At 52.4% G+C, this 57,671-nt stretch carries 50 protein-coding genes (2 of these 50 cut by a window edge); 36 read left to right on the top strand and 14 right to left on the bottom strand.

Annotation, left to right across the window (positions count from 1 at the left end; all coding sequences use genetic code 11):
- The 4 genes in view from mtaB to AB1L42_RS15110 are tightly spaced (at most 6 nt apart) and all read left to right on the top strand, a layout consistent with a single transcriptional unit that may run on beyond the window.
- On the top strand, nucleotides 1-334 hold the final stretch of the coding sequence (gene mtaB / locus AB1L42_RS15125; RefSeq protein ID WP_367057305.1) for a tRNA (N(6)-L-threonylcarbamoyladenosine(37)-C(2))-methylthiotransferase MtaB. It extends 965 nt beyond the left edge of the window; only the last 334 of its 1,299 coding nucleotides appear in the window; its start codon lies beyond the left edge, outside the window; it ends in the stop codon at nucleotides 332-334.
- Nucleotides 331-693, top strand: a complete 363-nt coding sequence (locus AB1L42_RS15120) for an STAS domain-containing protein (RefSeq protein WP_367057302.1) — start codon at nucleotides 331-333, stop codon at nucleotides 691-693. Before mtaB ends, AB1L42_RS15120 begins: the two co-directional genes overlap by 4 nt.
- Before the next feature lie 6 nt (nucleotides 694-699).
- Entirely contained in the window at nucleotides 700-1,410 is a 711-nt protein-coding gene (locus tag AB1L42_RS15115; RefSeq protein WP_367057299.1) for a thymidylate kinase, read from the top strand.
- Nucleotides 1,410-2,072 (top strand): lipoate--protein ligase, encoded by a 663-nt coding sequence (locus AB1L42_RS15110; protein ID WP_367057296.1) that lies wholly within the window; start codon nucleotides 1,410-1,412, stop codon nucleotides 2,070-2,072. The genes AB1L42_RS15115 and AB1L42_RS15110 overlap by 1 nt, the downstream gene beginning before the upstream one ends.
- A gap of 68 nt (nucleotides 2,073-2,140) precedes the next feature.
- Here AB1L42_RS15110 and AB1L42_RS15105 read toward each other — a convergent pair whose 3' ends face one another.
- The 4 genes from AB1L42_RS15105 to AB1L42_RS15090 all read right to left on the bottom strand — a co-directional run bounded on the left by AB1L42_RS15105 (nucleotide 2,141) and on the right by AB1L42_RS15090 (nucleotide 7,381).
- A complete protein-coding gene (locus AB1L42_RS15105) occupies nucleotides 2,141-3,079 on the bottom strand; it encodes an alkaline phosphatase family protein (RefSeq protein ID WP_367057292.1) in 939 nt (312 codons plus the stop codon).
- Nucleotides 3,080-3,160: 81 nt separating this feature from the next.
- On the bottom strand, nucleotides 3,161-4,561 hold the full coding sequence (locus AB1L42_RS15100; RefSeq protein WP_367057289.1) for a sulfatase-like hydrolase/transferase: 1,401 nt from the start codon (nucleotides 4,559-4,561) through the stop codon (nucleotides 3,161-3,163).
- Complete coding sequence (locus tag AB1L42_RS15095; protein ID WP_367057286.1) at nucleotides 4,554-6,044, bottom strand: tripartite tricarboxylate transporter permease; 1,491 nt, start codon at nucleotides 6,042-6,044, stop codon at nucleotides 4,554-4,556. The genes AB1L42_RS15100 and AB1L42_RS15095 overlap by 8 nt, the downstream gene beginning before the upstream one ends.
- Nucleotides 6,045-6,052: 8 nt before the next feature.
- Entirely contained in the window at nucleotides 6,053-7,381 is a 1,329-nt protein-coding gene (locus AB1L42_RS15090; RefSeq protein WP_367057283.1) for a tripartite tricarboxylate transporter substrate binding protein, read from the bottom strand.
- Between the two features lie 749 nt (nucleotides 7,382-8,130).
- Between AB1L42_RS15090 and AB1L42_RS15085 the strand changes: the two genes are divergently transcribed.
- From AB1L42_RS15085 to AB1L42_RS15055, 7 genes are all read left to right on the top strand, one after another.
- On the top strand, nucleotides 8,131-8,502 hold the full coding sequence (locus AB1L42_RS15085) for a hypothetical protein (RefSeq protein ID WP_367057280.1): 372 nt from the start codon (nucleotides 8,131-8,133) through the stop codon (nucleotides 8,500-8,502).
- A gap of 305 nt (nucleotides 8,503-8,807) precedes the next feature.
- A complete protein-coding gene (locus AB1L42_RS15080) occupies nucleotides 8,808-9,185 on the top strand; it encodes a hypothetical protein (RefSeq protein ID WP_367057277.1) in 378 nt (125 codons plus the stop codon).
- A 390-nt stretch (nucleotides 9,186-9,575) separates the two neighbouring features.
- Nucleotides 9,576-9,971, top strand: coding sequence for a hypothetical protein (locus tag AB1L42_RS15075; RefSeq protein ID WP_367057274.1), 396 nt, complete (start codon nucleotides 9,576-9,578; stop codon nucleotides 9,969-9,971).
- A gap of 111 nt (nucleotides 9,972-10,082) precedes the next feature.
- Nucleotides 10,083-11,117: a Flp pilus assembly protein CpaB gene (gene cpaB / locus AB1L42_RS15070; RefSeq protein WP_367057271.1), complete on the top strand. Its 1,035-nt coding sequence runs from the start codon at nucleotides 10,083-10,085 to the stop codon at nucleotides 11,115-11,117.
- Between the two features lie 90 nt (nucleotides 11,118-11,207).
- Nucleotides 11,208-12,584 (top strand): CpaF family protein, encoded by a 1,377-nt coding sequence (locus AB1L42_RS15065; protein ID WP_367057268.1) that lies wholly within the window; start codon nucleotides 11,208-11,210, stop codon nucleotides 12,582-12,584.
- Between the two features lie 12 nt (nucleotides 12,585-12,596).
- Nucleotides 12,597-13,520 (top strand): type II secretion system F family protein, encoded by a 924-nt coding sequence (locus AB1L42_RS15060; protein WP_367057265.1) that lies wholly within the window; start codon nucleotides 12,597-12,599, stop codon nucleotides 13,518-13,520.
- Between the two features lie 97 nt (nucleotides 13,521-13,617).
- Entirely contained in the window at nucleotides 13,618-14,571 is a 954-nt protein-coding gene (locus AB1L42_RS15055) for a type II secretion system F family protein (protein ID WP_367057262.1), read from the top strand.
- 18 nt (nucleotides 14,572-14,589) lie between these two features.
- Here AB1L42_RS15055 and AB1L42_RS15050 read toward each other — a convergent pair whose 3' ends face one another.
- Nucleotides 14,590-15,357: a 3-ketoacyl-ACP reductase gene (locus AB1L42_RS15050; RefSeq protein WP_367057259.1), complete on the bottom strand. Its 768-nt coding sequence runs from the start codon at nucleotides 15,355-15,357 to the stop codon at nucleotides 14,590-14,592.
- A gap of 341 nt (nucleotides 15,358-15,698) precedes the next feature.
- On the opposite strand from AB1L42_RS15050, the gene AB1L42_RS15045 reads away from it, so the two are divergent.
- The 12 genes from AB1L42_RS15045 (at nucleotide 15,699) to AB1L42_RS14990 (ending at nucleotide 36,019) form a co-directional block, all read left to right on the top strand.
- A complete protein-coding gene (locus AB1L42_RS15045) occupies nucleotides 15,699-19,763 on the top strand; it encodes a DUF1553 domain-containing protein (protein WP_367057256.1) in 4,065 nt (1,354 codons plus the stop codon).
- An 18-nt stretch (nucleotides 19,764-19,781) separates the two neighbouring features.
- On the top strand, nucleotides 19,782-21,191 hold the full coding sequence (locus AB1L42_RS15040; RefSeq protein ID WP_367057253.1) for a DUF1501 domain-containing protein: 1,410 nt from the start codon (nucleotides 19,782-19,784) through the stop codon (nucleotides 21,189-21,191).
- Nucleotides 21,192-21,227: 36 nt separating this feature from the next.
- Nucleotides 21,228-23,594 carry a CehA/McbA family metallohydrolase gene (locus AB1L42_RS15035; protein ID WP_367057250.1) on the top strand — a complete coding sequence of 789 codons (2,367 nt, stop codon included), beginning with the start codon at nucleotides 21,228-21,230 and terminating at the stop codon, nucleotides 23,592-23,594.
- Between the two features lie 204 nt (nucleotides 23,595-23,798).
- Nucleotides 23,799-24,887: a hypothetical protein gene (locus AB1L42_RS15030; protein WP_367057247.1), complete on the top strand. Its 1,089-nt coding sequence runs from the start codon at nucleotides 23,799-23,801 to the stop codon at nucleotides 24,885-24,887.
- A 330-nt stretch (nucleotides 24,888-25,217) separates the two neighbouring features.
- A complete protein-coding gene (rpiB, locus tag AB1L42_RS15025; protein ID WP_367057244.1) occupies nucleotides 25,218-25,703 on the top strand; it encodes a ribose 5-phosphate isomerase B in 486 nt (161 codons plus the stop codon).
- Nucleotides 25,704-25,795: 92 nt separating this feature from the next.
- Nucleotides 25,796-26,176, top strand: coding sequence for a glycine cleavage system protein GcvH (gene gcvH, locus AB1L42_RS15020; protein WP_367057241.1), 381 nt, complete (start codon nucleotides 25,796-25,798; stop codon nucleotides 26,174-26,176).
- Nucleotides 26,177-26,819: 643 nt separating this feature from the next.
- Entirely contained in the window at nucleotides 26,820-28,160 is a 1,341-nt protein-coding gene (gene gcvPA, locus AB1L42_RS15015; protein WP_367057238.1) for an aminomethyl-transferring glycine dehydrogenase subunit GcvPA, read from the top strand.
- 140 nt (nucleotides 28,161-28,300) lie between these two features.
- A complete protein-coding gene (gene gcvPB / locus AB1L42_RS15010; RefSeq protein WP_367057235.1) occupies nucleotides 28,301-29,773 on the top strand; it encodes an aminomethyl-transferring glycine dehydrogenase subunit GcvPB in 1,473 nt (490 codons plus the stop codon).
- 258 nt (nucleotides 29,774-30,031) lie between these two features.
- Nucleotides 30,032-30,946 carry a TIM barrel protein gene (locus tag AB1L42_RS15005; protein WP_367057232.1) on the top strand — a complete coding sequence of 305 codons (915 nt, stop codon included), beginning with the start codon at nucleotides 30,032-30,034 and terminating at the stop codon, nucleotides 30,944-30,946.
- A 496-nt stretch (nucleotides 30,947-31,442) separates the two neighbouring features.
- Nucleotides 31,443-33,374 carry a DNA mismatch repair endonuclease MutL gene (gene mutL, locus AB1L42_RS15000; protein WP_367057228.1) on the top strand — a complete coding sequence of 644 codons (1,932 nt, stop codon included), beginning with the start codon at nucleotides 31,443-31,445 and terminating at the stop codon, nucleotides 33,372-33,374.
- A gap of 237 nt (nucleotides 33,375-33,611) precedes the next feature.
- Complete coding sequence (locus AB1L42_RS14995) at nucleotides 33,612-34,781, top strand: iron-containing alcohol dehydrogenase (protein ID WP_367057225.1); 1,170 nt, start codon at nucleotides 33,612-33,614, stop codon at nucleotides 34,779-34,781.
- Nucleotides 34,757-36,019, top strand: coding sequence for a PQQ-binding-like beta-propeller repeat protein (locus AB1L42_RS14990; RefSeq protein ID WP_367057222.1), 1,263 nt, complete (start codon nucleotides 34,757-34,759; stop codon nucleotides 36,017-36,019). Before AB1L42_RS14995 ends, AB1L42_RS14990 begins: the two co-directional genes overlap by 25 nt.
- A 46-nt stretch (nucleotides 36,020-36,065) precedes the next feature.
- Here AB1L42_RS14990 and AB1L42_RS14985 read toward each other — a convergent pair whose 3' ends face one another.
- Entirely contained in the window at nucleotides 36,066-36,347 is a 282-nt protein-coding gene (locus AB1L42_RS14985) for a lipoyl domain-containing protein (protein WP_367057219.1), read from the bottom strand.
- Nucleotides 36,348-36,436: 89 nt separating this feature from the next.
- On the opposite strand from AB1L42_RS14985, the gene AB1L42_RS14980 reads away from it, so the two are divergent.
- Nucleotides 36,437-37,834, top strand: a complete 1,398-nt coding sequence (locus AB1L42_RS14980) for a TlpA disulfide reductase family protein (protein WP_367057216.1) — start codon at nucleotides 36,437-36,439, stop codon at nucleotides 37,832-37,834.
- 163 nt (nucleotides 37,835-37,997) lie between these two features.
- On the opposite strand, the gene AB1L42_RS14975 is transcribed toward AB1L42_RS14980, so the two are convergent.
- The gene (locus tag AB1L42_RS14975) at nucleotides 37,998-38,927 is read right to left on the bottom strand and encodes a lactate/malate dehydrogenase family protein (protein ID WP_367057213.1); all 930 of its coding nucleotides are present in this window, start codon (nucleotides 38,925-38,927) and stop codon (nucleotides 37,998-38,000) included.
- A 14-nt stretch (nucleotides 38,928-38,941) separates the two neighbouring features.
- On the bottom strand, nucleotides 38,942-39,160 hold the full coding sequence (locus AB1L42_RS14970; protein ID WP_367057210.1) for a hypothetical protein: 219 nt from the start codon (nucleotides 39,158-39,160) through the stop codon (nucleotides 38,942-38,944).
- Between the two features lie 377 nt (nucleotides 39,161-39,537).
- On the opposite strand from AB1L42_RS14970, the gene AB1L42_RS14965 reads away from it, so the two are divergent.
- The 5 genes from AB1L42_RS14965 to AB1L42_RS14945 all read left to right on the top strand — a co-directional run bounded on the left by AB1L42_RS14965 (nucleotide 39,538) and on the right by AB1L42_RS14945 (nucleotide 44,753).
- Nucleotides 39,538-39,690, top strand: a complete 153-nt coding sequence (locus AB1L42_RS14965) for a twin-arginine translocase TatA/TatE family subunit (RefSeq protein ID WP_367057207.1) — start codon at nucleotides 39,538-39,540, stop codon at nucleotides 39,688-39,690.
- 354 nt (nucleotides 39,691-40,044) lie between these two features.
- On the top strand, nucleotides 40,045-40,350 hold the full coding sequence (locus AB1L42_RS14960) for a twin-arginine translocase TatA/TatE family subunit (protein ID WP_367057204.1): 306 nt from the start codon (nucleotides 40,045-40,047) through the stop codon (nucleotides 40,348-40,350).
- Nucleotides 40,351-40,464: 114 nt separating this feature from the next.
- The gene (locus tag AB1L42_RS14955) at nucleotides 40,465-42,114 is read left to right on the top strand and encodes a rhomboid family intramembrane serine protease (RefSeq protein WP_367057201.1); all 1,650 of its coding nucleotides are present in this window, start codon (nucleotides 40,465-40,467) and stop codon (nucleotides 42,112-42,114) included.
- A gap of 144 nt (nucleotides 42,115-42,258) precedes the next feature.
- On the top strand, nucleotides 42,259-42,651 hold the full coding sequence (locus tag AB1L42_RS14950; protein WP_367057198.1) for a BlaI/MecI/CopY family transcriptional regulator: 393 nt from the start codon (nucleotides 42,259-42,261) through the stop codon (nucleotides 42,649-42,651).
- Entirely contained in the window at nucleotides 42,648-44,753 is a 2,106-nt protein-coding gene (locus AB1L42_RS14945) for a M56 family metallopeptidase (RefSeq protein WP_367057195.1), read from the top strand. Before AB1L42_RS14950 ends, AB1L42_RS14945 begins: the two co-directional genes overlap by 4 nt.
- A gap of 23 nt (nucleotides 44,754-44,776) precedes the next feature.
- Here AB1L42_RS14945 and AB1L42_RS14940 read toward each other — a convergent pair whose 3' ends face one another.
- The 3 genes from AB1L42_RS14940 to AB1L42_RS14930 form a co-directional block, all read right to left on the bottom strand.
- The gene (locus tag AB1L42_RS14940; protein WP_367057192.1) at nucleotides 44,777-45,463 is read right to left on the bottom strand and encodes an aquaporin; all 687 of its coding nucleotides are present in this window, start codon (nucleotides 45,461-45,463) and stop codon (nucleotides 44,777-44,779) included.
- A 265-nt stretch (nucleotides 45,464-45,728) separates the two neighbouring features.
- A complete protein-coding gene (locus AB1L42_RS14935) occupies nucleotides 45,729-46,091 on the bottom strand; it encodes a cupin domain-containing protein (protein ID WP_367057189.1) in 363 nt (120 codons plus the stop codon).
- Nucleotides 46,092-46,258: 167 nt separating this feature from the next.
- Nucleotides 46,259-46,606, bottom strand: a complete 348-nt coding sequence (locus AB1L42_RS14930; protein WP_367057186.1) for an STAS domain-containing protein — start codon at nucleotides 46,604-46,606, stop codon at nucleotides 46,259-46,261.
- A 302-nt stretch (nucleotides 46,607-46,908) separates the two neighbouring features.
- Between AB1L42_RS14930 and AB1L42_RS14925 the strand changes: the two genes are divergently transcribed.
- Complete coding sequence (locus tag AB1L42_RS14925) at nucleotides 46,909-48,399, top strand: arylsulfatase (protein WP_367057183.1); 1,491 nt, start codon at nucleotides 46,909-46,911, stop codon at nucleotides 48,397-48,399.
- Between the two features lie 157 nt (nucleotides 48,400-48,556).
- On the opposite strand, the gene AB1L42_RS14920 is transcribed toward AB1L42_RS14925, so the two are convergent.
- From AB1L42_RS14920 to AB1L42_RS14910, 3 genes are all read right to left on the bottom strand, one after another.
- On the bottom strand, nucleotides 48,557-49,429 hold the full coding sequence (locus AB1L42_RS14920) for a PDZ domain-containing protein (RefSeq protein WP_367057180.1): 873 nt from the start codon (nucleotides 49,427-49,429) through the stop codon (nucleotides 48,557-48,559).
- A 183-nt stretch (nucleotides 49,430-49,612) separates the two neighbouring features.
- Nucleotides 49,613-50,413: a hypothetical protein gene (locus AB1L42_RS14915; protein ID WP_367057177.1), complete on the bottom strand. Its 801-nt coding sequence runs from the start codon at nucleotides 50,411-50,413 to the stop codon at nucleotides 49,613-49,615.
- Complete coding sequence (locus AB1L42_RS14910; RefSeq protein ID WP_367057174.1) at nucleotides 50,413-50,973, bottom strand: sigma-70 family RNA polymerase sigma factor; 561 nt, start codon at nucleotides 50,971-50,973, stop codon at nucleotides 50,413-50,415. Before AB1L42_RS14910 ends, AB1L42_RS14915 begins: the two co-directional genes overlap by 1 nt.
- Before the next feature lie 475 nt (nucleotides 50,974-51,448).
- Here AB1L42_RS14910 and AB1L42_RS14905 point away from each other — a divergent pair, with 475 nt between their 5' ends.
- From AB1L42_RS14905 to AB1L42_RS14880, 6 genes are all read left to right on the top strand, one after another.
- The gene (locus tag AB1L42_RS14905) at nucleotides 51,449-53,026 is read left to right on the top strand and encodes a pilus assembly protein N-terminal domain-containing protein (RefSeq protein ID WP_367057171.1); all 1,578 of its coding nucleotides are present in this window, start codon (nucleotides 51,449-51,451) and stop codon (nucleotides 53,024-53,026) included.
- Nucleotides 53,027-53,178: 152 nt separating this feature from the next.
- Nucleotides 53,179-53,748, top strand: a complete 570-nt coding sequence (locus AB1L42_RS14900; protein ID WP_367057168.1) for a hypothetical protein — start codon at nucleotides 53,179-53,181, stop codon at nucleotides 53,746-53,748.
- Between the two features lie 154 nt (nucleotides 53,749-53,902).
- Nucleotides 53,903-54,661 carry a hypothetical protein gene (locus AB1L42_RS14895; protein ID WP_367057165.1) on the top strand — a complete coding sequence of 253 codons (759 nt, stop codon included), beginning with the start codon at nucleotides 53,903-53,905 and terminating at the stop codon, nucleotides 54,659-54,661.
- A gap of 214 nt (nucleotides 54,662-54,875) precedes the next feature.
- Nucleotides 54,876-55,880 (top strand): quinolinate synthase NadA, encoded by a 1,005-nt coding sequence (nadA, locus tag AB1L42_RS14890; protein ID WP_367057162.1) that lies wholly within the window; start codon nucleotides 54,876-54,878, stop codon nucleotides 55,878-55,880.
- Between the two features lie 298 nt (nucleotides 55,881-56,178).
- The gene (locus AB1L42_RS14885; RefSeq protein WP_367057159.1) at nucleotides 56,179-57,462 is read left to right on the top strand and encodes a citrate synthase; all 1,284 of its coding nucleotides are present in this window, start codon (nucleotides 56,179-56,181) and stop codon (nucleotides 57,460-57,462) included.
- A 108-nt stretch (nucleotides 57,463-57,570) separates the two neighbouring features.
- Nucleotides 57,571-57,671: the start of a hypothetical protein gene (locus AB1L42_RS14880; protein ID WP_367057156.1), read on the top strand. 190 nt of this gene lie beyond the right edge of the window; the window shows 101 of its 291 coding nt (coding positions 1-101); the start codon lies at nucleotides 57,571-57,573; its stop codon lies beyond the right edge, outside the window.

Here is a 57,671-nt window from a genome sequence, read left to right as displayed (position 1 = left end):
GAAGATCCACATCTTTCCGTTCAGTCAACGGAAGGGAACGCCGGCAGCCACCTATCCTGACCAGGTTCCAGCCGAAGTGCGGAAAGCACGCTGCCAGACGTTGAGTCAAATTGAACGTGAACTTGCGATGGACTATTACCAGACGCAAGTTGGCAAGCCACTTCAGGTTCTTGTCGAGAAGCAAGTGGAAGATCGGGAAGGATGGATTCAGGGAACTGACGAACATTACATCCCAGTGACTTTGCGTGGCACAGCTGAGGAAGTCGGAGAGTTCGTCAATTGCACCGGTCAACTTCCACTCACTCATTCTCTTCAAGCAGTGCGAGAATCATGACATTGAACCGCTCCAATTTTTTCGACTGGAAGCAGGACGGAAAAATCCATGTTGTGACTCTGCGCGTTGATATGCTCACCGATGAAGAGAATCTCGAGCAGTTCGATCAGGAACTCTCGTCCATTGTGGAAACTTCCACGCCATGTCATATGGTGTGTGACCTGTCCAGCGTGCGGTATATGTCCAGTTCGGCAATTGGGAAGTTCATTTCGCTGCATCGCAAAATGATGCGTACGAACGGTCAATTGATTTTGTGCGGGCTCCAGTCTGCGGTGAAAGACATTCTCGCGACGAGCCATTTGCTCAAGTATTTTCATGTCACGGACGACACTTCTCAGGCGATTAAGAAGTTGAAGTAGAGACCAATGACAGACGAACGAGGTACGGCGGTCATCGTCGCTGTCGAGGGAATTGACGGTTCCGGAAAAGGGACGCAGGCGAAACGTCTGGCTCAAGCGATGGCAGCCGGGGGAGTCAAAGTCGAACTGATGAGCTTCCCGCGTTACGGGGAGACCTTCTTCGGACGCCGCGTCGGGGACTTTCTGAATGGTCGGTTTGGTGAGTTGTCAGAGCTCGATCCGTTTCTGGTTTCGCTGCTCTACTCAGGTGATCGGTACGAGTCGCGAGAGGTCATTCTCGAAAAGTGCCGATCCGCCGAACTGGTGATCTTCGATCGATACGTCCCGTCGAATATTGCCCATCAGACGGCCAAAGTTGCGGCAAATGAGCGGGCGGAGCTTCGCGAGTGGATCGAGCACATCGAGTACGAGATCTTCCGACTTCCGCGACCAGATCGGGTGATCCTGCTGGACACACCAGTCGATGTGTCTCAGGAATTGATCGATCGGAAAGAGAAGCGAACTTACACCGATCAGGCGAAAGACCTGCAAGAGTCGAATGTGCCGTACATGAAAAAAGTGCGTGATGCCTATCAGACTCTGGCAGCTCTGGACGAGAATTGGTCGTTGATCAATGTCGTCGACGATCATGGATTGCGATCCATGGAGTCGATCGGTGCTGACATTTTTGCGATTGCACAATCCGCTCTCGGTCGCACTGTTGAACAGGTATCCTGATGCTGCCTGCGACTCAATCCCGTCTGGTTCGAGGTGATGCTCAGACTGGCGAGGAGAATATGGCAGTCGACGCCGAAATGTTGAGAGTTGCTGTCGAAGAAGATCTCGCAACTGTTCGAACGTACTTCTGGTCAGAGCCGACTGTTTCACTCGGACACTTTCAAGCTCGAGGACCTGTTTCGCTTCCCGATCAGTTTCGAGACTTGCCGGTCGTGCGTCGATTGTCAGGCGGCGGGGCCATTTTGCATCACCACGAGCTGACCTACTCGATTGCTCTTCCCAAATCACATTCGCTCCGAGAACACCCGACGCAACTTTACGAAATCGCTCACGAAATCATTATTGAGCTCCTCGCGGAGGCTGGAATTAATGCTCGAATGCGTGGAGATGATGCGTTTGAAGATGAATCGTTCTTATGCTTCCTGCGTGGTGACGCTCGCGACATCATCATCGGGAATCACAAAGTCGTTGGGAGCGCGCAGCGGCGCCGACAGGGCGCCATCTTGCAACACGGATCACTTCTGCTCGCTCAATCAAACTTCGCGAAAGAATTGCCAGGAGTCAGCGAATTGACAGGGATCGAAATCCCCGTTGATCGATTTGCAGAGCAGTTCCTGAACAACCTGTGCCACCGGCTGAACCTGATTCCGGAAGAGCTTTAACGAACGCTATGAACTCAGCAGCGAGTTCCAGCAGATAGCCTGAGTTCTGCGATCGAGTTTTGTATTCGCTACTTCAATCCGCGTGCTTGACCGTCGAGTTCCCATTCGGGATCAATTTTGACTCCGACATGAGTCAACACCGTCACCGGGACGTCGACGAGGTAGGTCTGCTCCTCAATTTTTCCGACTTTTGCCGGTTGTCCGCTGACGATCAGGAAAGTCGTTCGAATCTCGTCGATGCTGTGGCCACCTCCATGTCCCAGCCCTTGGCCTCCATGATCGGTAGAGATCACGACCAGCCAGTCTTCTGCATCGAAGTTCGGACGCGATCGCATCGCACGAATCATCAGGCCAACCTGGGCATCCACACGTTCGATCGCGGTCGTGTACGCGCTGACTGACGGATGAAACCCGTAACGATGTCCGGTTTCGTCTACCGCTCCCAGATACGCCATGACGACATGACAGTCATCTTCGCGAAGAGTCTTCACGGCGTCGCGAGTGACTTCGCGATCCTGTTTGGTGTATTCCTCGTGTCCATGCGCAGGGTAAACCTTGTGGACATCCGCATCGGAAACGATGTGTTCATCGATCGGGCTCCAGTCGACAAACGAGTGAGTTTTAGCTTGAGGAAACTGAACTTTCACGTAGTGGAAAAAATGCGGGTACTCCGTGTAATTCTTCCCGGTGAATGAGTTGTCGTGAACCCCGTGTTTGTCTGCCCAGACGCCAGTCAGGAAGCTGGACCAGCCTGGCCCGCTGATCGTGTCGTTCTCCTGATATCTTTCACCAAGTATCTGGGTGTTTTCGGTAAACGCGCCACTCTCGATGAGTGCATCGATGTGAGGTGTTTTGGCAGCTTTGAGTGCGTCAGCGCGAAGCCCATCGATGCCGATTAACAATGCACGTCGAGTTGGGACTTGGTCGTCTGCTGAAAGTACAGCGGGGAGAACGATCGTCGCAATAAGAAAAACGCTCAACAGGTATCGGAGGAGAGGCTTCGTCATGTTCGTTTGGTCTTCAATCGATTGAATTGGAAGTCATGGAGTGATGCTGCTAGCGCTCGCACCAAAATTTTGGTTTCAGTTCTACATGGGGGCGATTCTCTCGGATCCGACATCCGTTGTCAGGCAGACGTGGGAATTGAAGCTTTCGAGAATCAGTCGATTCTTAATTTCTGCATGAGCAGATTCATCCCACAGGTTGCGGAATTCCCACGGGTCGGCTTCGAGGTCATAGAGTTCGCCGAGGTTTTGGTCGTGGTAAACGCATAACTTATAGTGCTCTGTCCGATACATTGTTGCCATGGACCCGGTTCCATGTGTGAAGTGCGGATCAAGAGCTTCGAAATATTCGCAACGCACAGAATCGCGATGATGATCGCTGGGAGTTGATCCCTCAAGAATCGGGCGCAGCGACTTCCCCTGAAGCGTGGAAGGGGTCGGCGTATGAGTGTAATCGAGCAGAGTCGCGGTCAGATCGAGGAGTTCAACAAGCCCGTGGCTTTGAAGTCCCGCTTGAATTTGGCCCGGCCATGAGAAGATGAGAGGCACCCGGACCAGACCCTCGTAGAATCGACAGCCTTTGTACATCAAGCCGTGATCGCCGAGCGATTCGCCATGATCACTGGTGAAAACGACCAATGTGTTTTCGAGTTGGCCGGTCGTCTCAAGCTGTTTCAAAATTCGACTCAACTGGTCGTCGATTTGAGCAATCATGGCATAGTAGTCGGCCTGTTTTTGCTTTGCCTTATGTTCCTCTGGTGAACGGACTTCGTCCTGAAAATCGACGCCACTGAGAAGTCGCTGTTGATCAAGGTCAGAGTCCTGAAAATACGGACCCGGCATCTGTTCCGGATCGAAGCGATCTGCGTAAGCTCTAGGAGGGATGAATGGTGGGTGCGGATCGTAAACGTTGATGTTGAGAAGCCATGGGGTGGTGGGAGTCTGCTGATTGAGAAATTCAAAGGCCATATCGCTGGCCCACTTGGTTTGATGCAACTCCGGCGGCACACGATCCGGGCTGTTGCGGAGTTGATCGAGGTCGGCATCCTGGTCGCGGACCCAATCGGCATAGTCATGACCTGTCGGCCAGTCATCGCGTGGAGCGTGGCTGAACTTCCAGAAGTTAAACCCGTCGTCGAGGCGAGGTTCAGTTCGATGTCCTGAACTCTGCAAGTGAAACTTGCCAATCATTCCACAGCTGTAACCGTTGTCTGCAATTAACTTTGAAATGAGAGGAGTCGATTCCGGAAACGAACGGTTTCCGTTTCGGGTGTTGTGAACTCGAGACGGATACATGCCTGTCATCAGGCTCGATCTGCTGGGTGTGCAGATTGGACTTTGACAAAAAGCATGAGTGAAAGCAGTTCCCGAATTGACAAGTGAGTCAATCGTCGGTGTTTGGACGAACTCGTTACCGAGGGCTCCGATGGTGTCAAATCGCTGCTGGTCCGTGCAGTACCAGAGGATGTTGGGGCGTTCAGTCATCTTGGGATTTTGCCTGAAGTTGATGGCCGCGATAATGCTGGTACATGGTAAACACGAGAAGAGCAATCGTCAGGGTAGTCAGCGTCCCAGCGATCGGTCGAGTGAGCAGCGGCCACCAGTCTCCGTTCGTCTGCATTAGGCCTTCGCTGAGATGCTCCTCTCCAATCGGAGCGAGCACGAATCCAATGACGAACGGAGCGAGTGGGATTTTTGAGCGTTCCATGAAGAATCCGATCACGCCGAATCCCAGCATCACCCAGACATCGAACATTCGGTTCGCGAGCGCATACGACCCGATCACGCAGAACGTGAGAATTGTTGGAATCAGGAGTTGCTTTGGAAGACTCGCCAACTTGGCCAGCCAACCGATTGAAAATGTCATCAGGCCAAACATCAGCAAATTCGAGAAGAGCATCGTCCACATGATAATGTGAACAACTTCTGGATTTTGTTCCATTAGCAGCGGGCCCGGTTGCAGTCCGTGAATGACAAGAGCACCGAGTAATATTGCGTCGATGACGCTTCCAGGAATTCCCATTGCGATGAGAGGGATGAGCGCTCCGCCGACGGTTGCGTTGTTGGCAGCTTCCGATGCGATGATGCCTTCTTCGGTGCCGGTTCCGAATTTTTCTGGATGAGAAGACTGACTCTTGGCAACCGAGTAAGCCACCACAGAACCGATGTTCGCTCCAATGCCTGGCAGGATTCCGATGAACGTTCCGATGAGGGAAGATCGCAACAGATTCACACGATTGGTGAACCAGTCGGAGATATTCAGTGATATTCGGTTCGAGTGAAGAATCGATGCTGCCTGCCCGCGATTCAAATTCCAGGCCTCACTGAGAACTTGATTCACAGCGAACAAACCAATCAAAACAGGCAGCAGCTTTAGCCCGTCGTTCAACTCGTGGAACCCGAGTGTCCATCTCGGCTGTCCGGTCGCTGCCGAGGCTCCCGGCATGGCGGCGAGAAGTCCGAGTGTACCAGAGAGAAGCCCATTGATGAGCGACTCTCCGCTCACTGAAACAATGAGAATCAACGCCATCATCACGAGTGCGAAGAAGTCGAAGGGGCCAAACTGGAGGGAAAGTTTTGCCAGTGGGGCGGAGAGAATCACGAGGAATCCCCAACTCACAAGACCTCCCACGAGAGAAGCCATTACTCCCAGCCCCAACGCGCGGCCCGACTTGCCTTGCAGAGCCAGCGGATAGCCGTCGAGGGTGGTCATCATCGACGCGGGGGTTCCCGGAATGCGCAGAAGCGTGGCAGTGACAAGCCCTCCGGAAACTGTTCCGACATACATCGAAATCAGCAGGACGAGTGCCATCTCGCCGGACATTCCGAAAGTCAATGGGAGCGATAACGCGATCAGCATTGCTCCCGTGAGACCGGGAATCGCGCCGACAATGACTCCCAGAGAAGTTCCCAGGAACATCAGCAGAAGAGCTTCAAGGCTAAAGAGTGTTGCGAGCGAATCCAGCATGTCGCCTTCTATGGTAAATCGATGACGAAAACTCGAGTGAAGATCAAATGCAGACTCACGCTCAGAAACAGAGCCAAAACACCATTCATCACCAGCATTTTCTTAGTCGTAGGATTGAGTCCCAACCCAATGAAAACGATAAAGGCCAAAGTGCAGGGAATGTAGCTGATCACGTTTATTCCGAGCGCAACCACATAGACGACGGTGGTGAGTAACGTCAGTGCTGCATTTCGCCATGACATGAAGTTGTTTTGTGGAGAATTGGTTGAGGGGGCTTCAGAAGTCCGACCGAACCCGATCGTATTCTGTGTCAGAGCGAGAATTGCGAAGACAGATACGGTTCCGGCAATCCAGCGCGGAAAGTCAGGAAGTTCGATTGTCGGACGGACGGAGACAGACGCGATCAGTTCGCTTCTCGTTTTCAGTTCTTGTTCGAGTTCATTTCCCGAGAGGAATACCGGGTCGGTCTTGAGTTGGGCCAGTCGTTCCCGGACGTGTTCACTCTGCATCGCCTTCTCGAGTGCTTCGGAAATAGTTGCCATGCGATCAGGCGGAGCACCAATCGGGGCCCACCAGAAAATCATGTTGGTGTTAACAACATCGAAGCCCTGTTCGCGGGCCGTCGGGACGTCCTTCGCTTCCGGATGTCGCGACTTTCCAAGCAGTGCCAGTGCTTTCAATCCCGAGGGACGAAATTGAATGTACTCGGCAAGGGAAAAGGCGGAGACATCCGTGTGACCACCGTGGAGTCCGGCGAAACGTTTTGCTCCATCACCGGTTTGTGAATAGCGAAATCTGGCGCCCGGAGTCGTTTTCTCAAGCATCAGTCCGGCGTATTGGCTAGGAGCTCCGATGTTCGAAGCGAAGACAACTTCATCGGGTCTATCTGCGACGTCTTTCATAAGTTCCTGAAGAGATTCGTACGGGGAGTTTTCACCGACCCCGATGATCATGATCGACTCTCCAGTGGCAGCGATCGGTGTGAAAGCTTCCGGCCCGTAATTGGCAACTCCTGAATACTTCGATGTTAGAATTCCGTCATGAAGCTGCATGATGGTGTAGCCATCAGGACGTGCGTTTTTGACTCGGCGTGATCCAATCGTTCCTCCAGCACCAGGAACATTGATGATGACGATCGGTTCAGGAAGCAGTTCCTGTTCGTCGATCGCCTGTTGAATGATTCGAGCAAACGTGTCGCTGCCACCTCCTGCAGAAAATGGAACGATGACTTTGATCGCCTTTTGCGGAAACTCTCGCTCTTGGGAGTTACCCGTCAACGCGTTCTCTGAACATCCGCAAGAGAGGAAGAGGAAAAGTCCGACCAGAAAAGATCTCACCAACTGCACACTGTGCCGCATAGGAGCGAGATGTTGAGACTTTGTAATGCGAGTGCCGTCAACATACGGGTGTCGATTCCTCGCAGGAGATGTTTCCGCGCGATGTCGTATTCCCTCCAAATCGTCACTCCTGTCGTGCTGCAGAATTCATCTAGAGCCTGTTGCCGATGCTTCCAAACTTCGTTGAACAGTTTTCATCCTGTTCGTTCGGCGCGTTAGTGTGGAATGGCAAGACCATTCGGAACGGTCAACTCTGGAAGGCATTGTGACAACCTGCCGGCGAAGTCACAATCTTGCATCGAGCATGATTGATGCTTTCTTTTGAACGAGGTTAGTCGGCGAGTGAATTGCCTTTGGGGCGTCGCCATCCAAACTGCGCTGATCGTTACGGAGCGATTCAAAGTGACAATCGCTACGGTGAGACGTCGATTGTTCAGGACGTGCGGGCTGCTTCAGTTAACACAACTAAGTGCAGCGTTCGGAATCTACACGACGCGCGGAATACAACTCTGTTCCAATGGTTGTCAGTCTCTGATTTGCATGTTTCCACGCGATAACAACGACACGCGTGGATTTTCAGACTTAGATCATGTTGCCGGAAGAATTCCTCAAGACGCTGCACTCTTGGACGTTTGGCATAAGTCGTGCAAGAGACCCTCCTCCCAGCGAGATGAGTTCTTCAGTGGCAATCAACGATGCTCGGGGAATCGTCCCCAACTCATTCTTGTGAATCGTAAAAGGACAAAAAAATGCTACGCACCCTGATGAATGACGAAGCGGGATTCGTCGTCTCAACCGAACTCGTTCTGGTTGCGACAATCCTCGTGATCGGAATGATCGTCGGACAGACGACTCTCCGCGATCAAGTTGTGACTGAACTTGCCGACGTTGCCGACGCTGTTTCTGCTCTCGACCAGAGCTACGCGTTCAGCGACATCACTGGCCACGCTTCGTTCACTGCTGGAACAAACTTTGACGACGCAGCTGATTTCTGCGATCAGTCAGACAACGGACAACAGGGACTAGCCAACAGCGGAACTTGTGTTTTGATCGACGGTGGAATTGACGCTGCGGGAACTCAAAGCGTTCTCCCAGGTGTTGGCGATTCTGCTGGTCCGTAATGACCGTTGATGTGATGGCTGGATAATGTTGCTCCGCAGAGCAAATGGATCCGTACACAATTACGGAAAGCGATGACGAGTCAGTACTCGTCATCGCTGAATCCATTTGAGATATGTAGAGAGCATTGGAGTGGGCAACGATTGAGAATGAGGGCTGGCTGCGAAAGTTTCCCTTCGTTGTTTGTTACAAATGACGCTCGGAGGGTGTTTGTACGGAATGATTTTCGCAGACCGATACTGGCTGATGTTTACAACAAGACTCGGGCCGAATTACAAGCAGTGTCTTAAGTCTTCAGAGGTAGAAAATGTTGGTTTCCCTAATTGACGATGAAGCTGGGTTCGTTGTCTCCACGGAACTCGTTCTTGTCGCAACAATTCTCGTTCTCGGCCTGATCGTTGGGCAAACCACGTTGCGTGACCAGGTGGTGACTGAGTTGGCTGACGTTGCTGACTCTGTCTCAGCATTAGATCAGAGCTACGCGACCAGTGATCTCACCGGTCATTCTTCACAAACCGCTGGCACAAATTTTGACGATACAGCAGACTTTTGCGATCTTACGGACAGCGGTGCTCAGAGTGTCGGCCTCAATGAAAACGGAACCTGCATCCTTATCGACCGAGGAGACGATTCCGCAGGGTTGATTTCCCCAGTCGTTCGCACAGATTCCGTTGGCAAGCCGTAAGCTCTTCTTTGTCTCTTTTGCGAAGCTGTCTGTTCTGCAATGACAGTCTTCTCAACAATCATCCGTTGCTGGCGTTAGGCATCGCCGGCAGCGATTGCTGGATGCCGAATCTCTTCTGTTCGCTTGCTGGCGAATTGGCATCAATGAAATCCGTACGCTCGAAGTAATGTTGCAGAGATTACAACTCTGATATTGCCAAATTCCGGCACAACATTTGTATCACTCAGAGCGTCCCTTGTCGTGAGAGTAGGTTGCTCTCCGACGCATAAGCATGGCTTCTTAATACAAACGATTTACTCATCCTGTTGGTTAATTGGCTGCACAGATTGAGGGAGTCTAAGTCCATGCGGTGCGGGTACATTGTTCGATCATGCTTGAGTGGATTCTTCAATGCTTCGCCAGTTGCTCACTGATCAGCGCGGAATGGTTCATTCTCTCGACTATCTCTTTTTGACGTGTGTGATCGCAATTGGCGGAGTGGTCGGAGTGGTTGCTTTCCGCGATCAGTTGGCTCAAGAAGCAGTCGATGTTGGAACGGCGATTGACGTCCTTGATCAGTCGTTTGTTTATGTCGTTCCGGGAGAAGGTTATGACCCAGATGTTCCATTTAATCCCGAGAATCCGCAGGGATACAAGGTGTCCTCTTATGTGAATACGAGTGACATTCCAGCCAATCAGAGTGCAATCGATCGAAATCAACTGCAATTTCAATCGTTCGAGCGACTGGGGTTCTTTGCTGAGTCGAAGACCGTAGTGAAGTCTAAGCCGAAGTCAGACAGTCGTTAGAGCGAACCGCTGTCAATTGGACTGTTGAAATTGTGTGTCGACGAAATCGAAGAACATAACAATTAGTGTGAGACGTGCCGCCGTGATCTCAATTCATAATCGGAGTGTCGGATGAATCGTGTGAGTTCGGGAACGATGACGGTTGTCGTCTTCGCAATCCTTGTAGGGTTGGGAGGGGCATTTCTGGTTCGTCAACAACTGAAACAGCCGGAACTCCCTCCACTTACGGAGTTGAAGACCGAGCCGCCGAAGGAGCGGATCATTGTTCCGGTTGCGGGGATTGACCTGAAAAAGGGACGAACATTGTCGCTTCACGACATTGTGATTCACAGCTTCACTCCAGAGCAGTATGCCAAGTCGCCGTATTCTGGCAGCCAATTCATGCGAGATACTCGGCAACTGTTCGGGCGGACGCTCAACGAAGATCTTCCGAAGGGCAGCCTCTTCCTGCCTGATAACTTTTATCCAGAAGGATTTGGTCCCGGTGTTGCCGATCGTTTACAGCCTGGTTTCCGAGCGGTAACGGTTCCCATTGAAAATGTCGGAGCGGTTCACGGGTTTGCCGCTCCAGGTTCGGTCGTTGATGTTTTGTTTCGTTCCGAGCCGGAAGGAGAACGTCCTGAGGTTACGATGACTCTGCTGGAGGGTGTTGAAGTTCTGGCATTGAATCGCAACGTGCTGGCTGGGCAACGAGTCGACGTTGATTCGCAGGGGACAGTCACGCTTTCCGTGACTCCGCCACAAGCGAAAGTCTTGAAGGTCGTCGAGGGAAGAGGGGAATTGACACTGACACTACGGAATCCCAGCGACCTGCCGGATTCGCAGGGACAGAACATCGCCCGAATCGGTCAGTCGAAAGCAGATTTTTCGGGGGCGGATTCGTCGATGTTGATCTCGGTCAACGGTGTTCTCCATGACGCAGGAGAAAGAATCACATTGGACGACTTGATTGGCGTTCCGACGAAACCAGTTAAGAAACAAATGCAGATTTACATGGCGGGGGCCAAAGAGGTTGTCGAGTTTCAACAGTCGTCGTCTCCCAAACCAATGATCACTCAACAGCCAGGACGCGTGTCGACACCCGTTGCTCGCGGACTTCGCGCTCCACAAGTACAGGGTGGAGTGGAGCCGAATGTTGTGCGCTGAGCAGTTACGGGGTCGATTAGAGTCTTGTGTCGACACTCTTTAGTTTGCAAGCAATTGAGTGTGGAAGCCAAGGTTTAAAAGGATTGCGGAATGTTGCTGACATCATCAACGGAACAAACGTTTCAATTCGGGGCTAATAGCTTCGAAGCGGTCGATGAAACCGAACTGGCATTCCAGCAGCTGAAGATCCGTATTCATGAACGGCTCATTGATGAATTAGATCTGTCGATGCTCGCTCATGTTTCTCAGGAAGATTTGGCAGATGAAGTCCGGGCAATCTCACGAGACCTGCTGCGTGAGGATGGGGCGAAGCTTTCCGAAGCTGATGATGAGCGGATGCTGCAAGAGCTGTTCGATGAAGTCTTCGGCCTCGGCCCGCTTGAACGTTTAATGCGAGACGACTCCGTCAATGACATTTTGGTCAACCATCAACATGAAGTTTATGTTGAGTGTCGAGGACGGATGGAATTGACCAACGTTGTCTTCGCTGACGAGAAGCATTTGATTCGGATCATTCAACGGATTGTTTCGCGTGTCGGTCGCCGAATCGATGAAGTGAATCCGATGGTCGATGCGAGGCTGCCGGATGGTTCACGAATTAACGCAGTCATCCCGCCGATGTCTCTGAATGGGCCAACCCTTTCGATTCGCCGCTTCGGACGAAACCCGCTCAAGGTGGCTGATCTCGTCGACAATCAAACTGTCGTCTCGGAGGTCGTCGAATTTCTGGCAGCAGCGATTGATGCGCGTATCAGCTTTCTGATTTCCGGAGGGACAGGTGCCGGTAAAACGACGTTCTTGAATGCCCTGACACAATACATTCCGAGTGATGAGCGAATCATCACCATTGAAGACTCTGCGGAACTTCGATTGCAGCACCGACATGTAGTCCGAATGGAAACACGCCCAGAGAACAACGAAGGTGTTGGGGAAATCAGTCAACGAATGCTCGTTCGCAACAGCCTGCGAATGCGACCCGATCGAATCATCGTCGGTGAGGTTCGCGGACCTGAAGCCCTGGACATGTTGCAGGCGATGAATACCGGTCACGAAGGATCTCTGACGACGATTCATGCGAACGATGCTCGAGACTCGCTCAGCCGTCTCGAAATGATGGTCGCGATGAGTGGATATGAACTCTCGATTCCCGTAATTCGACAATACATCAAATCGGGGCTGACACTGGTTGTTCATCTTGCACGTCTGAAAGGAGGTGTGAGGAGAGTGATGCAGGTCTCTGAAATTACAGGACTGAAGGATGGGGAGTTTGTCCTCGAAGACATTTTTGGATTCCAGCAAACCGGAGTCGACGAGAACGGTGTTGCTCGTGGTGAATATTACTTCACAGGTTATCGTCCCAAGTGCCTCTCAAGGTTGGAGGCAGCGGGAGTTCACTTGGCTGAAGACCTGTTTCAGCAACGCCGAATGACTGCCAATCAAATCAGACATTCAGATTCTGGAAGGTGAGAAGAGAATCGAATGGGAAGTGCAGAACTCACATTTGTGGCATTCGGTTCGTTGTCCATGGTCGCGACTGCGTTTGGGCTGTTGATGAAGGATCTCATCTTCGGTAGCGACGCTCTGCGGGCGTCGAAGCGCTCTCTGCGACGCAGAAGAAACGGATACGAGCGTGCTATTGATGCTTCGATTGCAGGCAAGCTCAATCACGGATTCGATCGACTGGTCTTAGAAACCGGTCTGGAAATCAGTCCCTGGACGGGATTTCTGATGGTCGTTGCCAGTGGATTGATCCTCGGCGGAGGGACATGGGTGGCCACCGACAACGAACTGTTCAGCTGCGGTGCAGGAATGATTGGAATGGTGGTTCCGATCGGTGTTTTTGTATTCAAGCGTCGCCAGCGAATGATCGAAATTCGACAACAGCTTCCCTCAGTGATTGACATGGTGGCTCGGTCAACACGTTCAGGGCGAAGCGTCGAGCAGGCACTGACTCTCGTCGCTGAAGAGACCGATGGCATCCTGTCGAAGGAAATCGAAAGAGTCGTTCAGCAACTGGGAGTTGGGGCGGCTCTTGATCGAACACTCAAGCGTATGGCAGTGCGTCTGCCTGTCATCGAAGCGAGAATCTTCACCACGACGCTCATCGTTCAACGCCGATCGGGAGGTCATCTTTCCAGTACTCTCGAACGACTGGCAACCGTGATTCGCGAACGAACAGCCGCACAGAATCAGGTTCGTGTCACGACAAGCGCTGGGCGGATGTCGTCGATGATCATCGCTGCGATGGCACCCATTGCTCTGTGTGCTGTGATGGTTTTGAATCCCGCCCACGTCCAGGTGTTCTTTGAAGACCCACTCGGAAAAACTCTTCTCGCAGCAGCGATTGCCCTGGAGATTGTTGGAATCCTGTGGATCGTGATGCTGATTCGCGAAGATGGTTAACTTTCAAAAGTGTAAGTCCGGGGCCTGACTCAACCCGGATGTCGAAATGATCACCAGTGATCAAGACGAGTCACGAAGCCAAGAGTGTGAGTGAATTATGTCTTCACAAGACCTTTCAATATTCATTGGGTTTGCGAGTTCCACCCTGCTCGTTCTGATCGCGGGAATGACCGTCCTGCGAGCACGATCGCGTGTGAGGAACATTTCGGAGGTAAAACCACGATTGGAAGTTGCTCGCCCGAACTTTCTTCGCAGGTCAATGGCTGGTGCGATTCCGGGCATCGGCAGTGAGTATGATCTGTTGGAGCGTGATCTGAAACGGGCCGGCTTCTACAGTTCATACGCGCTGATCGAGTATCTCTCAGCGCGAAATACAATTGTCGTTCTTCTGCTGATCGTCGGGGGAGTCTTGGCAATCGCTGCTCCTCCAACGACTCCGCTTCCCAAGACCGTTCTCTTCATCACGCTCATCGCAGTCTCGATTGCGTACGTTATTCCACGCGTGATCATCAATCGACAAGCGGGGTTGCGACTGGCTCGTATTCAGAAGGGGTTGCCGGATGCTTTGGACATCGTGCGGATGTGTTTAAGTGGCGGGCTCGGGCTGCGCGAATCTCTCTATCAGGTGTCGCGGGAAATTGAGTTCTTTCATCCTGATCTCGCAGTGGAACTGGAAGTTGTGCGTCGACATGCGGACGCTGCCACGATGACGAAGGCACTCAAAGAATTCGCCAATCGAGTCGACGCAGACGATGTCAAAACACTGGCGACGCTTTTAAGTCAATCAGAGAAAACGGGGACGCACGTTGCGACAGCAGTGACTGAATTTGCAGATGGAATTCGCCGCCAGTCTCGACAACGTTCTGAGGAGAGAGCGAATCAAACAACGATCAAGATGTTGTTTCCCGTGGTCATTTGCCTAGCTCCACCGATATTGATTCTCCTTCTCGGACCGCCGATGCTTGAGATGAGAACGTTCTTCCGCGATGCGCATAAGTCAGGCGGGCTTCTCGATAGTCGTTCGCTGACGGAAGACGCTGGCGGGAATTAGTCGAGATTGACAGACCGATTACAAGCTTGTGATCGTCATTCCACCGTCGATCTTGAGAACCTGCCCAGTCGCATAGGGAATCTGTCCGTCGACAAGTGATCGGACAGCGAGACCGATATCCGACGGGTCACCCCAGCGGCGGTCCAGTGTCAAACCCTCTTCGATCAGCTTGTCGTATTTCTCTGTCACTGCAGATGTCATATCGCTTTTGATGACGCCCGGGCGAACTTCGTAGACATCGATCCCGAACTCAGCAAGACGGGTTGCCCAAAGCTTAGTGCACATGCCCAGAGCTGCTTTCGTCAAGCAATAGTCTCCCCGATTGACGGATACAAATTCGGCAGAGATCGACGAGACGAAAATGACGCTTCCGCGAACGGACGAATCTGATTGAGATTCAATGATCAAGGGGGCAGCGAGCTTCGTGAGAAAGAATGGCCCTTTCAGGTTGACTCCAACGACGGTATCGAATGCTTCCTCATCAGCTTCTAGGATGTCTTTCCGACCCGGTGACGTGATCCCGGCATTGTTGATCAGTGCATCGAGTCGCCCAAAACGTTCTCGTGTTGTGTCGATCAGTCGTGAACGATCTTCCGACAGTCCGATGTTGGCAGCACAATAATCAATCCGCTCCGGTTCAATGTCGAGTTGTTTGATGACGTCGCTCACCTGATCAGCTGGGCGGACACCATTCAACATGAGTGACCAGCCAGCTTCGATGAGTGACTTGGCGATTCCGAGGCCAATTCCGCGTGCACCGCCGGTAATCAGAGCAACTTTCGACATCCGTAAATTCTTTCCTTGAAGGGTGATTCTTGGACACAAGACCACAAGTTTTGTCGACGCGACAATTTCGGTCAACTGCTTGCAATTTTCTACGGTAGTGAATTTCGGATCAGCAGTTCTCAATGCATCGAAAAATCGGTATCCTAAAAAACGCATCTTTTCAAACGGTGACTTGATGGGTCGCGCGAGTGAATCGTCCGGGGCCTTTCCTGCTCGGTTCACACGGGTGGACTTCAAATGATCCCAAACCTTGCGAATCGAACTGACTTTCAGAACCCACCATCGATTCCAACACCGTTCCAAGACGCCCTCCCTCCAGACCAGAGCCTGTTGAGATAACCGTGTCAGTACAGGAATTGTCGATGTTGCTGCTGCGAAGATTTGCCCTGTTGGCTGTGATGACATGTTCGGTCGCGGTTGCTGCAGAACCGGAGATTCCATCCGATCAACTAGAATTCTTCGAAACACGAATTCGACCGGTTTTGGTCGAACGCTGTTACGGATGCCATAACAGCCAGGATACTGCCGAAGGCGATTTGATCCTCGATCACCGATCCCGTTTTCTGAAGGGTGGGCAATCGGGCAAGGCATTGAATTTGAAAGACCCGCACGCAAGTCTCCTGCTGCGCGTGATGCGGCATGAGATTGAAGGTTTCGAAATGCCGCTGGGTGAAGATCCGCTCGATGAGTCAGTGATTGCAGACTTCGAAAAGTGGATCGCCATGGGAGCCCCCGATCCGCGAGCGAGTCCTCCGGCCGGTTCAAATTTAGCGAATGTTGAAACCTGGGAAAGCCAGTTTCAGGATCGGATGACCTGGTGGAGCTTTCGTCCACTCAGTCCAGTAGCCCCTCCGCTTGCCGATGATTCTGACGTCGAACGAAATCCCATTGATCGATTCATTGATGCGAAGTTAGACGAAGCTGGCTTAAGTGCCGCACCTCGTGCAACTCAACGAGAATTGGTCCGCAGGTTGAGTCTCGTCATTCGAGGAGTCATTCCAACCGTCGAAGAGACGGAAACATTCATCGCTGATGAGAGTCCTGAGGCTTATGAAAAACTCGTTGACCGGTGGTTGAATTCACGCGAGTTCGGAGAGCACTGGGCGCGTCACTGGATGGACGTCATTCGATATGCAGAGTCGCACGGAAGCGAAGGCGATCCTGCAATTCCTTATGCATGGAAGTATCGCGACTATCTCATTCAATCGCTCAATGGCGATGTTCCGTATGATCAACTTGTCCGTGAACATGTGGCGGGGGACTTGCTTGAAAATCCTCGGATTGATCCCGAGACGCAAGTCAATCAGTCAGCGATTGGCACAGCTCACTGGCGGATGTGCTTTCATGGATTTGCACCGACGGATGCCCTCGATGAGAAGGTGAAATTCGTCGACGATCAGATCAATGTTTTCTCCAAAGCATTCATGGGACTCACGGTCTCGTGCGCTCGTTGCCACAACCACAAATTCGATCCGATTAGTCAGGAAGACTACTACGCTCTGTTCGGAATCATTGGTTCGCCAAGGCCGGGAATCCTCGATGCAAATTCCGAGGAGCTGCAAAACCGGAATCGCGAGGAGTTAATAAAACTCAAGCAAGACGTTCGATCGGAACAGGCAAAAGTCTGGATGGAGCGAGCGGAATCCTTCGACGAAGTTGCCAACGAATTCATTGAACAAGCGACGAGCGATACAGACGTTTTCTATCCACTCAAACTTTCAGCGAGTGAAGGGGAATCGAAGAAAGAAGATTGGCAGAAGCTGCTGCAAGCTGCCTCCGTAGCGAATGATCGCGCTTCCCACTCCGAAAGCAATGACGAATTCTATGCCCACTGGGATCTGAGGAATCCGGAGTCGACCTCGGAGTGGTTTTCATATGGGAACGGAACTGCCGATGGAGTGACCCAAGCTGGCGACTTTTCACTTCTTGAATCAATCACCAGCGACGCTCCGTTGCTCAATACCGGAGTTTATTCTCACGGGCTCTCGACGAAACACCGTGCGACATTGATGTCACCAAAGCTGCACCTTGATGGGAAGCACGAAGTGTGGGTTCGTGTTCAAGGCTCCGGAGACGCGATGCTGCGGTATTCCGTTCATCACTATCCACGCAACGGAACGGTGTATCCAGTTTCATCATTGAAAAACGGAAAGCCGCAATGGATTCGATACGATGCAAGCTACTGGGACGGCGATGACATTCACATCGAGCTGACAACGGCAGCCGACTCGCCGGTGCTTGCTAAACCTGTCGACCGATCATGGTTTGGAGTCCAGGAAGTTCTCGTTGCTCCAACAGGCAGCTTCACCCCTCCACCTACATCAACACCAGCTGCCGTTCTCTTGTCTCTCATCGGCCCCGAAGTCAGCTTCGAAGCATCGGTACTGAAGCATCAGATTGCGGCAGTCATTCGACAAGCTGTCGAAGACTGGGGGCAAGGCAGGTGTTCCGACAAGCAAGTCGACCTCCTCAACAACCTTGTTTCGAACGGCTTTCTGACAAAGCTGGGAACTGGTTCGGAGCGTCTGCAGACGTTGGTCTCCGAGTATCGTTCGCTTGAGGAAGAAGTTCCGTTGCCCGATCGAATTCCTGGACAGCTGGATGCCGATTCAACCGATCAGGCGCTCTTCATTCGCGGACAACATCGACATCCAGGAAGTGTGGTCGAGCGGAGGTTCCTCGAGTGTGTCGACTCGAGCCCGTACGAATACACAAACAGTAACGGAACAAGTGGACGCCGGCAGCTTGCAGAAGATCTCATTCGCGAAGACAACCCCTTAACCCGGCGAGTGATCGTCAACCGCATCTGGCACTACACGTTCGGTGCAGGTCTTGTTCGAACAGTCGATAACTTCGGGTTGCTGGGCGAAGAGCCATCGCATCCCGAGTTACTGGACTATCTCGCGAATCGTTTCGCCGAACAGGGGTGGTCGATTAAACGAATGATTCGCGAACTCGTGCTGACGGAGACATGGCAGCGTTCCAGCGAAGGAACAGCCAAAGCCAAGGAAATCGATCCCGAGAATCGGCTATTGTCACATGCTTCGATTCGGCGAATGACTGGTGAAATGCTTCGTGATTCAATTCTGATGGCTTCCGGGCAACTCGATCAGACGTCGTTTGGCCCGCCGGATAAAGTCGGCGGAAAGTCGAAACGAAGAAGCATCTATCTCTCGGTCATTCGTAACGATATGGATCCGTTTTTGACAACGTTTAACATGCCGGTTCCATTTGCAACACAGGGACGCCGAGACATTACAAATGTCCCAGCCCAATCTTTGACACTCTTAAACGATCCGTTTGTTCTTCAAGCAGCTCAAGTTTTAGGAACATCGACAAAGCATTTGGAAGATGAAGAACGCATTCAACATTTGATGAGTTCTGTTCTCGGCCGTCCCGCCGATTCTGGAGAACTGAGTGCAGCGAGTCAGTTCATTGCAGAGCTTCGAGCGTTCTATCAACAGCAATCGGTAAAACGTGAACGGCTAATGACTCAGTTGGACGAGCACAAGAGTCACTTGGAGAATCTGGAAAACCTCGCAAAAAACAGAGTGTTGGGCACTCGCAACAACGGCAGTGAAGCCAAACTCCAATTGCCGTCGCTCGTCGCAGAGTGGAATTTTGACCATGACTTCAATGACTCGTCGGGGCGCCTGCACGGAACCGCTCATGGGGGCTGCCGAATCGAGGGCGGTGCTCTCGTTCTTGATGGAAGCGGATATGTTTCGACCGGACCGCTAGAACGAAACCTACGTGCGAAGTCGTTTGAAGTCATTGTTCAATTGTCAAATCTGGAACAACGTGGCGGCGGAGTGATGTCCGTGCAAACCGTGTCTGGTGTTCACTTCGATTCAATTGTTTTCGGCGAACAGGAACCGCGACACTGGTTGGCGGGGTCAAATACATTTGAAAGAACGAGCAGTCTGCAGGGGCCAGCAGAAGATGAAGCGATGAAAAATCCGGTTCATCTTGTCATGACCTATGAAGACGATGGGACCATCAGTTGTTATCGCAACGGAGTTCTCTATGGAACGCCATATAAGAAGTCAGAGCTGCGACCCTTTAAAGGGGGAGGTAGCCAGATACTGTTCGGTTTGCGACATGGCCCTCCGTTGGGAAATCGATTTCTGACTGGTCGCATTGAGCTGGCACGACTTTACGAATCGGCATTGAGTGCGGAAGAAGTTCAAGCACTCGCCAGCGAAGATTCAACGTTTGTTTCAGCGGAAGAACTTTCGGCAGCGATGACTCCGGAAGAGCGAAAGCAGGCTGAAGAGTATCGCGAGCTCATTGATGAGCTTGGCGAGCAGCTTTCGGTGCTCGGTGCAGTGAAGTCAGAGCAGGATGCCTGGGCAGATTTTGCTCACGGGTTATTGAATCTCAAAGAGTTTATTTACATACGATAAGTACGATAAGAAAGTGAAATGATCACTCAACACTTTTCACGACGGCGGATGCTCCAGTCGACATCGTGCGGATTCGGTTGGTTAGCGCTGTCGCATCTCGCACGTTCGGTCTCCGCTGAATCGCAAGCAGCGAATCGTCTTCCTGCCTGCGCGAAGAATGTCATTCTTTGCTACATGTCGGGAGGTGTCTCTCACATTGACTCCTTCGATCCTAAACCCCGACTCGAACGAGAAGCGGGAAAGCCAATGCCGGTGAAGGTTGAACGGACACAGTTCAACAACAACGGCAACATCTTTCCCAGTCCTTTCTCATTTAAGCAGTGGGGCGAGAGCGGAATTCCGATCAGCTCGATGTTTCCGCACATCGCAGAGTCTGCGGATGACCTCGCAATCATTCGATCGATGACGACTCCTGTGAATGAGCATGCTCAGGGGAACTTTGCGTTCCACACCGGTTTTCCATTCATCGGTCACCCAAGTGCGGGAGCGTGGATCAACTATGGACTTGGAACCGAGAACGAAAACATTCCCGGTTACGTTGTCTTGAGAAGTGGTCAGTCCGGAGTTCCACACGGCGGAGTTGGTCAGTGGAGCAGCGGTTACCTCCCGGCCGAACACCAGGCTTCGGTTGTCGATCTCGACTCGGACGAACCCGTGCCGAATATTCAGCCTCGGGAACTCGATGACGTTCAACGTCGACGCATGGCATTGATTGCTGAATTCGATGGTAAGTTCTCCGGCCGAGTTCAACACAACTCGCAAGTTGAAGCAGCCATTCGCAACTACGAAACGGCTTATCGCATGCAGACTGCCGTTCCCGAACTCTGTGATCTGTCCCAGGAATCCGATTCCATTCACGATCTTTATGGCACACGTTCTGCGAACTCGCAAACTGCAGGCTATGCCCGGCAGTGTCTGTTGGCGAGACGGCTTGTCGAGCGCGGAGTCCGATTTGTCGAGTTGACGTGTCTGCCTCAAGTTCCCGGAGGAAGTCAGGCGGCGAATCCGTGGGATCAGCATGGAGGGCTTGAGGAGGGGCATCGCAGGATGGCTGAACAAGTCGACCAGCCGATTGGCGGTCTGCTGAAGGATCTCAAATCTCGCGGTTTGCTGGACTCAACGCTTGTCATCTGGGCAGGCGAGTTCGGAAGAACGCCGTTTTCGCAGGGTAGCAATGGACGGGATCACAATCCCTTCGGGTTCAGTGTCTGGATGGCAGGCGGCGGAATTCGTGGAGGTGTTGTTCATGGAGCGACCGACGACTACGGCTATCACGTCGTGGAACACAAGCAAACGTTTTATGATTTATGGGCGACAGTGCTACATCAACTTGGGGTCGACCATGAGCAACTGACTTTTCGCTACAGCGGCAGAGACATGCGCCTGACAGATGTGCATGGAAACGTCATTCAAAGCGTTGTCAGTTGACGAACTCAGAATCGGAAACCGTCGGGAGATAGATTCATGTTTCGAGGATTAGTCATCACGTGCTGTGTCTTGGGTTCGGTTTCCGTGGCGTTCAGTCAGGACTTCCCGGAAGTCGTACGCGTTGAGCGTCAACCATTGATTGAAGCGACGAAACGTCTGGTCGAGACACTGGACTTCATCGGCGAACCACTTTCCGCCGAAGAGAAGCAGGCTCTCAGTGCAGCTTTTGAGTTAGAAACCGATCGAGAAGTGACCGAAGCGATTCAGGATGTGCTGGACCCGCACTGTCTCGCTGGAGTGCATATTAATGCGGAGAGTCGTGTCAAAGTTTCAGAGGGGCCCTGCCCGAAGGAATTGATGGAGCACGGCTGGCGGTCGTTTCTGGTCAAAGTTCACAACGAGGCTGGAATCAATCCGAAACTGGCGATTGAAAGCCCGAATGCCCTCGCCGTCTACGAGCGAGGCCGCGGAGCGCGACAGCGTCCCAAGACCGATCAGGATCTGATCGATCGCCCCGAAGTCGAGCGGAGATTTCTCGATGTCTCGATGTACGATTCGCAGCCGATGCGGGGAAGGCTCTCTGGATTGGAACTCGAATATCGAATCGCGCAGCTGTACTCGCGGGATACCGGGAAGCGGGAAGCTCAGATTTCATTTCATGTCGGTCAGGGAACACAGGACATTGGCTTCCGCAACTCCGTCCCAATTTTGTTTGAGTGTCAACCAGCAGTTGAAGTGACGCTTGGAATTCTCGATCACGATGGTTCTCCAACCATGGCAGCTCTCGTCATCCGGGATCGATTCGGCCGTGTATATCCGAATCCTTCAAAACGACTCGCTCCAGACTTTTTCTTTCACGAGCAGGTCTACCGACAAGATGGCGAAACCGTTCGCCTCCCACCGGGGGACTACACCGTGGCGATCTCACGTGGCCCGGAGTACGAAGTCGAACGGACAAGTTTCACCGTCTCCGCATCTCCAAACCAGAGAGTTCCATTCCAGCTGACACGTTGGATTCATCCCGCCAAGAAGGGATGGATTTCGGGCGATCATCACGTTCATGCTGCCGGGTGTGCTCACTATGACAGCCCGACGGAAGGTGTTGGACCGGAAGATATGATGCGGCACATTCTGGGCGAAGACTTGAACGTGGGGTGCGTTCTCAGCTGGGGACCATGCTGGTACACGCAGAAAGAATACTTTGAAGGGGCCACTCACGAACTTTCAACAGAGAAGTATCTGATGCGGTACGACGTGGAAGTCAGTGGTTTTCCGTCTTCTCACGCCGGGCATCTGTGTCTTCTTCGCCTGATTGAAGACGACTACCCCGGGACAACACTGATCGAAGAATGGCCCAGCTGGACGCTTCCGGTTCTCAAATGGGGAAAAGAACAAGGAGGTGTCGTCGGATATAGCCACTCAGGTTGGGGACTTGCCCTTCCCGATGTTGGCCCAAATGGTCAACGCCTAAGGTCAGGGGCGAATCAACAGGTTCAGGGAAGTGCTGTCGCGACACTGCCCGACTATGAAATCCCTCCCTTTGATGGAATTGGAGCCAACGAATACATCGTCACAGCTGCTCATGGGGTGTGTGACTTTATCTCGGCGGTTGACACTCCGGCGATCTGGGAACTCAATATCTGGTACCACACGTTGAATTGCGGGTTGCGTTCTCGCATCAGCGGAGAAACCGACTTCCCCTGCATTTACGGGGACCGAGTTGGGCTCGGTAGAATTTACGTCAAACAAGATGGCGACGGCCCAGTCAATTTCGATACCTGGATTCAGGGAGTGAAAGATGGAAGAAGCTACTGCGGAGACGGTCTCAGTCATCTGATGAACTTCCGCGTCAATGATGTGGCTGTCGGAGAACCGGGAACTTCCGGCGAGATCAGTCAACTTGAACTCAAAGAAGCTGGCCTTGTCACCGTCCAATGTGAGGTTGCTGCTCTGCTTGAATCAGAACCATCAACGACCGCTCAATTGATACGCCAGCGTCGACTGGATCAGAAACCGTACTGGCACATCGAGAGGTGTCGTGTCGGCGCTACTCGAAAAGTTCCGGTTGAACTCATCGTGAATGGACAGGTCGCTGAGCGTGTCGAAATTGAGGCTGATGGCGAAATCAATGATCTGAAGTTCGAAACACAGCTCGATCAGTCCAGCTGGGTTGCAGTGCGGATTCTTCCGTCCTGCCACACGAATCCAGTTTTCGTCGAAGTCGACGGGAAGCCGATTCGAGCGAGCCGCCGCAGCGCTGAATGGTGTCGAGACAGTGTCGACGTCTGCTGGAAGTCCAAATCGCCGATGATTCGTGAATCCGAACGAGCAGAAGCTGAGAAGGCGTACGATCAGGCTCGTGAATACTATTCCCAGGTCTTGTCGGAAGCGGTGACCGACTGAAACGTAGCTGGGGGTGACTCCACAGGAGAGGGCGCTGTGGCCGCTTCACGTAAGGTCACTTTTCCGCGAGTTGCGAAGTGTCCTGTTGAAGTGCTCGCGACGAAAGAAGCGATAAACGTCGCCAGTTGAACATGCGTTCGGGCTGAGATACGATTAGGGACTGACGAATCGTCAGTCTTATCACAGTTCATTGATGTGTCCCGGATGCCGCAACGAATCGATCTCGACGGAATCACCTCGTACGAGGATGTTGTGCGCGCTGCGGTCGCTGAACTGGAAGCAGGACGACTCATCGCGGTGCCGGATGAAGTTGGAGTCCTTGTTCTGGGGAAACCGGAGCAAGCCGCCGCCGGGGAGTCGCTGGGGCAATTGACCGCTCAGATGCCAGCGGGGATCCCGTTTGTTGCGTTGGCCGATGCAAGTTCGGCTGATGATTGCGTGCAGACTTCTTCCACAACATTTGAAAAGCTCTCGCGAAGATGCTGGCCGGGGCCGGTCATTCTGCAGGTGGGAAGCGAAGAACCCGAACGTCTGACGAAGAACTGGAACGAAACACACGTTGCCTGGGGTTTGAGCAAACATGGTCGGGCATTGTGTGTTCCTGGGAACTCGTTCTGCCGTTTTTTGCTCGAGAGTGGGACCAGTCCTGCACTGGGCTTGTTGATCCCGGGCAGTCACAAACTTCCTGAAGACGTGCACAGCGTGAGTGTTGCAATCGAGTCTTCGGAACCGAGATATCCCGAGGGACCGACAGTCGCAGCCGTTAAAGACGGTCAGTTCGAAGTCATCCGCTCAGGAGCAGTCAGTCAGCGAGTGTTAGATCGTATGAACGGTGAAGTCTATCTTTTCGTCTGTACCGGAAATACCTGTCGCAGCCCAATGGCGGAGGGGCTGTTTCGAAAGATGCTTGCGGAGCAGTTGAAGTGTCAGGAAGATGAGCTTTTGGATCGCGGATATGCTGTCGTTTCAGCAGGTTTATCAGCATACCCCGGAGCCCCAGCGGCCCCGGAGGCAATTGAATTGCTTAAAGAAGCGGGAGTCGATCTGAGCTCACATGAGAGTCAGCCGGTCACTGAGGAACTGCTATTCCACAGCGACCATATTCTGGCCATGACTCGTCATCATCTCGAAGCAATCTTGGGTGCTTTCCCCGAATTGGAAGGAAAGGCACGATTGTTGTCACACGAAAAGCGGGATGTCTCCGATCCAATCGGAGGAGGACCCGAAGAGTACTCTCGGTGTCGTTCCGAGATTGAGAGTTGTTTACAAAATCTACTGTCGACGCCCAGCTAGTGATGTTTCATCTCTGGCTGGCGACGAATCACAAGAACAAATGCAGCCCCTCATCGGATGTCACGAATTCAGGGGACTGACGAGTCACCATCAAAATGGTTTAAAACAAAAGTTGAACTGATTTTCCAGAATTTTCACACGCCATCAGACGGCGATGTCAGTTTTGTTCGCAGAGATGAGTGTCGAAAGAGCATTCTTGTTGGGACTCATTTGCGTTTTAGATCGCTCGGTTGTGTCAAGTTGTCGACAGCATTTGACGAGGAGTGATCGCACTGGAATTCAGTGATCAGATCTGATTCGGTTTCGACCGATTTTTGGAGGGATGTTGGAATGAAAGTAGCACTGGCCAGCGACCATCGCGGCGTACGGGTGAAAGGGCAGATTCTTTCTCAATTGGAGGAAATCGGTTACGAAGCGATCGATTTCGGCCCCTTTGAAGATGAGAGCGTTGACTATCCCGATTTTGCAGCGAAGGTGGCTGAAGCAGTGGCAACTGGTCAGGTCGATCGAGGAATCCTGATCTGTGGAACTGGAGTCGGGATGTGCATCGCTGCGAACAAGTTTCGCGGGGTCCGAGCGGCAACGTGCCATGACGATGTCACCGCTGAATACAGTCGACGGCACAACGACACGAACATCATGTGTCTTTCCGCTGATATGTTGGGGGATCGACTCCTGGGACGAATTGTGGAGATCTGGTTGAAGACGGAATTCGAAGGGGGCCGACATCAGCGGAGAATTGAAAAAATCTCGTCGATCGAGCTTCGTAATGGCTGTCAGCCGACCGGCGATCAGACGCACGAACCGAGCTGCTGAAAAACAAGTCCCGTAATCATTGGCGCGTTGACTCAACACGACTAAAAACTGCCAGACGAGCACAACTCTTCGTCATTGTCCAGGAGAAACGAGTGGATCCATCATCCCTGAAATTTGCAAAGACTCACGAGTGGGTTTCCGTCGACGGCGAGATCGCGACGATTGGAATCAGCGAATTTGCAGTGAAAGAATTGAGCGACGTTGTTCACGTTGAGTTACCCAACTCAGGTAAGTCCTTCTCCGCTGGGGAAGTCTTTGGCGAAGTCGAGAGTGTGAAGGCTGTCAGTGATCTCTATGCTCCTGTGGGCGGCGAGATTGTTGAAGTCAATTCGGTTCTGGAAGATGATCCCGCGCCACTCTCAGACGATCCCTTCGGCAACGGTTGGATTATCAAAATCAAAGTTGAGAATGCTGATGAGTTGAGTTCTTTGATGGACTACGAGGCTTATCAGAAATCGTGTGAGAGTCACTAGAACAACTTCGTACTTAGTTTGCACTGACTCGCTCGAGAAGCTCAGGTTTACAGCGAGTGAGACCGCGCAAGCGAGTGCACAGAAAAGACAACTTGTTCTCGAGTTTCATTTGTTCTCGGTTGCAGCCTGTCGCAAGAGCGAGAAGAACTGCTTTGAACGCGGTTCACTCGCTCGCTGTGTTTAGCACATTCGGCGGGCGAAACACTCGGTTTGACTGTCTGGCTGAGTCGGTTTGAATCAGCGAAATTGGTTTGTGTGAGGAGCACGATTTCGAATCGTCCGTCATTTCAAATCAGTCGATGCGAATATGAAGCACGCATCGAACTGTTCATTCTGCTGTGCGGAAACTCACGGATCGACTTTTTCGCTGAATCGAGCGAGTAATTCGCAGGGAACTGTTTTCATCGGCCAATCCTTGCGGTTAAGAATGAAGATCATTTGATCACCTGCTCACCTTCTGCCTAGAGGCAGGCACACGAAGCATCGCGGAAGAATGTTTCAGTGCGAGTACGAAGTGTCCGGCTCTTCAATTGGAAATTGGAAATTAACGAAGCACAGAACTGAGACGGATGCGGTCTGTGTGTTTTTGCAATCGAATCGGGTTACGTTCTCGATCGATCAATGCTGACTGGGAAAGAAATCAGTGGGATACCTTTACAACACTCCCGAACAAGAACGGGAAATGCTGGACGTCATCGGCTGCGAAAACATTGAGCAACTGCTTGAGCAGGTTCCGGCCGACCTCCAATTGAAAGGCAAGCTCGATTTACCAGAACCGATGACAGAACTTGATTTGCAACAGCATCTCACCCGTCTGGCAGCTTTGAATCATTGCGATCGAGTCTGCTTTCGAGGCGGCGGAGCGTATGACCACTTCGTTCCCGCTGTTGTCGACGAAATTGCCGGTCGTGGTGAGTTTTATACCGCCTACACACCGTATCAGCCGGAAGCGAGTCAGGGTTCGCTGCAAGCATTCTTCGAATACCAGTCGCTCATCTGTGCTTTGACTGGTTTTGATGTCTCGAACGCCAGCCTTTACGAAGGGGGAACGGCAGTCAGCGAAGCAGCATTCATGGCCATGCGGGTGACCCGCCGTGAAGGGAAGATCCTGCTGTCCGAAGGCGTTCACCCAGAGTTTCGTCAGGTAGTTGAGACATACACTCGTGAGCTCGATACTGAAGTCATTACGATCCCCACTGTGAATGGTGTCACGGATCTGAACCGACTGAAGGAAGTCATCGATGATCAGGTGGCTTGTGTTGTCTTTCAGCAACCGAATTTCTTCGGGTGCATCGAACCTGGAGAAGAGATCTGTGAAATCGCACGAGAGCACGGAGCACTTTCGGTCGTTTCGTTCGATCCTCTAAGCCTCGGAGTCCTGAAACGTCCGGCCGATTACGGAGCCGATATCGGAGTTGCTGAAGGACAATCACTGGGAATTCCGCTGCAGTACGGCGGCCCTTATTTGGGTGTGCTCGCTTGCCGAGAAGAATTCGTTCGCAAAATGCCGGGCCGATTGATTTCGCTTGCGAAAGACCGCGATGGCAAACAGTGCTACGTGCTCGGTTTGCAGACACGTGAACAACACATTCGTCGAGACAAAGCGACGAGCAATATTTGTACAAACCAGGGATTGCTTGCACTGCGAGCGACGGTTTATCTCTCGTTGATGGGACCTGAGGGGCTCCGTGAAGCTGCGACCTTGAGTTGTCAAAAGGCTCACTATGCTGCCGAACGGCTTCAAGAAGTGGATGGTCTGGCACTGGCTTTTGATGGTCCCTTCTTCAAGGAATTCACACTCAGCTATTCCGGAAATCCTGACAAACTTGTCCAGCGGGCTGCAGATGCAGGCTTCGATATCGGGCCTTCACTCAAGCAGTTCCCAGGAGCTCCTGAGTCCGCGCAGGATTCGGTTCTGATCGCTGTGACAGAGACCCGAACAAAAGACCAGATTGACGCGCTGGTGTCTGCGTTGAAGGAGTGATTCCGTCGAGACATCAGTGGTCGCCTCGCTCCTGTTTCGAAGCCTTCAAAACAGACTTCGACAACCTGGGAACGCGGCCCGATCTCAGACGGTCGAAGACATCCGCATCAATTTGAACTCAACGATTTCCACGGTGCATTATGCGAAACAACTTAGCGACGGCTTCTATTTTCGAACTCTCCAAGAAGGGCCGTCGCGCCGCCACTTTTCCAAAGTGTGACGTTCCAACCGCCGAACTTTCCAAGCTGTTGCCGGAGAGCATTCTTGCGAAATCTCCGCCTCCTCTCCCAGAGCTTTCAGAGGGAGATGTCGTTCGGCATTACGTGAATCTGTCGACGCTGAACATGTGTGTTGACACTCACTTTTATCCGCTCGGGAGTTGTACGATGAAGTACAACCCGAAGCGGCATGAACGACTGGCGAAGCTTCACGGGATCGGTGATCTTCACCCGTATGCTCGCGTCGAAGACTCTCAGGGCATGCTTCAAATTCTTTACGAACTCCAGGAAATGCTCGGCGAAATCGCGGGGCTGCCAGCGGTTTCACTTCAACCCGCTGCCGGGGCTCAGGGGGAATTGGCAGCACTGCACGTGGCGTCCGCTTATTTCGCTGATCGAAAAGAATCGCGAACAAAAGTTGTCTTCCCAAGTAGTGCCCACGGAACCAACCCGGCCAGCGCAGCTTTGGCTGGCTTTGAGTGCATTCAGCTTCCTCCTTCGTCGAATGGACTCGTCGACGTCGAGGCTTTGAAGAATGCCGTCGACGATCAAACAGCTGTCTTCATGGTGACCAATCCGAACACGCTTGGGTTGTTCGAAAAAGACATCGCGAAGATTTCATCGGTCCTGCACGACGTCGGCGGGCTTGTGTACATCGACGGTGCAAACATGAATGCCATCCTCGGGATTACTCGTCCGGGAGACTTCGGCGGCGACATGATGCACTACAACGTTCACAAAACATTCACCGGACCTCACGGAGCGGGTGGGCCTGGGGCAGGGCCGATTGCTGTCCGCTCATTCCTGGCCGATTATCTTCCCGGGCCAGTCGTGACGAAGACCGAAAAAGACGGCCAGCCCTACTATGAGCTGTCTGTCCCGCCAAAGAGCATCGGTCGAATGAGATCATTCTTTGGGAACGTCGGGATTCTGCTGCGAGGCTATTTCTATCTCCGAACTTTGGGTGCAGACGGCCTTCGAAGAGTCTCCGAGCATGCGATTCTCAATGCGAACTATCTGCGAACTAAACTCGAAGAGCTGATGCCGGTTCCGAACGCAGATCGGTGTATGCACGAATTCGTCGCTTCGGCGAAGAAGTTGAAAGAGGACAAGGGAATCACCGCGATGGATATCGCAAAGCGGCTCCTCGACTACGGATTCCATGCTCCGACGGTTTACTTCCCGCTTGTTGTTCCAGAGGCCATGATGATTGAGCCGACGGAGACTGAGTCCAAAGAAACACTCGACGCATTCTTTGAGACGTTCAAGCAGATTATCTCCGAGGAAGCAGAGCGACTGCACGAAGCTCCTGAGTCCACATCGATTCGCCGTCCTGATGAAGTCTCAGCCGCCCGAAACCCAGTGTTGAGCTGGACTGCTTGTGTGAAAGATTAGGGCTCAGAAGCAAGTCTCGTCCAACGACGATCAAGCTGCCAGTGTGCTCATTTTCTTGCACACTGCTTTGCATTCGCTGATCGTGCGATCGCCGGATCGTGGGAACTCAGACGAGCGAAATGATCACGGGGACGCGGACGACTCTGATCATCGCTTCGATGAATCGATCAACGCTTTCAAATACGATACACTCATTGTTTCACAGAATCACTGAGCGATTCATCATTTGCGGATGAATGAACAGAACGAGGTCACAACATGTCAGATGCTACGCACTCTTCAGAATTTTCTCGCCGTCAGTGGATGCAGATTTCGGCTGGAAGTTTGGCCGCAGCGTCCGTTCTCGGAACGTCCGCATCTGTAAAGTCTGCTGAAACGAAAGAGCCTGTCGCTTCGAATCAGCGCATCAAACAGTCGCTGGTCAACTGGTGCTATAACAAAACCTGGCCCGACGTTGAGGAGTACTGCAAGGTCGCGGCGAAGCTTGGATGTCAAAGCATTGAGCTGATTGATCCACAACATTGGCCAACTCTGAAGAAGTTTGGACTCACATGTGCAATTGCGGGCAGCCACGGATTTCGCACTGGCTTCAATAATCGCAATGAATGGGATGAGTGCCTCGCAGTGCTCCGTGAGCGAATTCAGCAATGCAAGGAGTTCGGAGTCGAACGAGTTATCACGTTCACCGGAATGGCCAACGGTCTTTCGAAAGAAGAAGGCTTTGAGAACTGCGTCGCCGGACTTAAGGAGATTGCTCCGGATGCGGAGAAAAACAACGTGACCGTCTGTCTGGAGATGTTGAACACTCGAGACTCCTCGCAGCCGATGACCGGTCACCCGGGGTATCAGGGAGATCACTGCGACTACTGCATCGACATTCTCAAAGAGGTGAACTCCTCTCACGTGAAACTGTTGTTCGACATCTATCACGTCCAGATCATGGATGGCGACGTCATTCGGCGAATTCGTGAGCACAAGGACTGGATCGGTCACATTCACACAGCTGGAAACCCCGGCCGTGGAGAACTGGATGACACTCAGGAAATCAACTATCCACCGATCATGAGGGCGCTGCTCGAAGTCGGGTACACTGGATACGTCGGTCAGGAATTCATTCCGACGCGCGATCCCTGGGACGGACTCGCCGAAGCTGTCGCTGTTTGCGACGTGTGATCGGTTGCAACGACAAATCGTTGACTTGTTGTTCCAGGAGAGCTTAGGTAACTGAGTGCGCGATGACTGAACAAGTAGATTGGGGGAAGAAGATTCTCTGCAATCTGCGCAGCACGCGACCGAATGCGTGACGGGAAAAACTCGTCGAGATGTGACAATTCCCGGCCAATTCGAGTATGATTACTTCTCCGCAAGTTGGTCCGCATTTCGTTTTGAATTCAACGAGAATTTCGAGCAACCATTCAACGCGCACGACTTGGGGCTCATCCAATTCTCTCGTCGTAAAACCAATTGTGGAGCGATCGAAGTCTCAGAAAATTGCTCGGTGATTCGATCTCAGCCACTCGTCCACAAAGTCTTCAGTGATCTACTGCAGTCGTTTCGGTCGGGGCGATTTGTCCACACGGTGGCTGAACCGGTGATTTACGAAGCATTTGACGTTGAAATCAATTCTCGGTGATCCCAGTCACTTCACCTTTCTGATCTGATTCCAGGAATGTCCCCCACTCACACGGATGTCGAAACACGGATTCGTCAACTCACTCCCAGCGTCATCAATAAAATTGCTGCGGGAGAGGTGATCGAGCGCCCAGCGAGTGTCGTTAAAGAGTTGCTGGAGAATTCTGTCGATGCGCTCTCGAACCGCATTGAAGTTGAGATTGAAAACGGCGGAGTCGATTGCATCCGAATTGTAGACGACGGGGAAGGGATTCACCCCGACGACTTCGAACTCTCCGTGGCCAGTCACGCCACCAGCAAGATCATCGATGCCGATGACTTGTTTCGCGTTCAGACGATGGGATTTCGCGGAGAAGCTCTGGCTTCCATTGCTGAAGTCTCTCAATTTCAGATCCGCAGCCGCCGACGGGGAGCGGATATTGGAATGGAGCTCAACGTCCATGGCGGTCTGCTGAAAGAACCGCACGTTTGTGGATGTCCCGAAGGGACGCGCATTGAAGTTCGACAGCTCTTCTTCAACACGCCTGTCCGACGCAAATTCCTGAAGACTCCTGCAACCGAGTTCGGCCACATCTCTGAACAGTTCACGCGGATTGCTTTGGCTAATCCCAACTTGCATCTGGTGCTTCGTCACAACGACAAGATCGTTTACGAGCTTCCCGCCACGCATCGACTTATTGAAAGGCTCGAACTGTTCTATGGCTCTAAGCTCACAGAGCAGTTGATCTGGGTCGAGTCAGAACATCAGGGAGCACACATTCGCGGATACGTGGCTCATCCGTCACAAAGCAAAGCGACCCGCAAGGGACAGTATCTGTTTTTGAATGGTCGCTGGATTCAGGATCGATCTCTGCAGCACGCGTTGAGCGAAGCTTATCGCGGTTTGGTCATGGTTGGTCGGCATCCGATTTCATTTCTGTTTCTGGAAGTCGATCCGAATCAGGTCGATGTGAATGTCCATCCGACCAAGTCGGAAGTTCGGTTCCAAAACAGTCAAATCCTGTATCGGCTGCTGTTGTCGACATTGCGAAACCAGTTCCTCTCGATGGATTTGGACTCGCGGCTCGATCTGCCGAATCGATCCTCAAATGCTCAGTCTGCGACTGGCCCGATTCCTGCAGAAGAGTTGAAAAACGAACTGAACAGCTGGGTGCAGAAAGAATTGCAACCTCCACCCGGAAAAGTTTTGTTTTCTGCCGACAGCCTGAATGCTCCCCCGCAGCAGAAGCTCGGAGAACAAGATTCACAGCGGTCCGATGAGACGTTCGCTTCGAACTCGAGTTTGCCACTCGAGGGGCATTCACCGGAAGTTGGAAACGACTCTGAACAGGCCTCAACTGGTCAGGCTTCTACAGATGGCGATTCCAACGAAGAATCATCACCGATTGCCGATGATGTCCGGGCCATGCAGGTACACGATTGCTATCTGGTCGTAGAAACGCGTGAAGGATTGACCGTGATCGATCAGCACGCACTTCACGAACGAATCATGTATGAACAGCTGCGTCGCCGCGTGCTTTCCGGAAAAGTCGAAGTGCAGAAGATGCTCATGCCGGTCATGGTGGAGCTGTCGAGCCGAGAATCACAGACACTGCTTGATCAGCAGGAGGTTCTGGCAGAACTGGGTCTCATCATCGAAGGGTTTGGCGGAAGCACGATTGCTCTCACCGGCTATCCGACGTTGATGTCGCGGGCTGATCCTCAGTCGCTTTTGAGAGATCTCGCAGATCAGATTGAATCACAGGGTCGAAGAGTTGAGCGGCGGGACATGATCGACTCACTCTTGCATATGATGTCGTGCAAGGCAGCGATTAAGGCTGGCCAACGACTCTCGCTTGAAGAAATTGAATCACTTCTCGCGCAGCGGCATCTTTGCGATGACCACCATCACTGCCCGCATGGTCGACCGACTGCTCTGAAGCTGACGCGTGAAGAACTCGATCGGCAATTTGGTCGGCTTGGCTCCTGACTTCGCGTCATTTCTGACAGCTTGTCTATGAAAGTGGACGGCTACGAGATCATGAAATCGGCAGCGATTGGAATCTGTCGTGCTGGGAGAATGTTGGTCGATCGGGCGGAATCGTCAGGCGTATCCGCGGTCAGAAACTCCAACTCTCGACTTTCCGTCGCGGGACGGGACCGATAGGATAGGAACGACGAGATTTCCTGCGCGGCTCATTCCCCACTCCCTCCTGCATACAGTCATATGATGATCCCAGAGTTTGAATTCGACCCTCGAACGCGGGTCGTGTATGGTCCGGGAACACTCAATCAGCTCGGCCCGTCCGTCCGCGATTTGGGTGGGCGACGGGTTTTGCTCGTCTCCGATCAGGGGATCAAGGAAGCTGGGCACGAATTGCGGGCTGTCGAATCACTGAAACTTTGTGGCCTTTCTGTTTTCGTCTTCGACGATGTCCACTGCAATCCCACGACTCTTGATATCGCGGCCGGTGTCGAGTTTGCGCGAAGTGCTGAGGTCGACTTCATTGTCGGCCTTGGGGGTGGAAGCAGCATGGACTGTGCGAAAGGCATTAATTTTCTCCTCACCAACGGAGGAGAAATGGCGGACTACAAGGGAGTCGGCAAAGCCAAGCAAGACATGCTGCCGTTGATTGCTGTGCCGACGACGTCCGGAACTGGCAGCGAAGCTCAATCGTTTGCGGTGATTGCCGATCCGGTGACGCACATGAAGATGGCCTGCGGAGACAAGAAAGCCGCCGCGAAAATTGCCATTCTCGATCCGGAACTGACAGTCACGATGCCGACGAGTGTCACCGCAGCGACGGGTGTCGATGCCATCAGTCACGCTGTCGAGAGTTTCGTCACTGTGAAGAGGAATCCCTTCTCACAACAATTCAGTCGAAGTGCATGGCAGCTTTTGTCCGGTGCTCTTCTGAAGTCGATGAAGGCGCCTGAAGATCTCGATTCGCGAGGATCGATGTTGCTCGGAGCCCATCTGGCGGGAGCAGCGATCGAGAATTCCATGCTGGGAGCAACGCATGCCCTGGCGAATCCACTTTCGGCTCATTTTGGTCTGACGCACGGGATTGCGATAGGAATCCTGTTGCCACATGTTGTTCGGTTCAATTCTGAACTCGATGAAATTGCACGTCTTTACGGAATTCTGGCCGCCGACGCCAAGTTGTGTGCGGATGATGATCCCGAAGCCAGTTCACAACTCGCAGCCTTTCTCACGGATACGGTTCGCCAGACTGGCCAGCCGACGACTTTGGCTGAATGCGATGTTGATCCTGCCCTCTTCGAAACAATGTCCGAAGAAGCGGCCGAACAATGGACGGGAAAGAACAATCCTCGTGCTGTGAATGCTCAATCGTTGAAGGAACTCTACCAATGCGCACTTCATCCAACAGACTGAGTTCAATATCCGTCAGGACTTTCAGTGCCTGTCAGGAAATAGAAAAGCACGCGGCGATTCGTGTGTCGATTGCTGTTGCGATCATTGTCGCCGTCTGGTTTGGATGCGGCCTCGTCGCCCAGTTAAATGCGGATGATGAGACGGCCAGTGTCACACAAGGCTGGACATCATTCCGAAACGGACATCAGAATCTTGGGATCGCCGATGGTCCTCTCTCGGATGAATTGGAACTGAAGTGGGAATACACCACGCCCGACGGAACTGCATCGACCCCGGTCATTGCTGACGGTCGAACGTATGTCGGAACTCTCAGCGGCGACATTCATTGCTTTGAACTCAGTTCCGGTGAACTCGTCTGGACCTATCGCTCTGTGGATGAAGTTGCCGACAATGACATTCCACCAGGTTTTAACGCGGCATTGACGCTGAACGCGACAACGGTTTTTGGCGGGGATGATTTCGGCACCTTTCACGCGGTCGATCGGAAAACAGGAGCCAGAAAATGGACGTTGGAAACAGAAGCGGAAATCGTCGGCGGAGCTCAAGTCGTCGGCGACAATGTCATTTTCGGCTCACATGATGGGCTGCTCTATTGCCTGAATGCGGATACGGGAGAAAAGGTCTGGACAGCTGAAGCACAAGGACCTGTGAACGCAACTCCCACGATTCATGATGGGAAGACATTCACAACCGGTTGTGATCAACCTGTTCTTCGAGTCTTCGATATTGAGCAGGGGATGAGCGTTTCTGAAGTGCCGTTGGATGCTCTCCTGATCGCCTCTGCTGCTGCGAAAGATGACATTCTTTACTTCGGCACAGATGGCGGAAGCGTTCACGCACTTCCAATCGTGGACGGCGTGGAAGGCTGGACGTTCTCGATTCCCGGACGCGAACAGCAAATGCACTCTTCCCCAGCGATCACCGATGAACTGGTGCTCATTGGCAGCCGGGATAAACATGTCCATTGCATTGACCGCAAGACTGGGGAGCTGAAGTGGTCGTTTGCGACTCGCGGACGCGTTGACTCCTCTCCTGTGATCGCAGGTAACAACATCTACTTCGGTTCAGCGGACCGAAACGTCTATGGCGTGAGTTTGAGCGATGGTAAAGAAGTCTGGAAGTATCCAGCGAAGCAGTCGATCTCGGGATCGCCGGCTATTTCGGCTGGCTATCTGGTCATCGGAACTGACAGCTCGAATGGGAAAATTCTCTGCTTTGGCAGTCCTTCCAGCAAATAGACGTTTCTGAGTCAGTTGCTTCTGCAAGTGGAGTTTGACTGGAACGTCAGGCATCTTCAGCGACGGTGATGACTGCAACCTCTTGTCCGATCTTGACCCGGGTTCCAGCTCCGACTCGAAATTCGCTCAATTCGCCATCCTGCTCCACTTCGAGATAGAACAGGACCGAGTCTGCGAGGAGTTCCGCAACGCGTTCTCCTGAAATGACTTGCGCTCGTTCGTCGACCAGCCAATGGACGAGCTCGATCGGTTTGTCCCCCGTCCCGAGATCTGGGATGCGGACAGATTTTGTCTCATTTGGAATTGGATCTTGTCGAGAATGTGTCATTTGATGTAAAAGTTCGGCAAATTCTGCTGATGCGGCAAGTCACGACATTGGAACTTGCTTCACTGTGAATCGCAAAGGATTGCAAAACAATGAATTGTAAGCATCCCGTCTGGATTTCTCTTGGACTGGTTATTGCCTTCTGTGGTTGTTCCGAAACAACACCGCAGCAGATCACTCAGGAATCGAGTGAGACCTCTTCTCCAGCTCAAATTGAGTCACAAAATGTGGCTAACAGCGATGTGGCTTTGAGCGAGTCATCGAGTTCGCAAATTGCATCATCGCCTGCGATCACGTCGAATGAAGTTGCTCAGGCTGAGGAATCTCAAGCGACCAACGGATCAGACGGTGAAACGTCTGAGCAGAACCCGAAAAAACCACTGGCGACTCCGCTCGATCGACTGAAGCGAATTTCGCAACTGCGTTCCGCTCCGCTGGACCGAGTCGTTCAGCCCGGGACAACTCAAAGCGAAGACGAGAAGGTTGTCATTCTGACTCCCGAACAGGTTGTTGTTGAACGGGAACGTCGGGCACGTGAGGTTGTTGCGCTGGCTCAGCCTGTGATCGTAGAAACTCATCGCGACCCAGAGCAGATTAAAGTCCTCAATAGTGCGGTCGATGCGCTCTCTGATGCACGTCTCCATCTGGCAATCGCAGGTGATCTTGAGCAAGCTGAACTCCTCAAGTCCGATGCGGAAACGTTCTTCCAGTACGATCCGAAGTCTTTTGCGGCAATTGAAACTGCATCAAGAGTTCTTCAGTACACGCAGACACAAGCTCAGCAGAACGCAATCGACGACGAACAGTGGATCATCGCCTATGCACAGCAGGCGAAGCTGTTCGCAGCGAGGTTTCCACAAGAATCAAATCGCGGAGCAATTCATCTCATGTCCGCAGGACGTTTGTGCGATCACAACGGCCTGCAGGCCTTGGCGCTCTCCTGCCTGTCAGTCATCGAAGTTGAATTCGCCGAAACGCCCTACGCCTCGCAAGTGGCTGGCATGATGCGAAGGCTCAGGCTGCAAGGTCAGAAGCTGGAAGAATTCGGAGGCTCGACGCTGGATGGCCAGCACCTGAATATTCAAGAATTCCAGGGAGCACCTGTGCTGGTGGTGTTTTGGGCTTCGAACTCAGAAGAGTTTCAGAAAGACATCCCGCTGATTGACTCCGCACAGCAGCGACTCGATGGCCGATTTCAGGTCGTGGGAGTCAACATGGACCGCGAAGATCTCTCAGCCCGAAGATTTGTCGAGTTTACGAATCTCGACTGGCGAAATGTGTTCTTCTCCGACCGAAACAAGCGGGGAACGAACAATCCCGTTGCACACTATTACGGCGTGACACAGATTCCATCTTACTGGCTGCTCGATTCGAATGGTGTCGTTGTGACGACTCGTACAAATCTCAATCAGTTGGAACGATCTGTTCGCTCGCTCCTCCAGACTCCGCCGGGTTCGGAAGTGAGCCTGTCCGCTCCGGGTCAAAAGTAGATCGAGTTGCCGAAGCCTGTTCACTCGTGCGAAATCGCGCAGCTTACGCTGAAAATGTGCTCGGGAATCGATATCTCCGAAGCACAGCGAATCGCACGAGTAAACACAATTATCAACAACAGAAGAGCCTGCAGGTGAGTGCTGTCAGACTGGAAATTCTTGATTATCCGCCGAGCACTTTGTCGATCGTTTCTCGAAGCACTTGGCCAGAGCGTTGCAGTCCACTCAGCTCTTTCGGCCAAAGCTCGATTTCGAGGTGAGAGACAGCTCCCGATCGGCCGACGACTGTCGGAACACTGATGCAGACGTCGTGCAGTCCGTATGCTCCGTTCTGAAGCGACGAGACTGGCATGATTCGCTGTTGATCCAGCGCGATCGAGTGAATGACGTCAGCGATCGAAACACCCACGGCGAATCCTGCTCCGCCTTTCTTCTTGATCACTTCCGCTCCCGATCCGCGGGTTTTCTTTTCAACTTCAGCGATCAAACCGGAAGTGACACCGGGAAACTTCTCAAGTGGCAAACCTGCGATTTGTGCGTTGGACCAGATGGGAACCATGCTGTCGCCGTGTTCACCGAAGATGGTGACCTGCACCTGACTTGGCGGAACGCTGATCTGTTGAGCGAGCATGCTGCGAAGTCGTGTTGTGTCGAGAACAGTTCCGAGGCCGATCACTTGTTGCGGAGGAAGGCCCAGTTCCTTGACTGCCAGATAGGTCAGAACGTCAACAGGATTGGAGACGACGAAGATGATGGCGTCTTTTTTGTATCCAACACGCTTTAAGTCGGCGAGGATGTTCTTGAACAGGGCGACATTACGATTGATGAGGTCGAGACGGCTCTCTTCCGGCTTTCTTCGCAATCCGGCAGTAATGCAGATGACGTCGGCATCGGCGGACTGCTCAGCAGTTCCTCCGACGATTCTCTGATCTGAGGTCAACGACGCTCCATGCAGCAGATCGAGAACCTGTCCGCCGACGAGATCTTCGTTGACATCGACGAGAGCGATCTCGCTTGCGATCCCTCCAAACTGGAGAGCAAAAGCTGCACAGGACCCGACCAAACCACCGCCACCGACAATGGAGACTTTCATCGACACAATCCTCTTCACAATTCAGTTTCGAGACGAACCGTACCATCCAGGTTCTTGTCAAAAATCCGCACAACTCGACGTCTTGATTTCAGCAGAACTCCGACGACGTTGTTGATCACTCGGATCTGGCCAAATGCGTCGTTCAGGCTGCCGGGCATCGACTGAAAACCTCTGATCGTCTCGACGTACGAGACGAGGTCGTGAACACCGAAGGTTTCGGCGTGTAGAGGCACTCCAATCAGTCACGAAGACACGGAGAAAGTGGATGCTGTGAGTCTTCATCGACGCTCATTGATTCTCTTCTTTGTGCAGATTACTGACTTTGTCAGCGACGGGCGATGTTGGGCAGCTGAAATCTCAATCGATGGAAAGAATCCGGTCAATCAGTCGAGTTGTTCAGAGCTCAGGCTGATGAAGTTGGCAGATATGGAAAATAATTGACTTCATCGATAGAAACGGTATTATCTGAGTGCTCTCATCGTCCGCGGTTCATTCCGTGAACAACTTGAGTATCCATCATTATCGTCCCAATTTATTGCGGGTGGCAGTCGATTCGCCGCTCTCGCGGAGGGATGTTTCTAGAGTTGCGTTCAGATGGAGTACTCGAAGAATGTTCGGATTTGGAACTGCAGAACTGGTTCTTTTCTTATTCGTTGGCCTGCTGTTATTCGGTCATCGCCTTCCTTCAACCATGAAATCGGTTGGGCAAAGTTTTCGATCATTTCGTCAGGGAATTCAGGACGAAGAGTGCTCGGTGAAGTGATTGCCACGTCTGTCGAACGGATCATTCGCGGAGGCATTTGACTGTCCTTCGAGTGACTTGATTCTCGGTTGAATCGCTCGGCGAGTGCAACTGATCCTTTTTGAGTCTGAGGCTTTAGGCATTGCAATCGAATGGACGTTGAGCAGGACAGGGTCGATGGCACAAAGCGTTGCGTGTTCGACTCATGAGTCTTAGTTCCCTACGAAAAAAATCCTCCCATTGCGTCCATTCCATAAGAACTTCCGACTCAAGCAGCGACTGCGGAAAATCCTGAGGTGCGTCGGTTGACATGCACTCAGTTGTCAGCATTAATTGTTTTTAGAAACGTCTTTTAGAGATTACGTGAGGTCCATTATGTTTGCTGGTCTATTGGCATTCCTGCCTGGTGGAGTCGGTGTCCCGGAAATGATGATTGTCGGGATTATTGCACTGCTGCTATTTGGAAAACGCCTGCCGGAAGTAGCCCGCAGCCTCGGAAAAGGAATCGTTGAGTTCAAGAAGGGAATCAGCGGGATCGAAGACGAAGTTCGATCGAGTTCACACTCCAGCTCACCTTCCAAAACACCTCGTCCAGAAGTGACTGATCACGAACAGGAAGTGACAGCTCCGAAGTTCTCACCTCCGTCATTTGATCGAGAAGAAGAAGAGACACCCGCGTGAGCCCGCTTGTGTTGAGTCTCGCTCAACTCGGATGATTTCGAACTTCTCGAAATGGAATGTCGACAGGTGATGGCGTTGGTCACTCACCTTTGAGATCACGCAGGCTGACAACGAATGACACCGAACTGGCTGTTGATCTGGACGGTGATGGTCAGCTGCGTTGCTGCATTCGGGCAGATTGCGATGACCGGGTTTCGATCACCGGTCCGCTTAACCATCCCACTTCTGGTCTCGGCAGTTCTGGGCATCAGCTACTATTTCGCACCGAACATCGCTGGCTACACAGCTGGCATTGTTTGGTTTGCGGTGATGTTGTTGCCTGGATTGCTCTTCCGGTGGTCGGATTCCCTCCTTGGGAACGGGCATCATTCTCTGGCGCTCACTGTGACTCGAATCGCGGTGATCCTGCATCCGTTCGATGATGCTCGCGATAAACTCCAGCTCAGCCGGGCCATTGCCCTCCTCAAGCAAGGTTCCGTCAATGAGGGCTTGGGAATTCTGGAGATGATGGAGCACAAGCCGACCTCCATCGGCCGGGCTGCTGCTGTGCTCAAGATTCGGCATCTTTCGAACTGGGAAACGTTCATCAATTCGATCAATTCCTCGCAGGTTCGAAGCAGACTTCTCAAGGACCCGTTGGTCGCTGACCTGTATTTGCAGTCGCTTGGTGAGACTGGGCAGCTCGAAGCGATGCTCGAATCGTATGAGAAGCTTTCGAGCGATCAACGCCGAGTCCTCTCGGTGAAGTATCTCAATCTGACTCGAATGAAAGTCTCCGCATTCGCAGGACGTGACGACTTGGTTGTGGCCATTCTGAACGGTCCACTGAAGTCGTTGAATCGTGACAGCGGAGAGTTCTGGAGAGCGACCGCGCTGCAGGCACGTGGAGAAAGTGAAGAGGCTGCCGAAGTTTTCCGTGTTCTGGAAAAAGTGGACGACTCACAAATTGTGTTAGCTGCGAAACGCCGATTGGCAACTCCCGTTCATCTTGTGGAAGATTTCGCGACAGATAATGCCGCGATTCTCGAGTCAATTCAGAGCACCGTCGAACACGAATCTCGCTACACATTGTTTGGACATCCGGTTGTTCGAAGAAGCTGGGCGACGATTCTTCTTTCGCTGACACTCATCGCTGCCTTCATTGCAGAAATGCTGCATGGTCCGGTGTTTCAACAAGTTTTCAGCTTCGATAATGGTCTGACGTTTACCGACAAGTTGGAGCGAATGCTGGAGAACAGCCGCGACATCAACAATCTGGTGGAATGCGGTGCTCTGGTGCTTCCCTGGTCGATTTACCCTGATGACTGGTGGCGCGTTTTTAATGCAGCGTTCCTGCACTTTGGGCTGACTCATCTCTGTATGAACTTGTTTGGACTCATTCTTTTCGGGCCGCGTCTCGAGCGGGCATGGGGATCGATTGTCACTGGCGTCAGCTATCTCGTCTGTGCAGTTCTTTCGATCGCTTTGATGACATTCTTTGTCGATGCTTCGCCGACAAATCCTATCACGATGGTGGGAGCATCTGGTGGAGTGATGGGAATCATTGGGTGTCTCCTCGGATACATGGGCAGAGGCATGCTTTTGAAACGGAATTCATTCGTTTCGCGAGACTTCAACTTGCTGTTGATGATGGTCATGTTGCAGTTCGTCTTCGATCGTGTCACTCCCCGCGTTAGTTCAGCCTGCCACATCGCTGGTCTGCTGATCGGGCTTTCGATTGGGCTGATCATCGGATTCCTGCACGAGTTCCGATCCGCGAGGTAGTCTCTCAATTGCGAAATCGTTTGAGATTCCGTTGCATCTGACGTATTCTTCGTGGCATAATCTCTTACGTGTGTATGCCTATTCGTCGGGCTGATTTTCGACGAAGCCTGTTGTTTGTTTACTCAATACCGAAGGCCAATTCCCATGAGCCAACGTCCTGCTTTATCCAAAGCCGAAATGGAAATTGCCAGGATTGTCTGGGACCTTCAAACTGCCACCGTCCGCGATGTCCTGGAATCTCTCCCGGAAGGACGAGAGATCGACTACAAGACTGTGCAGACATTCTTGAGGCGGCTCGAGACCAAGGGGTATCTGACATCGAAGAGATCGGGCAGAAGCTTGCTTTACACAGCGAAAGTTCGCCCCAGTCAGGTGATTCATGAGACGGTGAAAGACTTCGTCGGACGGTTGTTCGACGGAGAAGCACTCCCCCTCGTGGAACATTTGATTCGCGAACAGGGACTGAAGGACGACGACTTACAACAGCTGAAGGACATGCTCTCGCATTTGGAATCGGAACAGACAATCCCCGAATGAGCGATCGTGTAATAGAACTGCTGTGGACTCAACTTTGGCAGATCACGCTGCTGATCCCGGTCGCCATAATCACCGTCCGTACGTTGACCAAACACGCCAGTCATTTCAGCTACGCAATTCTGCTTCTGATTCTCATCAAAACGATCACTCCTCCGCTCTGGAGTTCACCGACAGGAGTCTTTAGCTGGGTCGCTCCGAATCGCACAGCCGCAGTTTCGACACCTGCCAAAACTCCCAGTCAGAAGATTGACTCACCAAGTCCTGATGTGATTTCAGAGCCTGCTGATCCAGCAATCGCACAATCGCAAGTTGAGCACGGATCGACAGACGCAGTCGAGCATTCTTCTTCGCTTGCTGAGTCATCTGCTCTTTCGACTTCACCAAAACCCGCCGAAATCTCCTGGATTCAGATTTCGCTCTTTGTCTGGTTCACGGGCGCAATCTCATTAATTGGATACCTGTTAGGCAAACTCGGGCAAATGCGGCGTTTCCATCAGGATACCCGAGTCGAACCTTCCGATGAGTTGCTCGAAGCTGTCGAAATCGTTTCTGCGAATTTAGGCCTGACAAAAATTCCGCGAGTTCTCGTAACGCTGCATCCCAGCGTTCCGTTCGCGACAGGTGTGTTTCGGCCATTTGTTGTTCTCCCTTCGCATCTTGTCGATAAGACAACACCCGAAGAGATGCGGCTCATTCTCGCTCATGAAATGACCCACTTGAGGCGAGGAGATACCATTGTCGGCACGCTTCAGCTGATGATCCAAACCATCTGGTGGTTTCATCCATTCGTCTGGTGGTTGAACCGTGAAATGCGGCGTGTTCGCGAAGAGTGTTGTGACCGCGACGTAGTCACTCAACTTCAATGCCGACCAGCCAGCTACGCACGTTGTCTCATCAACATGCTGGAGTTGCATCAAAAGTTGCGCCACCAACCTGGACTTGCCGGGCTGAGTCCACTTGAGGTGACCCGACAACGTCTCCAAAAAATCATGCAGCCTCGCAGCAGTGCGACGGAAACATATACCCGTTTACGAACTTCCGTTCTGACCATCCTGCTGGCACTCATCATTCTGCCCGGTGCTCCGATTCAGGCTCGTAGTGCTTCCGTTGCTACGAAGATTGACCAAAGCGGTTCAGCGACATCGGATCAGAAACTCACGTCATCTCCGAAGGCAGGCGACAGTCGTGAAGCTGGAGTTGAGGAGTCGAACGAGGATTCTCCCGAGCGAGCCCAAGATGCTCAGGAAGTTGTTCAAGCGGCAGCTCAACAACAGCCTTCTCCAGAGAGAGACCTTGAACTGAACTACTCGTGGAAGCGAGGAGACGTACACAGGTACTCACTCGAGCTGACTGCGGAGTATCCGACCCAGAGACACACGCATTCAGGGACGATCGGTTTTCGAGTCGATGCTGTCGCTGCGGGACGACCCGCTCTCAGTCTGATCGAGACTGCTCTCGACAAGAGCACGGCTGCGAGGGAGGGTGTTTCGCTTCCCAAAATCGCTTCGCCTGTCGAACCTTCAGAGTCATCGATCCATCCGTTCTCTTCATTTCGCCCGCCGTTTCCCCGAGGTCCGTTTTCCTATCAGGAATCTGTCGATCCCGAAACTGTCGAATTTGGATCGGATCAATTCCGCGATCCAGCTTCAGGTATCTTGCCGTATCTTCTTGGAAATCTCGAAACATGGATCTACCCGCGAGTTCCGGGAAAGGTCAGCCACACCTGGACTGATCAGCAGACACGCTCGGTTCAATTGGTCGCTTCTCCGTCCGGGGATTTCGGCCGCGGTTCTCCATTCGATTCCCAACCTCAGATGGAAATGCTGTTGCAGCTGACTCGCCGTGAGACCGTTTCCAGTTGGGATTCCGAGAAGATCGCAACTTCGACCGACTGGCATCTGCAATCACAGGAACTCGTGGATGGTTCACCACGACGTGAGATCAATCTTCTGGGGCAAACCAAATTCGGCCGCGAGACATCGTTCTTAGTGTTCGGCCAGTACGACGGCCAACTCATCGAGCGCGAGCGGTTTCACGAGTATCGGATTCCCCTGAAAATCCGGATCGTCCGATCGGGAGATGAGTCCGACAGCGGAAGCTAACCACGACTCGCATCATCAGTCCGTCAGCTCTCAACGGACTCGGTTTCGGGAGTTGCTGCGTGTTCTTGAGCGTGAAGAATACGGCAGATCGGCACGGCAGCGACGGCACCCAGAGTTGTGGCGACAATATAAATCCACAAGTCGCCAGTTTGACCACTCACAACAGCTGGTCCAATGGAGCGAGCTGGGTTCATTGACGCACCGCACAGAGGTCCGGCAAACATTGCTTCGAACGCGACCACTCCTCCGATCGCAGCGCCGGCCATGATGCCTTTCTCTTTCGCCCCCGTGGAAACGGTCAGGATGACGAACATCAAGATGAAGGTCAGCAGGAACTCGAAGACAAGGGACGACCACGCACTCAATGCGGGTAGCGTCGCTCCGAGAGTTGGATTGTCGGGAAAGACTGACTTCAAGACGAGACTCGCCGAAATCGCTCCGAGAATTTGAACGAAGATGTAGGGAATCACCTGCTCAACGGGAAAGCGTTTGTCCACAGTAAATGCAATCGTCACAGCTGGGTTGATGTGGCATCCCGAGATATCACCGATTGCGTAGATCATCGCCATCACGACCAGCCCGAAGGTCAGCGCGATGCCGACATGTGTGACCGCTCCTGCGGAAAAATCATTGATCACGATCGCACCCGTTCCAGCAAAAACAAGGCTGAACGTTCCAATGAACTCCGCGAGGATTTTTCTGCTGAGCATGTTCTCGACTTCTTGTGATCGGAGGGAAGGGAGGCGGGAGCGTATGTGTTCGCTTTGATCAGAGAAGGTGACTTGCAGCCCGAACGACGTCAATAGAGTCGATGAATCTTTCTTCTTTACACGCTTGGCGAGTTCAGCGGATCTTCATCTTAAGTTGGCAATGAGTGGCATGAATTCAAATCGACAGAAACAAGTTCACGCAACGACAAGACGATGAAGACGGGTTGAGTATCACGACTTAATAGCATAAATCTTTTCGGCGTGATTACTCGTCGCGATGTACGGACTCCGGAGAGAATGCTGGCAGGCAGATGGCGAGATATTCAGCGCCTTCTTTTCCGGGAGTGCTGTAGCGGACCCACTCTCCGGGTTCGCAGATGACTGCCTGACCGGATTGAACTTTCAGAGTTTCGGTCTTCGATTCGATGTGTAGTTCGCCGGAGAGAACAATCGTCATTTCGCGGAAGTGCGGTGTTTGTCCCGGCTCAACCCAGCCTTCGGGAGACTTCATTCTAGCGATGCTGATGGAATCGTCTCCCGAATTGACTCGACCGATGAATTCTTCAATGAGCTTAGGTTTGTTCCCGGCAGCTTGAACGACAGTCGGTGATTCAATAAGTCGAGGCATGTATGTCTTCGTTCCTGTCAGAACTTCATCAGTTAAGGTTGGATAACAGCAAATCATTCGGGCCGAAGTTCGGGAGATGTCCCGTCGATCGGATAGACCTTTAGCCCAAGTCGTTGAGATTGGGTTTTTCAACATCAAGCAAACAGACCGGACCGCTGCCGCGTCAATTACGACTCGTTTTCTGGGAGCGGAACGTCAACAAAGTGAACTTCCATAATGGTGTTCAGCTTGGTTGTTTCCAGAACTTCAGAAATGTCCGGTGAAGGGTTATAGAGATGAACGTCGACGCTTTGCTTCATGATTGAAGCAAGTAAGCCGAGCAAGCCACTTGGAAGAAGTTTGACGCCGGTTAAATCGAACGCGAGGACTTCGCACTGCACGTCTTCGATGAGCTTCAGGATCTCGTCACGACAGACAGCGACGTTGACGGTGTCAAGAACGTCACGCCCACCAAACCCGACCACAGTGGTTGGGCCCACCGAGTAAACTTCAAGAATTGCGGTTTCTTCATTCATGAGGTGCTCTTGTCTATCGCAGAATGGAAAGGGCTCCTACGCATGTGAAGTGATGTGACAACGATCAGCCTGGCCACCACTCAACTCCAATGTCTCAGCTTACCCTCTCCATGAAATGACTTCAAAGCAGTACTGAATTCTGAGCACCGAATCTCTTCTCTGTGGATGATCACACTATCAATGGGAGTGACAACTTCAACTCGTCGTTGGTCGGATTTGCTTGATTCGACAAGCTTGAAGACAAGAGATAGGATAACGAATCGTTGATGTGAAACTCGCCGTCCGTTCAGGAAAAAATAGATATGATGCGCGGAACACTGGCTGTTGCGATCGTGGCGATCCTCTCCTCTTCTCAACTCCTCGCGGAGTCTCTGGTTGGTTCCAAACCGAACATCATTCTCGTGATCACAGACGATCAGGGATATGCTCCGGTGGGACGACACGGACATCCATGGATCGAAACTCCGAACATGGATCAACTCTACGATCAAAGCACGCGACTGACGCGATTCCTCGTCGCGCCGACTTGTTCCCCAACTCGCTCTGCGTTGATGACCGGACGTCATCCGATGCGAAACGGTGTCACGCATACCATTCTCGAACGCGAACGGATGACGTTGGATGCGGTCACACTTCCGCAGGTGCTGAAGACCGCTGGCTACACTTCCGGGATTTTCGGGAAGTGGCACCTCGGAGATGAAGACGAATACCAACCTCATCACCGTGGATTCGACGAAGCCTTCATTCATGGAGCTGGCGGAATCGGTCAAGCCTACGATTGCAGTTGTGCAGATGCACCTGGCAACAAGTACTTCGATCCTGTGATTAAGCACAATGGGTCGTTTGTGAAGACGAAGGGGTTCTGCACCGACCTGTTCTTCTCCGCTGCTCTGGGATGGATTGATTCAGTCAAGGAAAAGGACGAACCGTTCTTCGCGTACATCGCGACCAACGCCCCGCACGGTCCGTTCATCGCTCCGGAAGAAAACGCTCAACGCTTTCTCGATCTCGGTTTCACTGACAAGGAAGCTGGCTTCTACGGGATGATCGAAAATATTGACGAAAATCTCGGTCGACTTCTGAAGCAGGTCGACGAATGGGATCTTGCCAACAACACAGTTGTCATCTTCATGTCCGATAACGGAATGACGGGCGGAGGCTCGGGACGCATGGGCAAGATGATCGGCACGACTCCCGAAGGCGAGAAGCTTTATCCCTACAATGCTGGCATGAAAGGGCTCAAAGGGTCAGCCGACGAAGGCGGAGTGCGCGTTCCGTTTTTCATCCGCTGGACTGGTCGCATTGAGGAAGGGAAAGACATTGACCGCATCGCTGCCCACATCGATTTGTTCCCAACGTTGACGAACCTCGCAGGCGCCGAGAACCCATCCGAACAGGTCGAAGGTCGTAGCTTGTTGCCATTGATCGAAAATCCCGATGCCGAGTGGAAAGGGCGACTTCTCTACACGCACAAAGGTCGATGGAAAACCGGTGAAGATCCCAACGAAAGTCAGTGGAGCGACTTCGCTGTCCGAAATCAGCGTTTCCGTATGGTCGGAAAAAATGAACTCTACGACATGCGGAAAGATCTCGGGCAGACGAGCAATGTGATCGAAGATCATCCGGAAGTCGTGGAGCGATTCACGAAAGCCTACGATCGCTGGTGGAAGAAGACTGTTCCGTTGATGGTTAACGAGTCAGCCCCAATGCTGCCGTACCGACCGTTTCATGTCCAATACGAAAAACAGTCATCGTCAGTCGGGATTCCGGAGTGGAAAGAACCGCAGTTTTGACGAGCAGCTGAGAGCTTGAGAAACCGACGGTTCAGCACATCGAAATTTCTGTTCGTAGTTGTTCCGTCGGAATCACAAGCAAGAATCGGCTGAGCAGATTGATTTGCTCGTGTGCTTTAACCACGTCAGCATTTCGAGAAGAGGGTGCTCAACAAACTTACTCAGAGTCGTTTGACTTCTGAAGTGCCTGCTTCATCTCAAGATGTTTGATGGCAGTTCGGAGTTGATCGAGCAGTTCCTGAACCTGTGCCCGTTCTGCTCGAAGTTCTTCACAAGCTTGATGAATCTCGGCAGCGGCGCTCGCGCTGACGTCATGTTTCGAATGATCCGATGGGGGAGCGTTCGTCTCGATTTCGTCGGCACTTTGAATGCTCAACAGATTCGAACCGTCCGGAAATGCGAATCCGGGAATTTCCATCTCCGGGGGTACTTCCTGTTCCATCCGCTGGAGATCGTCAGCCTCGATTTGTGACCATGTGACCGGGCGGACTTTGAGATTCAAGACTTCCTGTTTGCGACGAACTTTGACGTCCATCTCGCGATCGTGGAATCTCTCGATGATCTCCCGGAATTCGGGAATCGAGCGAATTGGCGTGCTGTCCAGTTCAAGAAGAAGGTCGTGTTCGAGGATTCCCGCCTGAGCAGCCGGACCATCTTCGAGTACGTGAATGATCAAGAACCCGACACCCTCTTCGATTCCCAGCAGCCCATGAAGTCCCTCAGGGAGAGGTTTCAGGACAGCTCCGATCACAATCCGGTTTTGATCAACTGCCTGTTCCATATTCTGAAATGGAATCGCAGCTCCTGGTGGCGGAAGTTCGACAGGTCGACCTCCCTCCATCCTGAATAAGCGAGGCCGTCCGAAAGAATCGAAGATCAGGATCTCACGAATGTTTTCCGGGACCTCAGATAGTGCGGCCGGATCGGAAGCCGTTTCTGAGGAATCTGTTTCAGCAGGTTGATCGGCTTTGAGATGCGCAGCTTTGCCACCGCTCCAAAGGAGTGGGACCGATGCAAACAGAGCTAACATCAGACTAGTCTGACTCCATCTCTTTTGTGTTGTTAGCATCTGTCGAATCTCCTCTCATGAGCGATCATCAGCATTTAGAGCTGTTCATTTGAGTCTTGTTCGGTCGTGCAATGTTTAGCGGAAACACTCCCGACTTCACACTCAGTTTTCAGAATTGCGCGGCCTTGTCTGTGCTGTGATGGTTTATTGAACGGCCGGGACGACCTGAACATTGTGTCCCGGAATGATCGCTTGACGACCATTCCCTAGATTCACGCGGAACGACCGCTGCGGGGTTCTCTTCAGCTCGTACCCGCTTCTTTCCATTTGTTCACGCCAGTCTAATGGGACATCCTGACTCGTGAATGGAACGAGTGAGCGGCTCGGTGGCGGTTCGTTTCGGTTTCCGACAAGGTGCGTGAAATTGGGAACTCCACTCGGAGCATGACCCGGAGGAAGTTCGTTTCTACCCGCCGACTGATTGAGGCCCCATCCTCCGTTTCCAAGCGGATGCCCGGTCCCCACAGCGATGGCTCCTGATTCGATCCCATCCTTGATCGCTCCAAGATCAAACGTTCCCGCCATCTGAGACGGATCGGCAGGTGGAGTCGATGACGAATTGGAAGCGAGGTGAACACCGAAGCCACCGGAGAACAGGCCGATCATCAAACTCGCTGCGACAAGCGGAAGAATTCGATGCAACCCGGGAGTGCTACTTCGACTCTGGTCGGAAGAGTTGACCTTGGGGGGGGCAGTCGACGGCGAAATAGACGTCGCTTCCGGGCTGATTTCCGGTGCGGGAACTGTTGCGACTTTGGCAATGGGCTGTTCGGCTCGATGTTGCAGAGCGGTGCGGAACAGCTGGTTCTCCAGATACTCAATTGCCAGCTTTCTCCAGCCTGACTGATTCGGTTCCGAATCCAACTGACGGATCAGTTCAATTTGCTCCGGCTCGCTGAGCTCGCCATCCAGACAGCGTTGAATTACTACATCATCAATCATCATCAGACATCTTCCTCAGAGTACTGAGCAAGGAGACTCCTTAATCGTTTTTTGGACCGAACAAGTCGATGCTCAATTGTATTCTTCGAGACTCCCAGGTTTTCTGACAAATCCTGATAAGTCCAGTTTTCCACGTACTTCAAATGCAGGATCTCACGGTCGAGTTCGCCGAGATCGGCCAGTGCCTGTCGAAGAACTTCGGCGCGTTCTGTTCTCACGAGAAACGCGAGCGGGTCATCTTCCACAGCGAAGTTCGATCGGGGAGTGAGTGCCTGATTGTTTTCAACCAGGCGTCTGTAACGTCCCGACTTCCTTCGATACTGCAAAACCTGCCGAATCGCGACGCGGTACAGCCAGGAGCGTGCTTTCGTCAAATCCGAGGGACGCAAGTCTCGGCGGCTGACAGCGACACTGACCTCCTGAAAGACATCATCGACTTCTTCGGTGGAATGAAGTCGATTGCGTAACACTCCACGAATCCAGTTCTCATTCTCTTCCAGTAACCGGATCCAGAATAAGTCCTGAGTATCGCTTGATTGAGTTGCCGCAATCTTCTCTGCCACCTCGATCATGTCTCCTAAATGGTTGCCGCTGGAGAGATAGTTCTGACGCTTTTCTGACAAATTCTAACGATTTGTGTCGAGATCGCGACACCTTGTCAAACTCCGACCGAAAGCCACGAATTGAGAATATGGGGAATTTCACTCTTACGTATGCATCCGAAATCCCTGTTGACTCGTCTTTTGAACAGCGGGCTGCCGCCGAAGACGGTCTCCACTGTAACACGCCCAAGTTTTGAGTGCTTGATTCATTAGTCTCGACTCTCATTGGTTTTACGGAACGTTCGAGTTTGACGCCACGGCTTTCGAGCGTGTTAAACTTTTCCGGTAATAGCGATTATTTTCGATCTGCCCGGCAAACATGATGTCGAATCACTCATTTTCGTGTCGAAAACTACTATGGACGCAGAAGTGCGCCGGATGTGTGAACTTCTATGAAGATTGAGACGAAGTGGACGAACGACTAGTGGATGGATCCATGAGGAGAGAATTCGAACATTCTGCGCGTCCGCTTCCGATCATTCGTATCATTGCGATTGCGGTCGCTGTGATTGTCGGATTCTGGGGCCAAGGGCAACTTGCTGCGCAACCGGTTCAGACGAAGGTTTCTTCCCTTGTGGAAGAGGTCGTGAGTGCTGAAGTTGAACTGGAAGTCAGCAAGCGTCGATCAAAGATCCTGCGGATGAAGAAAGATATCTTTCGCGCAGCGGTCGCTGATCCAACCATTCTAGAATTCGTGGCGTTCGGCTCACGAGAAATTGAGATCATCGGAAAAGAGACTGGCAGCACGACCGTCACATTGTGGCTGGGAGATGAACTCGACCCAACGCTGCTCAGCATGCTGGTCACAGTTGTGAAAGACGACGGAGTCGATCGTCAACGACGGCTTGAATATCACGAGCTGCAGTCGATGATCAACGAGATGTTTCCGGACAGCAGAGTCCAACTTATACCGATCGCAGACAAATTGATCATTCGCGGTCAGGCTCGTGATGAACAGGAAGCTGTCCAGATCCTCGCTGTTATTGGCGAAAATGCCGGCAATGCAACCAACGGTCAGGTCGACACACTTCTCTCAACGACAACCGCTGCTCAGCCGTTTCCGGATGCATCTTATCTGCCGGAAGTTCGGCTTGTGAATCTGCTGGAAGTTCCCGGAGAAAAGCAGGTGATGTTGAAGGTCCGCATCGCGGAATTGCAGCGATCCGCAGGCAGAGAACTGGGAGCCGACATCGGATTCGATATCAAAGAATTCATGTTCTCCAGCATTCTCTCTGGCGGCGGTAATGTGTTGTCGACCGGAACATTCTCTGATGGAAGTTTCGAAGTTGTATTGAAAGCACTTGTCACCAACGGCAACGCGAAAATCCTGTCGGAACCGAATCTGGTTGTCCTCAGTGGTGAGTCGGCAACGTTTCTGTCCGGGGGCGAATTCGCCGTTCCGACCGTCGTCGGAGTGGGTGGAGCTCAAGCAGCGACGACAAGTTTTCGAGGGTTTGGAACGTCGGTCGACTTCACACCGACAGTGTTGGACAAGGACCGCATCCGCCTTCGCGTCGCTCCGTCATTCTCGACATTGAATAAGTCGAATTCGGTGCAGGGGATTCCAGGAGTTGATACGCGCTCGACGAGTACAGTCGTTGATCTTCGAGAAGGACAGACGCTGGCCATCGCTGGTTTGATCCAGGAACAACAAAGTGCTGAGTCAACACGTCTGCCGTTTCTGGGTGAAATCCCCGGTCTCAATATCATCACTGAATCGAAATCCGTCTCACGTGATGAGACGGAACTGTTGATTCTCGTTTCACCAGAACTCGTCCATCCGCTCGAACCGGATCAAGCACCACAAATTCTTCCTGGAATGGAAGTGACGGAACCTAATGACCTCGACTTCTTCTTCTTTGGAGATCTTGAAGGTCGTAATGAGAGTTTCCACAGAAGCACGGTTTGGCCCCTCTACAAGAGCCGCATGAAACGTTGCGGATACTTCGAATGTGAGAAGCATCATCAGTCGTCGAAGTACTTCCTGAACGGGGCGCACGGATTCAGTCAGTAGAACACTTTTCGAAAAGAGCCTTTACGAATTCGCACGAGCCAGCAGAACGAAAATCGTGCCCAGCAGTCCAGACGAGTGCACAGGGAACAACAACACTCTCTCACTCTCGATGGCGTGCTTCTCATCTGAGGAACTTCAAAACCATGAGCACAATGCGAATTCGAACATTTGCAGCCATTCTGACAACCACCGGCATGCTCGCGGGATGCACGTCATGTGAGAAATGTGCTGACATGGGCGACATCACGCCGCATCCTCTCGGAACCTTGACCGATCCAGTCTGGCAACAGCAGGAATCGAACGCCGAAGCTTCGGACTTCGTCATCTACGAACATGAGTGGAACGGGAACGGCATTGAATTGAATCTTGCGGGAAAAGATCACGTCAAACAGATCGCTGCCCGCATCGAGTCGACGCCATATCCGATCATCGTCGAACGCAGTTCAATGAGCATCGATCCGGAGACTGAGTTCCGCTATCCAGTGAACAACAACCGCGAACTCGACGAACAGCGACGCCAACTGATCGTGGATGCACTCGCAGCGATGGGGATGTACGAAGCAGAGAACAGAGTTGTCGTCGGTCCGGCACTGACACCCGGATTCACAGGACCACAAGCTCAACGAGCCTATGCGAGAGGCATGAGCTCACAATCTGGATTTGGTGGCGGATACGGCAATGCGTACGGAGGAGGTTTCTCCGGAGGAATCGGAGGATTTTAGTTGGGCATTTAGCCTCATCACATCTTCAGTCAACGCACGGCCAATTTCAGTGGTCACCTACTTCCACACTCAATCAGTCAGAGATTGAATTGATACAGCTTCCAGGATCACATCTGTGAGAATTCGGCCAACGATGAACAATGGTGAGCCCTCCATGTTCCTTCCAAAACTTTCGACCTGTCGTCTGCTGATCGCGTACGCGATGCTGATTTCATTCGGGACTGGGTGCTCGCTGAATTCGAACAGTGTGGTGACTGCACCACCGCACGACCGGACGATGTCTACGGAGTCGAATCTCAAGTTCAGTATCGCCCGTGCGAAAGAGTCCGACGACGATTTACTCTCCGCTCTCGATATCTATCGGGAACTCTACGTGTCGAATTCTGAAGACTCATCGATCGCTCATCGACTCGGAGTCACACTCGTTCGAACTGGCGAAATCGAGGAGGGAATCACCTACTTGCTGGAAGCTGATTCCATGACCCTCCGCAATCACGAAGTGAAAACTGATCTCGGTTATGCCTATCTTTTGTCGGGAGAGTTTGTGCTGGCCGAAGAATTTCTTCGAGAAGCTCTCAACATTCATCCGGAAGATGAACGGGCTGTCAACAATCTCGCCCTCGCAGTTGGATCTCAGGGACGAATCAGCGAAGCATACGCTCTCTACAAGAGCGTGATGACGGACGCAGAGGCCAACTCGAACATCGCATACATCCATGCCCAGCGTGGAGAAACCGACCTCGCACTTGCCCGCTACAACAGTGCTCTCACGGTGAATCCCAAGTTGACAAACGCCGCAGAAGGGATTGTTCAGGTTCTTGAGCTCCAAACGCAATTGGCCCAGCGATCACCGACGGAGAAGGAAAGTTCTCCGATCCAACTCGTCCATGCGGAATCGGAATCCAGGGAATAAGCGTCCTTTCGGTCGTTCCGCGTTGACGCGATGACTTTTCGAGCATCGTACTCTTTCCGATGCACTCGCTCGTGTCTCTTCATGCAGCCATTCTAAAGCTCATCACTTGCCGCTCTGCGTCCGCTGACGCGATGAATTTCCGAATCGAACGGTGAATTCGTCCCGCACTCGTGACCTGCAGAGCGGCGAAGCTATAATGGGGCTGGAGGAAAATATGCGAGACAACAACTTAATGCCGATTGTGGATGAGCCAGCCGGGATCTACGAAGACCCGTTGGATCTGATGGATGAAATTGACCGTTTGAAGAAGGCGAAAGACGCCACAATCTTGGCACACTATTACGTCGATGGAGAAATCCAGGACGTGGCCGATTTCACCGGCGATTCATTACAACTTGCACGCGATGCTGCCCGGGTTGAGACTTCGACGATTGTGTTCTCTGGAGTCCACTTTATGGCGGAAACAGCGAAGATGCTGAATCCGTCGAAGACCGTGCTGCTGCCTGATCTTCAGGCGGGATGTTCGCTTTCTGACAGTTGTCCTGCCGATCAGTTGGCTGCTTATCAGAAAAAGCTGAGAGAAGAAGGACGTGACTTCCAGACTGTCGCGTACATCAACACCTCAGCAGCAGTCAAGAGCCTCTGCGACTGGATCGTCACCAGCGGCAACGCTCGCGAAGTCGTCGAAGAACGAGTTCCGAAAGACAAGGAAATTCTGTTCGTCCCCGACCAGCATCTCGGACGTTATCTGGTTGAAGTGACCGGACGAGAGATGATTCTGTGGCCTGGCTCGTGCATGGTTCACGAAGTCTTCAGCTTGCAGGATCTCATTCGCGCCAAGAAAAACACACCTGGCTCAGTCGTCATCGCACATCCAGAATGTCCCCAAAACATTCTCGAAGTCGCAGACTTCATTGGTGGAACTGAACGGATGAAGCAGCACTGCGCCTCCATTCAGGAGCCGACGAAATTCCTCGTCGCGACCGAAGCCAACATGATTTATCCCCTTGAGAATGCAGCTCCGCAGCATGAGTTCATTCCAGTTCCGGGGATCATGACCGACACCGGAGAGACTTGCGCCTGCAATCGCTGCCCACATATGGCACGCAACACTCTGGCGAAAGTGCGAGACTGTCTCAAACGAGGGAAACCCGAAATCGAATGGCAGCCTTACTTCGATAAAGCTCGGGAAGTCGTGACACGGAGTCTTTTGCAGTAACGTCCGTTAGGGATCAGATTTCCAAGAAACGGACAGTCAATGCTGGCGTGACCGTGACTTTCCGCGGAGATGCGATCTCGGCAAGAGACGTATCTTTCGTGTTTGGGCGGTTCTCATCGAACTTGAGTTGACCCGCACGCAAGTCCGGAGTCAGTTTGACGGAACGTTGAGAAAATCGAATGGTAGACTTGTACGCCCTCGATTGTCTGCCATCATGGACACGCCGCGCTACGCCGATAACGGAAATATCCCGAGATGACATCTCTCGACGTGATGAGAAAGCAGTAAAAGACACGCCATGGCCGAATCGCTGACAATCACTGACAATCGCACCGGAAAGACCTACGAACTTCCGGTAGAGAATGACACCATTCGCGCCCTCGATCTCCGCCAGATCAAAGTCAATGATGACGATTTCGGGTTGATGACCTACGATCCGGGATATACCAACACGGCCTCTTGCAAGAGTTCGATCACGTATATCGACGGCGACAAAGGAATCCTCGAGTACCGTGGATTCCCAATTGAAACGCTCGCTGAAAACAGCTCGTTCACCGAAGTGGCGTATCTGTTGTTGAACGGCAAGCTTCCGTCGGCAGACGAACTCTCCGTGTGGCAGGACGACATCAATCACCACACGGTCGTTCACGAAAACATCAAACGGCAGATGGAATCGTTCCGGTACGATGCTCACCCGATGGGGATGATGATCAGCACGGTGGCTGCGTTGTCAACATTCTATCCGGAAGCGAAGAACGTCACGGACCCAGCGAATCGCAAGCTGCAGATCCAGCGACTGATTGCCAAAGTCCCCACCATCGCTGCCTTCACTTTTCGGCACAGTCAGGGCCATCCCTACATCTACCCAAACAACAAACTGAGCTATTCCGAGAACTTCCTCAACATGATGTTCCGGATGATCGGAAACGACTACGAGCCCAACGAGGCCCTCGTCAAAGCTCTCGATATTCTCTTCATCCTGCATGCTGATCACGAACAGAACTGCTCAACAAGCGTGATGCGTGCGATCGGTTCATCAGCTGCTGATCCATACTCAGCCTGGGCAGGGGCTGCGGCCGCTCTCTACGGACCACTGCACGGTGGAGCGAACGAAGCTGTTCTTCGCATGCTGACCGAAATCGGTCATGTGAAAAACGTCCCAGACTACGTTAGTCGCTGCAAAAGTGGTGAATTGCGACTGATGGGATTCGGCCACCGCGTCTACAAGAATTACGACCCACGCGCCCGAATTATCAAGAAGTGTGCTGACGACGTTTTCGAAGTCACCGGTCGAAACCCATTGCTCGATGTCGCTTTGGAACTCGAAAAGATTGCGCTGGAAGACGAGTACTTCGTCAAACGGAAGCTTTATCCAAACGTCGATTTCTATTCCGGACTGATCTATCAGGCGATCGGTTTGCCCGTCTCTCTCTTCCCTGTGATGTTCGCCATTCCACGAACTGTCGGCTGGCTGGCACAATGGGCGGAAATGATGACCGACAAAGACCAGCGAATTCAGCGACCACGGCAAGTCTATCTGGGTGAACGCAACCTCGATTTTGTGCCGATTTCGGATCGATAGTATTCAACGAGCCTCATGTCCTCGGCAGTCAAGTAAGACCGCCGGCCAGAGCAGGGGCTTGAAGAATTCGCATTGTCGTGATTGCGTCGGCCGCAACCGGAGTTCCTCATGACAGCGCTTCGAGGATTCGCAATCACGATGGTTTCTGGAGTGGTGGGAGCCACTTTAGGTGCTGGAATTGGGAGGTCGATTGCCTCCCTCACGCCTGC

Origin of the sequence: Thalassoglobus sp. JC818 (assembly GCF_040717535.1) — a bacterium.
Classification (GTDB): domain Bacteria; phylum Planctomycetota; class Planctomycetia; order Planctomycetales; family Planctomycetaceae; genus Thalassoglobus.
The sequence above is the reverse complement of the archived record's forward strand: the minus strand, read 5'-3'. Positions and strand labels throughout refer to the sequence as shown.

Bases quoted from the DNA above. Each gene is read 5' to 3' on its own strand.
- cpaB (WP_367057271.1), top strand. From the start codon at position 10,083: ATGAATCGTGTGAGTTCGGGAACGATGACGGTTGTCGTCTTCGCAATC.
- AB1L42_RS14930 (WP_367057186.1), bottom strand. From the start codon at position 46,606: ATGAATGAAGAAACCGCAATTCTTGAAGTTTACTCGGTGGGCCCAACC.
- AB1L42_RS14955 (WP_367057201.1), top strand. From the start codon at position 40,465: ATGACACCGAACTGGCTGTTGATCTGGACGGTGATGGTCAGCTGCGTT.
- AB1L42_RS15120 (WP_367057302.1), top strand. From the start codon at position 331: ATGACATTGAACCGCTCCAATTTTTTCGACTGGAAGCAGGACGGAAAA.
- AB1L42_RS14940 (WP_367057192.1), bottom strand. From the start codon at position 45,463: ATGCTCAGCAGAAAAATCCTCGCGGAGTTCATTGGAACGTTCAGCCTT.
- AB1L42_RS15100 (WP_367057289.1), bottom strand. From the start codon at position 4,561: ATGACTGAACGCCCCAACATCCTCTGGTACTGCACGGACCAGCAGCGA.
- AB1L42_RS14965 (WP_367057207.1), top strand. From the start codon at position 39,538: ATGTTCGGATTTGGAACTGCAGAACTGGTTCTTTTCTTATTCGTTGGC.
- AB1L42_RS14995 (WP_367057225.1), top strand. From the start codon at position 33,612: ATGATGATCCCAGAGTTTGAATTCGACCCTCGAACGCGGGTCGTGTAT.
- rpiB (WP_367057244.1), top strand. From the start codon at position 25,218: ATGAAAGTAGCACTGGCCAGCGACCATCGCGGCGTACGGGTGAAAGGG.
- AB1L42_RS14900 (WP_367057168.1), top strand. From the start codon at position 53,179: ATGCGAATTCGAACATTTGCAGCCATTCTGACAACCACCGGCATGCTC.
- AB1L42_RS15055 (WP_367057262.1), top strand. From the start codon at position 13,618: ATGTCTTCACAAGACCTTTCAATATTCATTGGGTTTGCGAGTTCCACC.
- AB1L42_RS14985 (WP_367057219.1), bottom strand. From the start codon at position 36,347: ATGACACATTCTCGACAAGATCCAATTCCAAATGAGACAAAATCTGTC.
- AB1L42_RS15115 (WP_367057299.1), top strand. From the start codon at position 700: ATGACAGACGAACGAGGTACGGCGGTCATCGTCGCTGTCGAGGGAATT.
- AB1L42_RS14895 (WP_367057165.1), top strand. From the start codon at position 53,903: ATGTTCCTTCCAAAACTTTCGACCTGTCGTCTGCTGATCGCGTACGCG.
- mutL (WP_367057228.1), top strand. From the start codon at position 31,443: ATGTCCCCCACTCACACGGATGTCGAAACACGGATTCGTCAACTCACT.
- AB1L42_RS15030 (WP_367057247.1), top strand. From the start codon at position 23,799: ATGCCGCAACGAATCGATCTCGACGGAATCACCTCGTACGAGGATGTT.
- AB1L42_RS14975 (WP_367057213.1), bottom strand. From the start codon at position 38,927: ATGAAAGTCTCCATTGTCGGTGGCGGTGGTTTGGTCGGGTCCTGTGCA.
- AB1L42_RS14960 (WP_367057204.1), top strand. From the start codon at position 40,045: ATGTTTGCTGGTCTATTGGCATTCCTGCCTGGTGGAGTCGGTGTCCCG.
- AB1L42_RS15105 (WP_367057292.1), bottom strand. From the start codon at position 3,079: ATGACGAAGCCTCTCCTCCGATACCTGTTGAGCGTTTTTCTTATTGCG.
- AB1L42_RS15085 (WP_367057280.1), top strand. From the start codon at position 8,131: ATGCTACGCACCCTGATGAATGACGAAGCGGGATTCGTCGTCTCAACC.
- AB1L42_RS14950 (WP_367057198.1), top strand. From the start codon at position 42,259: ATGAGCCAACGTCCTGCTTTATCCAAAGCCGAAATGGAAATTGCCAGG.
- gcvPB (WP_367057235.1), top strand. From the start codon at position 28,301: ATGCGAAACAACTTAGCGACGGCTTCTATTTTCGAACTCTCCAAGAAG.
- AB1L42_RS15065 (WP_367057268.1), top strand. From the start codon at position 11,208: ATGTTGCTGACATCATCAACGGAACAAACGTTTCAATTCGGGGCTAAT.
- AB1L42_RS15095 (WP_367057286.1), bottom strand. From the start codon at position 6,044: ATGCTGGATTCGCTCGCAACACTCTTTAGCCTTGAAGCTCTTCTGCTG.
- AB1L42_RS14905 (WP_367057171.1), top strand. From the start codon at position 51,449: ATGAGGAGAGAATTCGAACATTCTGCGCGTCCGCTTCCGATCATTCGT.
- AB1L42_RS14920 (WP_367057180.1), bottom strand. From the start codon at position 49,429: ATGTTAGCTCTGTTTGCATCGGTCCCACTCCTTTGGAGCGGTGGCAAA.
- AB1L42_RS15075 (WP_367057274.1), top strand. From the start codon at position 9,576: ATGCTTCGCCAGTTGCTCACTGATCAGCGCGGAATGGTTCATTCTCTC.
- AB1L42_RS15050 (WP_367057259.1), bottom strand. From the start codon at position 15,357: ATGTCGAAAGTTGCTCTGATTACCGGCGGTGCACGCGGAATTGGCCTC.
- nadA (WP_367057162.1), top strand. From the start codon at position 54,876: ATGCGAGACAACAACTTAATGCCGATTGTGGATGAGCCAGCCGGGATC.
- AB1L42_RS14885 (WP_367057159.1), top strand. From the start codon at position 56,179: ATGGCCGAATCGCTGACAATCACTGACAATCGCACCGGAAAGACCTAC.
- AB1L42_RS14980 (WP_367057216.1), top strand. From the start codon at position 36,437: ATGAATTGTAAGCATCCCGTCTGGATTTCTCTTGGACTGGTTATTGCC.
- AB1L42_RS14925 (WP_367057183.1), top strand. From the start codon at position 46,909: ATGATGCGCGGAACACTGGCTGTTGCGATCGTGGCGATCCTCTCCTCT.
- AB1L42_RS14935 (WP_367057189.1), bottom strand. From the start codon at position 46,091: ATGCCTCGACTTATTGAATCACCGACTGTCGTTCAAGCTGCCGGGAAC.
- AB1L42_RS15060 (WP_367057265.1), top strand. From the start codon at position 12,597: ATGGGAAGTGCAGAACTCACATTTGTGGCATTCGGTTCGTTGTCCATG.
- AB1L42_RS15035 (WP_367057250.1), top strand. From the start codon at position 21,228: ATGTTTCGAGGATTAGTCATCACGTGCTGTGTCTTGGGTTCGGTTTCC.
- AB1L42_RS15005 (WP_367057232.1), top strand. From the start codon at position 30,032: ATGTCAGATGCTACGCACTCTTCAGAATTTTCTCGCCGTCAGTGGATG.
- AB1L42_RS14915 (WP_367057177.1), bottom strand. From the start codon at position 50,413: ATGATGATTGATGATGTAGTAATTCAACGCTGTCTGGATGGCGAGCTC.
- AB1L42_RS14945 (WP_367057195.1), top strand. From the start codon at position 42,648: ATGAGCGATCGTGTAATAGAACTGCTGTGGACTCAACTTTGGCAGATC.
- AB1L42_RS15080 (WP_367057277.1), top strand. From the start codon at position 8,808: ATGTTGGTTTCCCTAATTGACGATGAAGCTGGGTTCGTTGTCTCCACG.
- AB1L42_RS15040 (WP_367057253.1), top strand. From the start codon at position 19,782: ATGATCACTCAACACTTTTCACGACGGCGGATGCTCCAGTCGACATCG.
- AB1L42_RS15110 (WP_367057296.1), top strand. From the start codon at position 1,410: ATGCTGCCTGCGACTCAATCCCGTCTGGTTCGAGGTGATGCTCAGACT.
- AB1L42_RS14990 (WP_367057222.1), top strand. From the start codon at position 34,757: ATGCGCACTTCATCCAACAGACTGAGTTCAATATCCGTCAGGACTTTC.